A 46,695-nucleotide genomic window follows, 5' to 3' on the forward strand; every position below is an offset into this window, starting at 1 on the left:
CGCCGTGGAGGCGACGGGCGCCATCCTGGACGCCCTGGAGGCCCGCAGCGAGCGCACCGTGGGGCTCGGTCTGGCGGCCGGCACCCCGGGTACGGCGGACGAGGCCGTCCCCGGCCGCTGGTTCACCTTCTGCGCGGGGCTCGGTTTCGATGCGGGTGTCATCGGCCGGGTCGAACAGAAACGCGAGCGGGGCAAGCGCTCGACCCATGCGCTGTACGTGCGCCAGGTGCTCCGGCAGTTCATGGACGACCCGCACCGGCGCAACGGAACGATCACGCTGGAGGTCCCTGGCCAGGACCCGGTCACCGACCTCGCGTTGTCGATAATCTGCAACACCGCACCCTGGACCTACCTGGGGAACCGTCCGATATACGCCTCCCCGAAGGCGTCCTTCGACAGCGCCCTGGACGTGCTCGGACTGAAGCGTCTCTCCACCCCCGCCGTGACCCGGTACGCCACCCAGCTGCTCACTTCCAGCCCGGAGAAAGGGCCGCACGGCAAGCACGCCGTGTCGCTGCACGACCTCACGGACTTCACCTTGCATTCCAAGGCCCCACTGCCCTTCCAGATGGACGGCGACCACCTGGGACTGCGTACGAGCGTGACGTTCACAGGCGTACGCCGTGCACTGCGTGTGATTGTGTGAGTGGAAGGGGCGAAAGTCCTTTAACTCGAACGTTTGGGCTGGCCCCCACCCCTTAGAAGTACGGCTGTGACCTAGTCGACACCGAGGAATCAAAAAAAACTTTCCAGAAGGGGTTGTATCCGCTGCCGAGGTTTGGGAATCTCTACATGGCGATCGGGACGGCCCGCAACATCGGCCTCCACTGAAAGCCAGAACCCCTCCTCACCACAACAGGACCACATCCAGTTCATCTGGGCGTCGGACCTTCGTCTGCGGGGGGATTCGTGAAAGCGTTCACATTCACAAGCACCAGCATGTAATACCAAGGAGAGGTAGCAGCCATGGACTGGCGTCACAACGCCGTTTGTCGTGAGGAAGACCCCGAGCTGTTCTTCCCCATCGGCAACACCGGTCCTGCGCTGCTGCAGATCGAGGAAGCCAAGGCCGTCTGCCGTCGCTGCCCCGTCATGGAGCAGTGCCTGCAGTGGGCGCTCGAGTCCGGCCAGGACTCCGGCGTCTGGGGTGGCCTCAGCGAGGACGAGCGCCGCGCAATGAAGCGCCGCGCCGCTCGCAACCGGGCGCGTAACGCCAGCGCCTGACCGACGCCCCCCACAACGAGCCCCAGCCAGGCGGCGCGTACAGAGCGTACGCACAGCCCCGCCTTCGAGTCGCAGCGCGCAGTACCCCCGAAGCGCATCGCACCGTGAGCACCACGCAGTGGGCCCGGACCGTTACAACGGTCCGGGCCCACTGCTGTGCGGCGGCCGTCGCCGCGCTGCTTGTCGCTCCGTACGCCGCGCTACTTGTCGTTCTGTACGGGGATGTCGAGCACCACCTGCGTGCCGCGCACCGGGGCCGGGACCATGCCGAAGGTGCCGCCCAGCTCGCCCTCCACCAGGGTCCGCACGATCTGCAGTCCCAGATTGCCGGCCCGCTGCGGGTCGAACCCCTCGGGCAGCCCGCGCCCGTCGTCCGTCACGGTGATGAGCAGCCGCCCCTCGGCCGGTGAGCCGCCGCGCACCGCGGACACCTCCACCGTGCCCTGCTCGGCCACGGTGAACGCGTGCTCCAGGGCGTTCTGCAGCACCTCTGTCAGCACCATCGAGAGCGGAGTGGCCACTTCCGCGTCGAGGATCCCGAAGCGCCCCGTGCGCCGGCAGGTGACCTTTCCGGGCGAGATCTCCGCAACCATCGAGATCACCCGGTCGGCGATCTCGTCGAACTCCACCCGCTCGTCCAGATTCTGGGACAGCGTCTCATGGACGATGGCGATCGAACCGACGCGCCGTACCGCCTCGTTGAGCGCCTCCCGGCCCCGCTCCGAGTCCATCCGGCGCGCCTGGAGCCGCAACAGGGCGGCCACGGTCTGGAGGTTGTTCTTCACCCGGTGGTGGATCTCCCGGATGGTGGCGTCCTTGGTGATCAATTCCCGCTCGCGGCGCCGCAGTTCCGTGACGTCGCGGAGGAGCACCAGCGAACCGATCCGCACTCCCTTGGGTTTGAGCGGGATCGCGCGCAACTGGATGACCCCGCCGGCACCCTCGACCTCGAACTCGCGGGGCGCGTATCCGCTCGCCACCTTGACGAGGGCCTCGTCCACCGGGCCGCGCGACGGGGCGAGTTCGGCGGTGGTCGCGCCGAGGTTGTGGCCGACGAGGTCCGAGGCCAGTCCGAGCCGATGGTAGGCGGAGAGGCCGTTGGGGCTGGCGTACTGCACGACGCCGTCGGCGTCGAGCCGGATCAGCCCGTCGCCGACGCGCGGCGACGCGTCCATGTCGACCTGCTGCCCGGGGAACGGGAAGGAGCCCGCGGCGATCATCTGGGCCAGGTCGGACGCCGACTGCAGGTAGGTGAGCTCCAGCCTCGACGGCGTGCGCACGGTGAGCAGGTTGGTGTTGCGGGCGATGACCCCGAGGACCCGGCCCTCCCTCCGTACGGGGATCGACTCGACCCTGACGGGCACTTCCTCCCGCCACTCCGGGTCCCCCTCACGCACGATGCGGCCCTCGTCCAGGGCGGCGTCGAGCAGCGGCCGGCGGCCGCGCGGCACGAGGTGGCCGACCATGTCGTCCTGGTAGGAGGTGGGGCCGGTGTTGGGCCGCATCTGCGCGACGGACACATAGCGGGTCCCGTCGCGGGTGGGCACCCACAGGACGAGGTCGGCGAAGGACAGGTCGGAGAGCAGCTGCCACTCCGAGACCAGCAGATGGAGCCACTCGAGGTCGGTGTCACTCAGGGCTGTGTGCTGGCGGACGAGGTCGTTCATGGAGGGCACATGGCGAGCGTACCTGTGCGGACGAAGTGGTTCCGAACCGTTCGGTCCCCGGATGCGTGACACTGTGAGGGCGGGTGTGCGGGCGGGAGATCGTCCGTGCATACGGATGGACAGGGTCTATTGGTCTAGTCCACAATGCACCACGTGGGGGTGACCACGGTCAGGCCGTGCCCCCCGCGAGACAGACCTCCGCTCTCCCCGCACAGGAGAGCGGATCGAGGTGACCGGCGCTCTCTGCCCTGACTGCGCCGGTGCCTCCAGTGGCCGGAGGCACCGCACACCGCCGGCCAGGCAGGGCCTGCCTGGCAGGCCCGCAGCTCCGGGCTGCGGTACCGGACGGGCTGAGGGTCCCGTCCCGGCGCCGCGGCCCGCGGGTGTTTCCGGGGCCCCTCGGCCTGCGGCTGATCCCAAGCACCCCGCCACGGCCGGGACGGTCCGCCGACAGGGCGACAACCGATGACCCACGGGCGGACGGTTCACCTCACGGCCGCGCCGTTCTGCTAGATTGGCCTCACAATTGGTCTATACCACATGACGCCACTCTCCAGATCGGCAGGCACAGCGTGGAAGTTGTCATCGTCCCGGACGCCACAGCAGGCGGCGAACTGATCGCGGAGGCCATCGCGTCCCTGCTGAGCAGCAAGCCGGACGCCCTGCTCGGCGTGGCCACCGGCTCGACCCCGCTGCCCATCTACCAGGCCCTGACCGCGAAGGTCCGTTCCGGCGCCGTGGACGCCTCGCGCGCCCGCATCTGCCAGCTCGACGAGTACGTCGGCCTGCCCGCGGGCCACCCCGAGTCGTACCGCTCGGTCGTGCTGCGTGAGGTCGTCGAACCGCTCGGCCTCTCCGAGAAGTCCTTCATGGGCCCGGACGGCACCGCCGAGGACGTCCAGGCGGCCTGCGAGGAGTACGACAAGGCGCTCGCCGAGGCCGGCGGCGTCGACCTCCAGCTGCTCGGCATCGGCACCGACGGGCACATCGGCTTCAACGAGCCGTGCTCCTCGCTCGCCTCCCGTACCCGCATCAAGACGCTGACCGAGCAGACGCGGATCGACAACGCGCGCTTCTTCGACGACGACATCGAGCAGGTGCCGCGCCACGTCATCACCCAGGGCATCGGCACGATCCTGGAGTCACGCCACCCGATCCTGCTCGCGACCGGCGAGGGCAAGGCCGACGCGGTCGCCCGCACGGTCGAGGGCCCGGTCGCATCGGTCGTGCCGGCCTCGGCGCTCCAGCTGCACCGGCACGCCACGGTGGTGGTCGACGAGGCCGCGGCGTCCAAGCTGAAGCTGGCGGACTACTTCCGCGCCACGTACGCGGCGAAGCCGCGGTGGCAGGGCCTGTAGGGACCCGTACGCGTGAGGGCCGGGCCACCTGTGACGGTGGCCCGGCCCTCACGCGTTGCTCCGGCGGTTCAGGAGCCCGTGAGCGCCTCCGCGGCCGCGACCCCGCAGACCCGCGCCGCGCCGTGCGTGGCGATGTGCAGGGCACCTCGGGGCGGTGCGTAGGGCAGACCCATCTCGACCACGACAGTATCGGGGCGGGCGGCCAGCACGGCGTCCAGCGCCTCGCGCATCCAGGCGTGCCGGTGGACGTCGCGGACGACGGCCACGATGCGCCGCTCCCCCGCCGCCCTCAGCACCTCGGCGGCCGGCGAGGCGCTCGTGGTGCTGTAGGTGTCCGTCTCCGTGCCGGGCAGGATCCGGGCCAGCTCGGCCGCGACGCCCCACGGGGTCTCGTCACCGACCGCGATGTTGGCGACCGGGGCGAAGGCCGCGACGTAGGCCGGCTCGCGCAGCGGCTCGGCGGTGCCCGTGACCGTCACGGCTCGCCGGGCGGCGACCAGTCCGATGCCGGCTCCGGGGCCGGGCGCGGTCCCCTCCTGCGTGTCCGCGCCCGGCTCCGAGGCAGCCCCCCTGGCCCCCTGCGTCCAGGACGCGAGGGCCCGTACACGTGCGGCGGCGTCGGCCAGCCGCTCCTCGGGCAGTTCACCGGTCCGCACCGCTGTCACCAGCGCGTCGCGCAGCCGCAGCACGGTGTCCTCGTCGGCCAGCCCGCCGCCGACGCAGATGGCGTCGGCGCCCGCCGCGATGGCGAGGACGGATCCGCGCTCGATGCCGTACGTGCCGGCGATGGCGTCCATCTCCATGCCGTCGGTGACGATCAGCCCGTCGTAGCCCAGTTCGTCGCGCAGCAGACCGGTGAGGATCTGGGGGCTCAGAGTCGCGGGCCTGGTCGGGTCGAGTGCGGGGAGCAGGATATGCGCGCTCATCACCGATTTGGAACCCGCTGCGATGGCCGCCCGGAAAGGCACCAGCTCACGGGCGTGCAGGGTGTCCAGGTCCACATCGATGCGGGGCAGCGAGTGGTGCGAGTCGACCGCCGTGTCGCCGTGCCCGGGGAAGTGCTTGGTGCACGCGGCGACCCCGGCGGACTGGAGGCCCTCGACGTACGCGGCGGTGTGTCGGGCGACGAGCCCGGTGCCGGGGCCGAAGGAGCGTACGCCGATGACCGGGTTGTCCGGATTGGAGTTGACGTCGGCGGACGGCGCCCAGTTGAGGTTGACCCCGCACTCGGCCAGCCGTCGGCCGAGCTCCCGGGCGACGGCCCTGGTCAGGTCGGTGTCGTCGACGGAGCCGAGAGCGAGGTTGCCGGGGAAGGAGGAGCCGTTGCGGACCTCCAGCCGGGTGACGTCACCGCCCTCCTCGTCGATCGCGACGAGCACGTCGTCCCGCTCGGCACGCAGCCGGGCGGTGAGCGCGGAGAGCTGCTCGGGTGAGTGGATGTTCCGGCCGAACAGCCCGACGGAGGCCAGGCCTTCGCCGACCCTGCGCAGGAGCCAGTCCGGGGCGGTCGTCCCGGTGAAGCCGGGCTGGAGCACGGCGAGCGCGTCGCGGGTGACGGTGTCCATGGTGGATACGAGGGTGGTCATGGGGCTGCGTTATCCCTTCACGGCGCCTGAGGTGAGCCCCGTAGCCATCTTCCCCTGGATGATCATGAAGAAGATGACGACCGGGATGGAGATGAGCGTGGAGGCCGCCATCAGCGCGCCGTAGTCCGTTCCGCGCTCCGTCGTGAAGGTCATCAGCCACACGTTGAGCGTGTACTTGGAGTTGTCGTTGATCAGGATGTACGCGAAGAGGTACTCGTTCCAGGCGTTGACCAGCGCGAAGATGGAGGCGGCCGCGAGGCCCGGCGCCAGCAGCGGGAAGATGACCCGGCGGAAGGCCTGCATGCGGGTGCAGCCGTCCACCATCGCGGACTCCTCGAGCTCCACCGGGATGTTGATCACGAATCCGCGGATCATGATGGTCGCGAAGGGCAGCGTGGAGACCAGGTAGACGACGATGAGTCCCCAGTACTCGTCGATGCCTCCCATCGCGTTGAGCTGGAGGTAGATCGGGATCAGCATCGCGGTCGGGGGCAGCATCTGGACCAGGATCATGACCATCATCAGCGCCTTCCGCCCGAAGAAGCGGAAGCGTCCGATGGCGAGCGCCGCGAGGGTCGCGATGATCATGCCGCCGACGACCGCCGTGACCGAGACGATGAGGCTCGACTGGATCGCCGTGACGAAGTTGTCCTGCTTCACCGCGCGCGCGAAGTTGTCGAAGGTGAGGGAGGACGGCCACAGGGTCTGGTCGTAGGACCGGATCTCGTGGTTGGGGCGCAGCGAGCTGACGATCAGCCAGTAGACCGGGAAGGCCATGATCCCGGCCGTGATCAGCGCCAGGATGTTGTAGCCGAGGCGGTTCCTCTTACGGTCGGGCCGCAGGACCTGGGCCGGCGTGTTCGTGGAGGCGCTCATTCGACCTCTCCCGTCTTGATCAGCTGGCGCAGGTAGTACACGGCGACACCGGAGAGCATCAGGACGGTGATCAGTGCGATCGCGCTGCCCTGGCTGAAGGAGGTGGACTCGAACGCCTTGGAGAAGGAGTAGAGGCCGAGGGTCTCGTACTCGGGCTCGGGCTTGTTGCCGCGCAGCAGCCAGATCTGGCCGAACACGTTGAAGTCCCAGATGACCGAGAGCGTGGCGACCATGGTGAAGACCGGCTTGATGACGGGCCAGGTCACGTAGCGGTAGACGCCGAACGCGGTGGCTCCGTCGAGGGCGGCCGCCTCCTCCAGCTCCTTGGGGACCTGGGTGAGGGCCGCGTACATCGTGATCACGACGAACGGGATGGCGCCCCAGACGACCAGGAGCGTGATGATGCCGAAGCCCTGCAACGGGTCGAGGAACCAGTTGTGGCCGAGCCACCGGTCCTCGTTGCCCGTGATGTCGGCGAGCAGCGTGTTGATCAGCCCGTAGTCGGAGTCGGAGAGCCAGCGGAAGACCGACGCGGCGACCATGAGCGGCATGGACCAGGCGGCGATCAGCGCCACCGTGAGGACGAGCCGGACCCAGGTGGAGAGCCTCAGCATCATCAGGGCGATGAGCAGGCCGAGGCCCATGGTCAGCACGACGCAGACGGTCATGAAGACGATGGTTCTCCCGACGACCGACCAGAACTCCGGGTCGCCGAGGATGTTGGTGAACTGCTCGAAGCCGACCCACGGCGCCTCGGCGTTGCCCCAGAGTGCCGCCCGTCCCAGGTCCTGGAAGGACATGATCACGGTCTTGACCAGCGGGTAGACGTAGACGGCGGCGATCGCCAGGATCGCCGGCAGGATCAGGAGGTAGGGGAGGAGTTCCCCCTTCTTCCGCCGCTTCTTGGGGCGCGGCCCGGCGGTTTCCTGCTCGGAGGGTGAGATCCCGGTCTTCTCCGGGACACTCGGTACGGGGACCGGTGGACCGGCGGCCTTGGTGTCGGCAGCAGTCACGTGACTGACCTTCCATCGGGATTCCGGGGATCTGCACCCGGGAATCACGGCGTTCTACCTGCGAAAAGGGGGGCGGGGGCCCGGTGTTCGCCGGACCCCCGCCTGGAGAGCCGTAGGCCCTGGGACTACTTGTTGATCAGCTCGTTGACCTTGTCGTCGGCCTTCTTGGCCGCGTCGGCCACCGAGGTGCCCTTGAGGATCTCCAGAAGCATGTTCTCCAGGACCTCCTCCTTCTCGATGGAGGTCCAGCCCGGCGCGATCGGCGTGAACCAGGCGTCCGGCACCGCGTTGGCGACGGCGGCCGTCTCCGGCTTGGACTTCAGCGGCTCGAGCTGCTTCTCGTTGTTCGGGAGGATGTTCTTGGCGGCGAGCACTTCCTGCGACTTCTCGCTGGTGAAGAGCGAGATCCACTCCTCGCCGAGGTCGGTGACCTTGGACTTGGCGGTCACCGCGAGGTCCGAACCGCCGATGAAGGACGGGAGGGCCTTGCCGTTCGGGCCGGGCATGCCGGCCGTGCCGATCTTGCCCTCGAGCTTCGGGTTGCCGTTGTTGGCGCCGTCGACGACGGAGCCGGCCTCCCAGCCGTTGCCGTAGATCAGGGCCGCCTTCTCGTTGGCCATGACGTTGGCGTGGTCCTGCTCGTCCTTGGTCTGGTCGGCCTTGTTGTACTTCTTGACCAGGTTGACGAAGTGCTCGATGCCCTTCTGGGACTCGGGCGAGGAGAGGTTGCCCTTCCACTCCTTCGCGCCCTCGTCGTACTCGGCGATGGAGCCGCCGTATGCCGCGACGTAGGACATGGCCGCGTACCAGTAACGGCCCGGCAGGTAGAGGGACGAGAAGCGCTTGTCCTTCTTGTTGTACTCGGCCGAGACCTTGTCGAGTGCGGCGAGCATCTCGTCCTCGGTCTGGGGGAGGGCGTCGCTGCCGGTGCCCTTCTTGAGCATGTCCTTGTTGTAGACAGCGACACGGGCGCCCGCGTAGTAGGGCACGCAGAACTGCTTGCCCTCGAAGGTGCAGGTGTCCTTCAGACCCTTGATCCAGGTGTCCGAGTTGTCGTACTTCTTGGGGTCGATCTCGGCCAGCGCGCCGTTGAGGATGTACTGCATCGTCTCGGTGTTGCCGAGCTCGACGACGTCCGGGAACTTGTCACCACCGAGCGCGGTGTCGAGCTTCTTGGCCTTGTCCGCCCACTGCTGGTACTGGACGTCGACCTTGACCTTCGGGTACTTCTTCTTGAACTGCGCGTTGACGTCCTTGACCAGTTCCGGCCAGGTGCTCTGCGCGTCGACCATGAGCCAGACCGTCAGGCTCTCGGTACGGTCCTTAGGGTCCTTCGAAGCGTTGTCGCCACTGTCCCCACCACACGCCGCGATTCCGGTCATCATCGCTGCGACGCCTACTGCCGCTATGAGCTTGCGCTTCATGCCACACCCTCCTCAGGGATACCAGCAACCCCCCGCCCACCGCGAAGACGTACGCCTGGCGCTACCTGTGGGTCTGGGACCTGGTCTTTAATGGTTTAGACCAGTACCGGGAGCTTGGCCTAGACCTTTAGGGGTGTCAAGGGTGTATAAGAAGTGCACTCGCGTCCGTTATCGGACCGACACCTGAGGGAGGGCGACGACCCGTGACCGGACCGTGCCACCATGTGAGCCGCGACAGACGGAGGAGCCGGTGACGGCAGCAACGCAGCAGTCGGGAAGGCGGGCCATGGGTGCCGACGGGGGCAGAGTGACGAGCGAGACCGGTGCGGGAGCGCGCACGGCACGCGTCCCGAAGTACTACCGGCTCAAGCGCCATCTCCTCGACATGACGGACACCATGCCGCCCGGCACCCCGGTGCCGCCCGAACGGACCCTGGCGGCGGAGTTCGACACCTCGCGCACCACGGTGCGCCAGGCCCTCCAGGAGCTGGTGGTCGAGGGCCGGCTGGAGCGCATCCAGGGCAAGGGCACCTTCGTCGCCAAGCCGAAGGTCTCCCAGGCCCTGCAACTCACCTCGTACACCGAGGACATGCGCGCCCAGGGGCTGGAGCCCACCTCGCAGCTGCTGGACATCGGCTACGTCACGGCGGACGACACGCTCGCCGGGCTGCTGGACATCACGACGGGCGGCCGGGTGCTGCGGATCGAGCGGCTCCGGCTGGCCAGCGGTGAACCGATGGCCATCGAGACCACCCACCTCTCGGCCAAGCGCTTCCCCGCGCTGCGCCGTTCACTGGTGAAGTACACCTCGCTCTACACCGCACTGGCCGAGGTGTACGACGTCCGGCTCGCCGAGGCCGAGGAGACCATCGAGACCTCGCTGGCCACCCCGCGCGAGGCGGGACTGCTCGGCACGGACGTCGGCCTCCCGATGCTCATGCTGTCCCGGCATTCGGTCGACGGAGGGGGCGAACCGGTGGAGTGGGTGCGCTCCGTGTACCGGGGCGACCGGTACAAGTTCGTCGCCCGCCTGAAGCGTCCCACGGACTGAGCACCGTCAGGGTCTGAGACCTCTGATCCCCCCGCGCACGCGGGGGGATCAGGCATTTCGGGCGACACCGGACCGTTGCACGACCGCAATGCGGACGGGGGGTGACGGTGGACGGGGCGCTCGCTTAGATTTCCTGCGCATTACACCAGGTGATCAGCGAGGGGACGGAGTCGCCACATGCCAGAAGGAAACGGTGCGAACCCACCGACAGCACCGACAGTGACACCCATGAGGGTGGTCATCGGGCTCTGCCTGATCGCCCCGTTCGTGGCGATGCTCTGGGTCGGGTCGTACGCGAAGGTCGATCCGACCTTCATCGGCATCCCGTTCTTCTACTGGTACCAGATGCTCTGGGTGCTCATCTCGACCGCTCTCACCATGATCGCGTACAAGCTGTGGCAGCGTGACCAGCGCGCCCGCAAGGGGGGTGCGTCAGCGTGAAGGACGGCTTGAACAGCATCGCGGCCGACGAGGGCGGCGTGAACGGCATCGCCCTCGCCGTGTTCGTCTTCTTCTTCGTGGCCGTCACGGTCATCGGCTTCATGGCCGCGCGCTGGCGCAAGGCCGAGAACGAGGCCAGTCTCGACGAATGGGGCCTGGGCGGCCGGTCGTTCGGCACCTGGGTCACCTGGTTCCTGCTCGGCGGAGACCTCTACACGGCGTACACCTTCGTCGCGGTGCCCGCGGCGGTCTACGCGGCGGGCGCGGCCGGCTTCTTCGCCGTCCCCTACACGATCCTCGTCTACCCGCTGATCTTCACCTTCCTGCCGCGTCTGTGGTCGGTGTCGCACAAGCACGGCTACGTCACCACCTCGGACTTCGTCCGTGGCCGCTTCGGCTCGAAGGGACTCTCGCTGGCGGTCGCCGTCACCGGCATCCTCGCCACGATGCCGTACATCGCGCTCCAGCTGGTCGGCATCCAGGCCGTCCTGGACGTCATGGGCGTCGGCGGCGGCGAGAACACGCACTGGTTCATCAAGGACCTGCCGCTGCTCATCGCCTTCGCCGTCCTCGCCGCGTACACCTACTCCTCGGGGCTGCGCGCGCCGGCGCTGATCGCGTTCGTCAAGGACGGGCTGATCTACCTGGTCATCGCGGTGGCGATCATCTACATCCCGATCAAGCTGGGCGGGTTCGACAACATCTTCGCCGCCGCCGGCGAGAAGTTCTCCGCCGCGAACGAGGCGGCCGGCAAGCCGGTGGCCGGGCTCGCACCCGGCGTCTCCGGCCAGTGGGGTTACGCCACCCTGGCCCTGGGCTCGGCGCTGGCGCTCTTCATGTACCCGCACTCGATCACGGCGACGCTCTCCAGCCGCAGCCGTGAGGTGATCCGGCGCAACACCACGATCCTGCCGCTGTATTCGCTGATGCTGGGTCTGCTGGCGCTGCTCGGATTCATGGCGATCGCGGCCGGGATCAAGGTCGACAACGGCCAGCTCGCCATTCCGCAGCTCTTCGAGAACATGTTCCCGGACTGGTTCGCGGGCGTGGCCTTCGCCGCGATCGGTATCGGCGCCCTGGTGCCCGCCGCGATCATGTCGATCGCCGCGGCGAACCTCTTCACCCGCAACATCTACAAGGACTTTCTGAAGCCGGACGCGACCCCGGCCCAGGAGACCAAGGTCTCCAAGCTGGTCTCGCTGCTGGTCAAGGTCGGCGCGCTCGCCTTCGTCCTCACCATGGACAAGACGGTCGCGATCAACTTCCAGCTGCTGGGCGGCATCTGGATCCTCCAGACGATGCCGGCCCTGGTGGGCGGGCTCTTCACCCGGTGGTTCCACCGCTGGGCCCTGATCGCCGGCTGGGCGGTCGGCATGATCTACGGCACGGCGGCCGCGTACGGCGTCGCCAGCCCCACCCAGAAGCACTTCGGCGGTTCCTCGAAGGAGATCCCGGGCATCGGCGAGATCGGGTACATCGGTCTCACCGCGTTCGTGCTGAACGTCGTCGTCGTGCTCGTGCTGACCGTCGTCCTCAACGCGGTGAAGGCACCGGCCGGTGTGGACGAGACCTCCCCGTCGGACTACACGGCGGACGCGGGCGACCCCGGCGTCAAGGTCGAGCTGCCGCCGGCCACGGCGGGCGCCCCGGGCGGCCACTGACCCCACAGCGGTCACTCGGAGCAGGACGTCCGTCCCGGCAGGGTCCTCCCTGCCGGGACGGAGTCGTATCAGGACCGGCGGCGTGCGCGTTCGGTCTCCGGAAACCGGGGCGCGCCGCACCCGGTTCCTGGGGCAGACTGCCGCCCATGGACGTTTCGATCAGGCCGGCGCTGCCCGCTCAGTTCGAGGAGCTCGGCGAGATCACCGCACACGCGTATCTGGGCGACGGGCTCCTGGACTTCGGCGCCGACGACCCCTACCTGGATCAGCTCCGCGCGGTCGGGCGGCGGGCCGCCGAGGCCGAGGTGCTGGTCGCGCTGGACGCCGACGGCCGGCTGCTGGGCGGTGTCACCTACGTCGCGCCGGGCAGCCCGTGGGCGGACATCGCCGGGGAGGACGAGGCCGAGTTCCGGATGCTGGCCGTCTCGCCGGAGGCCCGTGGGCGGGGCGCGGGCGAGGCGCTCGTGCGGGCCTGTATCGAGCGGGCTCGGGCAGCCGGAGGGCTTTCCGGGATCGTCCTGTCGACGCAGTCCGCCATGACGGGCGCCCACCGGATATACCGCCGCCTCGGCTTCGTACGGACTCCCGAGCGGGACTGGTGTCCCCTGCCGGGGCTCGCGCTCCTGACGTTCCGCCTGGAGCTCTGACCCTTCACGACACAAGATGTGGGGGCTTCTTCAATCAGCAGCCACCACATGTATGCTCGACCTCGCTGTCGCCGCAGGGGAATCCGGTGAGAATCCGGAACTGTCCCGCAACGGTGTGATCGGTGTGCTCCGCGCACCCCGAAGTCCGAAGACCTGCCGACAGTGCGCCCGGCTCGACCGATCCGGGCGCCGATACGTCCGGGCCCCGCGGAGGGCCGGTGGACGCCGCGTGCCGTGCTGCCCTTCCCCGGGCGCCGTGTGCCCCCGGCTGCCCCGCTCCCGCAGGCCCCGAGCCGAGCGAGGGATAGCCCCAGTGACCATCGCGCCAGCCGACCCGGTTTCAGCCACGGAATCCGAAGGCCGCACGACCGACGCACCCGGGACCGCACTGCTGCGGACCCTGACCGGTCTCACCGCCGATCTGCCCGACGCCGACCCCGGACGGGTGGCCGCCGCCGCGCTGCGTGGCCGCAACGCCCGGTCGGACGAGGCGGAGCTGCGCTCGCTGGCCACCGAGGCCGCCGCCGGCCTGATCTCCGAGGACCCCGCCTACTCCCGGCTCGCCGCCCGGCTCCTCACCCGGACCATCGCGGACGAGGCCGCCGGCCAGGGCGCCGTCTCCTTCTCCGCGTCGGTCGCCGTCGGACACCGCGAGGGCCTGATCGCGGACCGTACGGCCGGGTTCGTCACGCTGCACGCCGCCGCCCTCGACGCGCTGGTCGAGCGGGCGCTCGCCGAAGGCGCCGACGACCGTTTCGGCTACTTCGGGCTGCGGACGCTGCACAGCAGGTACCTGCTGCGCCATCCGCTCACCCGCGACGTCATCGAGACCCCGCAGCACTTCATGCTGCGCGTCGCGGCCGGGCTCGCCGAGGACACCTCCGAGCGGGCCCTGGAGGAAGTGGCCGCGCTGTACGGCCTGATGAACCGGCTGGACTACCTGCCCTCCTCCCCCACCCTCTTCAACTCCGGCACCCGGCACCCGCAGATGTCCTCCTGCTACCTGCTGGACTCCCCCAAGGACGAGCTGGACTCGATCTACGACCGCTACCACCAGGTGGCGCGCCTCTCCAAGCACGCGGGCGGCATCGGGCTCTCGTACTCCCGTATCCGCGCCCGGGGTTCGCTCATCCGCGGCACCAACGGGCACTCCAACGGCATCGTGCCGTTCCTGAAGACGCTGGACGCCTCGGTCGCCGCGGTGAACCAGGGCGGCCGCCGCAAGGGTGCCGCGGCCGTCTACCTGGAGACCTGGCACGCGGACATCGAGGAGTTCCTGGAGCTGCGCGACAACACCGGCGAGGACCAGCGGCGTACGCACAACCTCAACCTGGCCCACTGGATCCCGGACGAGTTCATGCGCCGCGTCGACGCGGACACCGACTGGTCACTGTTCTCCCCGGCCGACGTCCCCGAGCTGGTCGACCTGTGGGGCGACGCGTTCGACGCCGCCTACCGGGCCGCCGAGGCCAAGGGGCTGGCCCGCAAGGCCCTGCCGGCCCGTGAGCTGTACGGCAGGATGATGCGGACCCTCGCCCAGACCGGGCAGGGCTGGATGACGTTCAAGGACGCCTCCAACCGCACGGCGAACCAGACCGCCGAGCCGGGCCGCGTCGTGCACTCGTCGAACCTGTGCACGGAGATCCTCGAAGTCACCGACGACGGCGAGACGGCCGTCTGCAACCTGGGTTCGGTCAACCTGGGCGCGTTCGTGGTGGACGGCTCGATCGACTGGGAACGGCTGGACGCCACCGTGCGGACCGCCGTGACCTTCCTGGACCGGGTCGTCGACATCAACTTCTACCCGACCGAGCAGGCCGGCCGCTCCAATGCCCGCTGGCGTCCGGTGGGCCTGGGCGCGATGGGGCTCCAGGACGTCTTCTTCAAGCTGCGCCTCCCCTTCGACTCGCCCGAGGCCCGCGCGCTCTCCACGAAGATCTCCGAGCGGATCATGCTCGCCGCGTACGAGTCGTCCTGCGACCTCGCCGAGCGCCCCCAAGCACCTTCGGCAGGCTCCGGTGCAGGGGGGACCCCCGTGGGCCCGCTGCCCGCCTGGTCCGAGACCCGCGCGGCGCGCGGCGTACTGCACCCGGACCACTACGACACCGAGCTGCACTGGCCGGAGCGCTGGGACGCGCTGCGCGCCCGGATCGCGAAGACGGGCATGCGCAACTCGCTGCTGCTCGCCATCGCGCCGACGGCGACCATCGCCTCGATCGCCGGGGTGTACGAGTGCGTCGAGCCGCAGGTCTCCAACCTGTTCAAGCGCGAGACCCTCAGCGGAGAGTTCCTCCAGGTCAACGCCTACCTGGTCGACGAGCTGAAGAGACTCGGCGTCTGGGACGCGCGGACCCGTGAGGCACTGCGCGAGGCGAGCGGCTCCGTGCAGGGCTTCGGCTGGATCCCCGAGGACGTGCGCGCGCTGTACCGCACGGCGTGGGAGATCCCGCAGCGCGGACTGATCGACATGGCGGCTGCCCGTACGCCGTTCCTCGACCAGAGCCAGTCGCTCAACCTGTTCCTGGAGACGCCGACGATCGGCAAGCTCTCCTCGATGTACGCGTACGCCTGGAAGCAGGGGCTGAAGACGACGTACTACCTGCGCTCGCGCCCGGCGACCCGGATCGCCCGCGCGGCATCCGCCGCCCCGATCCCCGAGCAGGCACCCGCGCCCGACGCGGACTCGGTCGCCTGTTCCCTGGAAAACCCCGAGTCCTGCGAGGCCTGCCAGTAATGACGACGTCCGAGAACAAGAACCTGCTCGACCCGGGCTTCGAACTGACCCTGCGTCCCATGCGCTACCCGGACTTCTACGAGCGCTACCGGGACGCGATCAAGAACACCTGGCACGTGGAGGAGGTCGACCTGCACTCCGACGTCGCCGACCTCGCCAAGCTCTCACCCGGTGAGCAGCACATGATCGGCCGGCTGGTCGCGTTCTTCGCGACGGGTGACTCGATCGTCTCCAACAACCTGGTGCTGACGCTCTACAAGCACATCAACTCGCCCGAGGCGCGCCTCTATCTGTCACGTCAGCTGTTCGAGGAGGCCGTGCACGTCCAGTTCTATCTGACGCTGCTCGACACCTATCTGCCCGACCCGGAGGACCGTGCCGCGGCCTTCGACGCGGTCGAGGAGATCCCCTCGATCCGCGAGAAGGCGCAGTTCTGCTTCCGGTGGATGGACTCGGTCGAGAAGATCGAGCGGCTGGAGTCGAAGGCCGACCGCCGGCGCTTCCTGCTCAACCTGATCTGCTTCGCCGCGTGCATCGAGGGGCTGTTCTTCTACGGCGCGTTCGCGTACGTCTACTGGTTCCGCTCGCGCGGTCTGCTGCACGGTCTCGCCACGGGCACCAACTGGGTGTTCCGTGACGAGACGATGCACATGAACTTCGCCTTCGAGGTCGTCGACACCGTCCGCAAGGAGGAGCCGGACCTCTTCGACGACGAGCTCCAGCAGCAGGTCACCGACATGCTGCGGGAGGCGGTCGAGGCGGAGCTGCAGTTCGGCCGCGACCTGTGCGGCGACGGCCTGCCGGGGATGAACACCGAGTCGATGCGCCAGTACCTGGAGTGCGTCGCCGACCAGCGGCTCACCCGGCTCGGCTTCCCCCCGCTCTACGGTTCCGAGAACCCGTTCTCGTTCATGGAGCTCCAGGGGGTGCAGGAGCTGACGAACTTCTTCGAGCGGCGCCCCTCCGCGTACCAGGTGGCGGTGGAGGGGTCCGTCGGCTTCGACGACGACTTCTAGATCCGCGCCCAGGACCTGATGTACGGGCGCCGCGTGGCCGTGAGCGGCTGCGCGGCGCCTGGCGTTCCCGGGGGGCGCTCCCCCCTCCTCCGTTCCGCCTCACGCAGTGCGCGGTCGATCCGGCGCTCCCGGGCGAGACCGACAAGGGCGGGCAGCAGGACGAGGGCGAAGAGGACGACTACGGCCAGGTAGCTCAGGAATGTGTTCATGGCTCCACTGTCGTCGGGGCGGACGGATTCCGGCAGTGGCAGGACTGTCATGCAGCATCGAATTACTGCCACACTGGCGGCATGCTGAAGAATGTCGCCGTCCTGCTGCTCGACGAGGTCCACCCCTTCGAACTCGGCGTGCTGTGCGAGGTGTTCGGGCTCGACCGGTCCGAGGACGGGCTGCCCGTCCATGACTTCGCCGTCGTGTCGGCCGAAGGCCCCGTCCTCCGGACGCACGCCGGATTCACGATCAGCACCCCCCACGGTCTCGACCGCCTGGAGGAGGCCGATCTCATCGCCGTACCGGCGGGGAGCCACTTCATGGAGCGGACCTATCCCGAGGAGGCCCTGGACGCCCTGCGCCGAGCCGTCGAGCGCGGGGCGCGGGTGCTGAGCGTCTGCTCCGGGGCGTACGTCCTGGGGGCGGCCGGGCTTCTGGACGGCCGCCGCTGCACCACCCACTGGCGGCACGCCGACGAGCTGGCCCGCCGCTTCCCGAAGGCGTGCGTGGAACCGGACGTGCTGTACGTGGACGCGGGGCCGGTCATCACGTCGGCGGGCACGGCCGCGGGCATCGACGCCGCCCTGCACCTGGTCCGCCAGGCACACGGGCCGGCCGTCGCGAACGCCGTCGCCCGCCGCATGGTGGTCCCCCCGCACCGGGACGGCGGCCAGGCGCAGTACATCAAGCGTCCGCTGCCCCGCACCCGGTGCGACACGGTCGGGGGCACCCTCGCCTGGATGGAGAGCCACCTCGACCAGGACATGACCGTCGAACAGCTGGCCGACCGGAGCCACATGTCGCCCCGGACCTTCGCCCGCCGCTTCCAGCAGGAGACCGGCACCACGCCGTACCGCTGGCTGCTCCGGCAGCGCGTGCTGCTGGCACAGCACCTGCTGGAGACCTCGGACGAGACCATGGACACGATCGCGGGACGGACCGGGTTCGGGACCGCGGCGGCGCTGCGCCACCAGTTCGTACGCGCACTGGGCACCACCCCGAACGCCTACCGCCGGACCTTCCGCGGCCCGGTCTTGATCCGCGAGGTCGCCTGACCCGTACCTGATCCGGCGTAAGGTCGATTGGCCAAGCATTGTCCAAGCACCGCCCCGGCCCGTCCATGGACTGCCGCCCGGGCGGCGGACGAGGGTCTGGCACATGGGCCTGCACAAGGGCGGTGACGCCGCCTGGACGCTGACGGCGACCGACGACGGCCACTACACGGTCCGCTCCACGGACAGCGGTCTGTGCCTGGACTCAACGCGCGGCAAGAAGCACCTGGGCGCGCCGCTCGAGGTGGGTGCGGAGCTCTCGCTCGGGACCTGCTCGGCGGGCTCACGGAGCGGGTGTCCGACGGCGCCGCGGTCCAGACCGTGCGGGGGACGGCGTTGCGGGCTCGCACCGCCTGACGTCCGCGCCTTCCTGTCACGACGCAACCCCGCCCGGGCACGTGTCCCGGGCGGGGCTCGCCGCACGAGGTGCGGTCACCGCGTGCGTGCGCTCAGATGCCGCACTGCGAGGCGGACCAGAAGTGGTTCGGCCCCTGGTTCACGTGGATGTGGTCGCCGTGGCCGGCGTAGCCCGGGCCGAGGATGCCCCGGAAGCCGTGGTTGCGGGCCTGCTTGGCGATGGTGCAGAGGGAGTGCGGCCCGGCGCCGAGGTCGACGGCGTCTCCGTAGAGATGGCGGCTGTTCGTGGCCCCGCCGACGGCCGCGTTGCAGGACGTGGAACGGAAGCCGCTGGTGACCCGGAGGGGCTGGTCGCCCAGCGCGTGCCGCAGGGCCTGCAGCTTCCACATGCTGCTCAGGGCGTTGGCCTTGGCCGTACCCGCCGCGACCGCACCGCCCGCCCAGGTGCTGTTGCACGTGTTCAGCTCGGGATAGGTGAAGTTGACGGGGGTGCAGTCGTTGTCCTGGAGCGCGTAGAGCTTGGCCTGCGTGGCCGGCCCGGCGACGCCGTCGGCGGCGAGGCCGTACGCGGACTGGAAACGCTGGACCGCGGCCTTGGTGGCGGGGCCGTAGGAGCCGTCGATGGCGAGCACGGAGTTGTATCCCGGATAGCCGGCCACCCGGATCTGGAGCTGGGTGACGTCGTTGCCGGTGGCGCCGGACGACAGGGTGCGGGTCCAGGTGAAACAGCCGTCGGCCTGCGCGGTGCCCGCGGTGACGACGGCGCCGCCGATGGCGAAGGCCATGGTCATGACAAGGCCGAGCAGCAGATGTGCGGTACGTCTGAGCATGGGGGTCTCCCTGCACGGTGAGGCGTAGAGGCGTGGCGTGGGACGAGCCTGGCGGAAGGGTCGACGCGCGTCAACTACGCGAGGGAGAACGCTGGTTGGCCAAGCCCCGTCCTCCTTCCGTACCCCTGACACGGAGAGGGCCCCGCCTGCGGCGGGGCCCTCTCCGAACAGCGGGGGAATCAGTCGTTCGGGACGACCTCGTAGCGCGGGGTGCCCTCGGCCATCTCCTTCAGCGCCGCCTTGCGGTCCCGCTTCGAGAGACGGTCGATGTAGAGGTAGCCGTACAGGTGGTCCGTCTCGTGCTGGAGGCAGCGCGCGAAATAGCCGCTGCCCCGGACCTTCACCGCGTTGCCCTGGGCGTCCTGACCGCGCACGACCGCGTAGTCGGGGCGCGCGAGCGCGGCGTACGCCGTGGGCACGGAGAGGCAGCCCTCGCTGGAGTCGTCGAGGTTGCGCTGCTCCGGGGCCAGGTCCTCCAGCACCGGGTTGCAGATCGCGCCGACGTGGCGGACCCCGTCGTCGTCCGGGCAGTCGTAGACGAAGACCTTGCGGTCCACGCCGATCTGGTTCGCCGCCAGGCCCACGCCCTGCGCGGTCCGCTGGCTGGCGAACATGTCGTCGATCAGCCGCGCCAGCTCGTCGTCGAACTCCGTGACGTCGGCGCACTCCTTGTGCAGAACCGGGTTGCCGACCACCGTGATGGGGCGGGAGGTGCCGCGCTCCCGGTGCGCCGCCTCGCGCGCCTCGCAGTCCTCGGTGTCCACGAGGAATCCCTCGTCGTCCACACCGGTCTGCTCGTCCGTCTCCTGCTGCGACATGTCCGCCGTTCGCCTTCCTGCAACCCTGTGACCCGTGAGTACCCGCACCGAATCGGTGCCCGTACAGCCTACGGGCACGGATCAGCAGACTTCTTCCAGATCCCGCCACTCGCGGCTGTCCGGGCTGTCCGCCACCCAGCCGTCCAGCAGACCGCGCACCAGCCCGGCCGGGGCCGCTATCCCGCACTCACGCTCCGGCACCCACAGGTCACCGGCCGTGCGGTGGCCCAGGGGCCCGGGGTGGCCCGGCTCACTGTGGTCGTGCGGGTCCAGGTGCTCGCCGTCGCCCTCGTCGCTCTCCATCGCGCTCTCCGAACACGCGCGGCAGAGCAGCCGCACGGAGGACGACCAGTCCTCCGCAGCGAACCCGGCGTCCGAGGCGAGCTTCTCCAGCGCGTCCCGGTCGGCCTCGGTGGCGGCCTCCAGGAGGACCACCCAGGTGGGGACGGGTGAGGGCGCCCACAGCTCGATCTCGTCGAAGACCGGGAACGACGGCCCGGCAGCCGTGATCCGCTCGCCGTTCGGCACACCGTCGTGCAGGACGACCTCGCCCCAGCGCCGCCCCGAGGACGGCAGCGGGATCGACAGCACCTCCAGCCGTGCCGGGTCCAGCCTGCGGCCCCAGACGACCTCGGCCTCGCCCTCGGGCGAGAGCCGCACGGCAGCGCTGCCCAGCTCCATGCCCGTGGGTTCGCTGTTGGCCGCCGCGTTGTGCTGACCGCTCCCCGGCACCCGCAGCCCGTAGGCCTGCCAGGCCCGGCGCGCCAGCGGCCAGTCCTGCAGCGCGGTGGCGGCGATCCCGACGTTCCACCAGTCCGGGGCCCCGGACTCCCGGTCGAGCAGGGCGACGGCGCGCAGGCCCGCGGCCCTCGCCTGCTCCCAGTCGTGCCGGAACTTGTGCAGCAGCGCCAGATTGAACCAGGACTCCGAGAGCCAGGGCTCCAGGTCCGCCGCGCGCGTCAGCAGCGCCCCCGCGTCCTCGTACCGGCCGTCGCCGATCAGCGTGAACGCGCGGTCCGTGGCCTGCCGCCAAGAGGCGGACGGCCGATGCCGTACCTTCCCGAAGATCCTCACGATTCCCGCCTGTCCCGACTGGACACCCTCGTTTTCCGCTCTCTTCGCATCCAACCATGCCCGGCCGGACGCTCGCTCATTACCCGTGGGTTACCCCGCCCCCACTGGAGCCGGGCCGCCCCGCGCCAGGACCCTGGCCAGTGCTTCCACCACCTGTGGCTGGTAGTCGCGGCCGGTGCCGAGCCTGAGCTGCTCCAGCGCGCGCAGGGACCCCTTGACGCCTTCCCCGCACAGGTCGTCGTACGCGTTGACCGCACGGACGATCCTTGCGGAGGTCTGCTGTTCCCGGTACGGATCCGCCTGCTGCTCCACCACCACGGCGACCGCGGGGTCCACCCCGGTCTGGCGGACCACCGCCCCTCCGAGCAGCGCGATCCTGCGCTGCTCGGCTGCCGGGAGGACGGCCGTCGCCCCGTCCGCCACCGGGTCGACCAGCGAGAGCTGCCCGATGTCGTGCATCAGCGCCGCGTACTCCAGCACGGTCAGCTCGGGGCCGGTGAGCCCCAGCTCGCGCCCGACTGCCGTCGAGAGCCCGGCCACCCTGCGGGCGTGCCCGTGCGGGGTGTAGCCCGCGATCTCCGTGGACCGGGCCAGCGACGCGATGGTCTGCCGGTACGTCGTACGGACGGCGGCGTACCGGCGGAACGAGACCTGGGTGAGCAGCAGCGGTACGCACAGGACGGGCAGCGCCCACAGCCCCGCGACGGCGACCCCCAGCGCCATCACGGCTCCGGTCGCGCAGACCGCGGAACCGATACCGCTGAGCGCGCGGAGTTCGTCACGGAGCTGCGGCCCGTACGGACGGGAGGTCCCGGCCGTGAGGGCCGCGAGGACGGCGTCGCAGAGGGCGGTGAGCACGAGCAGTACGAGCAGGAAGAGTGCGAAGTAAGGCCCCTCGCCGAACCAGCGCTCCGACAGCCCCGCGTGCTGGAGCGGCTGGAAGCACACGGCGGCGAAGGCCGCGGCCAGCACACGGCGGGCCGCCTGGTCGGGCCCCGGGCCGCTGCCCCGTGCCAGGTGGGGTACGGAGGCGAGCAGCTGCGCCGCCACGACGACGGTGATCACCTGGAGCACGCCGTGCGCCGTCTCCTGTCCCGCGCTGCGCCCGAGCAGGGCGTACGCCAGCGCACCGGCCGCTCCCAGCGGCGCGGGCTCCCGCTCACCGGGCAGGGCGCCCCAGCGGGCCAGCTCACCCACGGTGACCAGGACTCCGAATGCGAGGGCGTGGCCGGGCTCGACCACGCCGTTCCACAGGGTGTGCCCGAGCGCTACGGCCGCGAGGACCAGGGCGGCGCCACGGACCGCGAGGACGGCCGGCGACGGGTGGAGCGGGCTCACCGGGGCCGCCCGTGCCGGTCCGGCGACCCCGCGGCGGGCGGCCGCGACCCGGCCCGCTGCCGCGGCAGCCCGGCCGGCTCCTCCTCCGAGGTGACCGTGTTGGCCGCCGCGGACCAGCCGTGGCGTTCCAGGGCGCGCGCCAGCGCCCCGACCATGCGCGGGTCGAACTGGCTCCCCGCGCAGCGCCTCAGCTCCTCCACCGCCGCGGGGACAGGCCGCCCGCGCCGGTAGGAGCGGGTCGAGGTCATCGCGTCGAAGGCGTCCGCGACGGCGACGACCCGGGCGAACTCCGGGATCCGGTCCCCGGCGAGGCCGTACGGATAACCGCTGCCGTCGAGCCGCTCGTGGTGGTGCAGGATCGCGGCGCGCGCCTCGTCCAGGAAACCGATGCCCCGGACGATCTCGTGGCCGTACTCCGGGTGCAGCTCGATGACGCGGCGCTCCTCGGGGGTGAGCGGCCCGTCCTTGCGCAGGACCCGGGTGGGGACGCCGAGCTTGCCGACGTCGTGCAGGATGCCGGCGAAGCGGAGCGCTTCCATCCGGTCCTCCTCCATGCCCAGTTCGCGGGCGATCAGCTCGGAGGCGCGGCCGACCCGCTCGCTGTGTCCTCGGGTGTAGCCGTCCTTGATGTCGACGGCCTGGACGAGCGCCCTGATGGTGGCGCGGTGAGCGGCGTGCTGGCGGTGGTACTGCGCGAAGACCCAGCAGGAGATGTACATCGGCAGCAGGACGACCAGCGCGGACAGCGGGCCGTAGGAGCTGTGCCACAGGACGGCCATCATCAGCCCCGCGAGCGCGTGCACCAGATGCGGCCCCACGGAGCGGGCCGGCAGTCCGCGCCAGGCGTGCCTGACGGCCACGCGCTCGGCCGTGACGAGGATCGAGCCGTCCAGCGCGGCCAGCACCAGACTGAAGACGAGAGCCGCCGCGCAGGCCGGCACGAGGGCGTACGGGAGATCGGGCGCGACGCCCCCCGAGGCACCGCCGAGCGTGGCGGGACCGCCCAGGAACGCGTACGTCCAGGAGGCCGCCCCCACGGTCAGTGCGAGCTGTGCGGCCCGCCAGACACGGCGGGCCGTGGCGGGCGGGCGCTCCACCCGGCCCGCGAGCGCGCCGGGTACGGCGACGAGCGCGGCGGCGGAGGGGGGCAGCAGGAAGGCCGCGGCGAGCAGCAGGGGAAAGAACGATCCGGCACCGATCGGCACGGAACTGCCGAAGAAGGGGCAGCGGCCCGGAAGTTCACAGGCCAGGTAGAGCGCCGCGAGGAGTGCGAGGGTCTCCCAGGGCGTGGCCGCCCCCGGGGACAGCGCGGGAAGAGCGCAGAGCGCGGCGCCGACCGCCGCGCACAGGATGTGGACGCGTGCCGCCCCCGGTGTGCCCCTCACCCGAACCGCCCGCCCCCAGCCTGGTCAATAGAGGCGCCAGGCTAGCGAGTTGGGGTTCGACCGGGGCCCGAACGGGCCCGGTTAGCACGTTCGGGTGACACGACCGGGTGGGTTCAGCGGGCGGCGCACCGGCGGAGAGCCGTCACTCGGCGGTGGCCGGACGATCGGCGCCCACGGTCACGTCCTGCTCGGGCACGGCGTGACCGGAACGGATCAGGTCGATCCGTCCCATCACCTTCGAGCGCAGGTCGGCCGGGACGTCGTCCTGTCCGCAGCAGCGCTTGACCAGCTTCTTCACGGCCTGCTCCAGGCCGTACTTCTCCAGGCACGGGGAGCACTCCTCGAAGTGCACCTCGAACTTGGTGCAGTCGCCCTCGGGCATCTCATGGTCGAGGAACTCGTAGAGATGATCGAGAACCTCTGAGCAGTCCGTCTCGTGCGGCTCTCCGCAGCTCATGAGGCCGAGCCTTTCCTGTCGTCCGACTCACCGGCTCCGGCCGGGACGAGCCCGCGCTCACGCGCGTAGTCCTCCAGCATGCCGCGCAGCTGACGGCGCCCCCGGTGCAGCCGGGACATCACCGTACCGATGGGTGTCCCCATGATGTCCGCGATCTCCTTGTAGGCAAAGCCCTCTACATCGGCGAGATACACGGCGATGCGGAACTCCTCGGGGATCGACTGCAGCGCGGACTTCACGTCGGAGTCCGGCAGGTGGTCGAGCGCCTGGGACTCCGCCGAGCGCAGACCGGTCGACATGTGCGACTCCGCACGCGCCAGCTGCCAGTCCTCGATCTCCTCGGCGGCGCTCCGCTGGGGTTCACGCTGCTTCTTGCGGTACGAGTTGATGAAGGTGTTGGTGAGAATGCGGTACATCCACGCCTTGAGGTTCGTGCCCTCACGGAACTGGTGGAAGGAGCCGTACGCCTTCGCGTACGTCTCCTGCACCAGGTCCTCGGCGTCCGCCGGGTTGCGCGTCATGCGCAGGGCGGCCGAGTACATCTGGTCCAGATATCCGAGGGCGTCCCGCTCGAAGCGCGCGTTGCGCTCGGCGGTCGTCTCCTGCGCACGGCCGTCGTCGGTCCCTGTGTCGGTCCCAGTGACCGGACCCACCTCCTCCAACGATGTGGCGGAGCCGAAACCGGACCCGCTCGCATCGGAGAATAGTCGACCTTGCTCCCGTGCGGGCTGTCGATCGGTTCCGCCCGGGGCGCGCGCCGGAGTGCTCTTGGCCGCGTGAAGCACCGTCCACTCCAGCTCTGCGGCGTTCGAGCGGCTCGGGCAGATGGTCGAACCCATGCGACGGACTCCCTCTCCACGTACGACGTTGCTGTACCGACACCAGCCACAACAGCCGCCCCGCACGGCGCATTCCCGGGGTCGGGGGCGCGCGCCGGGAGTGTGAGGGGAACAACGTCAGGAGAGCCCGCCGAGCCGGTCGGCCACACGTCAGGAGAGCCCGCCGAGCCGGTCGGCCACACGTCAGGAGAGCCCGCCGAGCCACTCGGCCACGGCGCCGGCGAGGTCGTCCATCGCCTGATCCTGGGTCAGCGGCGCCTTCTTCGGCACGGCGAAGCCATGGTCCGCGTACGGCACCTCGACGAGCGCGTGCTCCCCGGGCGGGAACTCCTCCGGCCGCCCGAAGGGGTCACGGCCGCCCTGCACGACGAGGGTGGGGACGCCGGCGCCGAGCAGCTCGTCCGCGCGGGACTTCTCCGGCTTTCCCGGAGGGTGCAGCGGGAAGCTCAGGGCGAGGACCGCGCGGGCGCCGAGCTCCGTCGCCGTACGGCAGGCCACCCGGGCGCCCGCGCTGCGTCCCCCGGAGACGACGGGCAAGCCCGGGGCCGTCAGGGTGGGCCACACGCCCCGCCAGCCGGTGTCCAGGGTCCGGGGGGCGGGCGCCAGCTTCTTCCCGGCCACCCGCCAGGGCTGCTCCACCAGGGCCACGGTCACCCGGTGGTCCGGCAGCACGGCGGCCAGGGCCTGGAGGTCGCGGGCCTCGATGCCGCCGCCGGCGCCGTGGCTGACGGCGAGCACCAGACGGGCCCTCTTCGCGGGGAGCCAGGTGATCCTGGCCTCTCCGGCGTCCGTGCCGACGCTCTCGGTCTTCCGCGCTGTCGCTGTAGTACGGCTCACGGCACCCATCCTGCCGGGTCAGAAGAGCGTGCTCTCCTCCGGCGCGGCCAGCTCCTCCAGGAGTTCCGGACCGTTGTTGCGGACGTTGCTGACGGCGGTGGCCACCGGATAGGCCCGCATCAGCCCGCCGGGCGGAGGCTCCAGCAGCGCCTTCAGCTCCTCGACGCCGGTGTGCGAGGGGTCGAGCCAGTCGTCCCAGCGGTCCGGGGTCAGCATCAGCGGCATCCGGGGGTGGATGTCGGAGAGCGACGCGGGTCCCTCGGCGGGGGCGACGGCGAGCGGGGCCGTCTCGGCCTCGGTGGTGATCACCGAGCAGGTCACCCACCAGGCCCCCGGGTGGTCGTCGGGGAGTGTCCGGTCGCGCCAGAACTCGTACAGGCCCGCCATGGCGAAGACGGAGCCGTCGGCGGGGGTCACGAAGTACGGCTGCTTGCGGGGCCGCTTCTTCCCGACCTTCTCCTCCAGCCGGCGCTCGTCGGTGCCCGTGACCCACTCGTAGTAGCCGTCGGCGGGCAGGATGCAGCGCCTCGACACGAAGGGGCGGCGGAAGGACGGCTTCTCGTGGACCGTCTCCGCACGGGCGTTGATCATGCGGGCGCCGCCTTCCGGCGACTTCGACCAGGACGGCACGAGTCCCCATTTCAGTGCGCGCAGCTGGCGAACCGGACGCTGGTCGTCCGCGTCCTTCACAGGACGGTCCAGAACCGCGTAGACCTCCTTGGTCGGCGCGACGTTCCAGTCGGGCTCCAAGGTCTCGGTGGGTTCCCACTTCTCCACGCCGAAGAGCCCGGCCAGATCTTCCGGCCGTCGGCTCGCTGCATACCGTCCGCACATAAGTGCCAGACTGCCACGACCCGCCAGTCGAGTGGATGCCGATTCCCCTCGATCACCTCAAGGAGCCGCCCGCACCATGGACAGCACCGACCTCGGCGATCTGTGGGATCGCGTCTTCGGGACCCAGCCCGCGCCCGAGCAGTGGCTGGTGGTCGTCACGGCCACGGCGGCGCTCGTCGCGGTGGTCCCGAACCTCATATGGCGGCTCTCACGCAACGCGATCACCATCGCGCACGAGGGAGGGCACGGCCTGGTGGCCCTGCTCACCGGCCGCCAGTTGTCCGGCATCCGGCTGCACTCGGACACCAGCGGCCTCACCGTCAGCCGCGGGAAGCCCACCGGCATCGGCATGATCCTCACCGCGGCGGCGGGCTACACGGCGCCACCGCTGCTCGGCCTCGGCGGCGCCTGGCTGCTGGCCGACGGCCGGATCACGCTGCTGCTGTGGCTGGCGACGGCGCTGCTGGCGGTGATGCTGGTGATGATCCGCAATCTGTACGGGGCGCTGACGGTCATCCTCACGGGTACGACCTTCCTGCTGGTGTCCTGGCTGACCTCGGCCGACGTCCAGTCGGCCTTCGCGTACACCGTGGTCTGGTTCCTGCTGCTCGGGGGCGTGCGCCCGGCGTTCGAGCTGCAGTCCAAGCGCAGGTACGGCGGCGCCCCCGACTCCGACGCCGACCAGCTCGCCAGGCTGACGCACGCGCCGGCCGCGATCTGGCTCTTCCTCTTCCACGCCGTGTCGCTCTGCTCGCTGATCGGCGGCGGACGCTGGCTCCTCGGGCTGTGAGCACGCCCGATCGGCCGAGGCCGGGAACCCGCCTCTATCACCCTTGTATTGCGCCCCGGTTTCATACCTTTTGTTCAGGATCTGGGATTGCGCTGAGCCACTAAAGTGAGGGGCATGACCGAAAGTTCCGTGCACCCCGCCCTCTGGCCCGCCCCCCGAGCTACCGGGGCCGTCGACGCGACCGTCACCGTGCCCGGATCGAAGTCGGTCACCAATCGCGCCCTCGTCCTCGCCTCGCTCTCCTCCGAGCCGGGCTGGCTGCGCCGCCCGCTGCGCTCCCGCGACACCCTGCTGATGGCGCAGGCGCTCCGCGCGATGGGCGTCGGTATCGAGGAGGGCGTGGGCCCGGACGGCTCGGGCGAGGCCTGGCGGGTCATCCCCGCCGGTCTGCACGGCCCGGCGCGGGTGGACGTCGGAAACGCGGGAACGGTGATGCGTTTCCTGCCCCCCGTGGCCTGCCTCGCGGACGGCCCCGTCCACTTCGACGGGGACCCGAGGTCGTACGAGCGCCCACTGCACGGCGTGATCGGCGCGCTGAAGTCCCTGGGCGCCCGGATCGACGACGACGGCCGGGGGACCCTGCCGCTGACCGTGCACGGGGCGGGCGCGCTGGACGGCGGACCGGTGTCGATCGACGCCTCCTCGTCCTCCCAGTTCGTCTCCGCGCTGCTGCTGTCCGCACCCCGGTTCAACCAGGGCGTGGAGGTACGCCACACGGGCTCGGCGCTGCCCTCGATGCCCCACATCCGGATGACCGTCGACATGCTGCGCTCGGTCGGCGCCCAGGTCGACGAGCCGGAGTCGGGCGGCGAGCCGAACGTCTGGCGGGTCTCCCCCTCCGCACTGCTGGGCCGGGACCTGACCGTCGAGCCCGACCTCTCCAACGCCCAGCCGTTCCTGGCCGCCGCCCTGGTGACCGGGGGCCGGGTCACGATCCCCGACTGGCCGCTGCGGACCACCCAGCCGGGTGACGCGCTGCGCGAGATCTTCACCGCAATGGGTGGCGCGTGCGAGCTGACCGAGCGCGGTCTGACCTTCACGGGCTCGGGTGCGGTCCACGGCATCGACGTCGACCTGGGCGAGGTCGGCGAACTGACCCCGGGCATCGCGGCCCTCGCCGCCCTCGCGGACTCCCCGTCCACCCTGAGCGGGGTGGCCCACCTCCGGCTGCACGAGACCGACCGGCTGGCCGCGCTCACCAAGGAGATCAACGCACTCGGCGGTGACGTCACGGAGACCGCCGACGGCCTGCGCATCAACCCCCGCCCGCTGCACGGCGGCACCTTCCACACGTACGACGACCACCGCATGGCGACCGCGGGCGCGATCATCGGCCTCGCCGTCGCCGGGGTGGAGATCGAGAACGTCGCCACGACGGCCAAGACCCTGCCGGACTTCCCGGACATGTGGAACGGCATGCTCGGGGAACCCTCCGGCGCCGTCGGCGTCTCGTCGGGGGCGCTCGGCGCACCGGCCGGCGGGCGCGGGGTCTGAGGACATGCGCCGCTACGGGAAGAACCCCGACGAGGACGACATCCGCGTCCGCCCCAACCCCAAGGGCAACAGGCCCCGTACGCACACCCGCCCCAAGCACGAGGACGCCCAGGACGGCATGGTCCTCACGGTCGACCGGGGCAGGCTCACCTGCCTGGTCGAGGACCGTACGGTGACGGCCATGAAGGCCCGCGAACTGGGCCGCAAGGCCGCCGTGGTGGGCGACCGGGTCTCCCTGGTGGGCGACCTCTCGGGCGCCAAGGACACCCTGGCGCGCATCGTGCGGATCGGTGCGCGCACGTCGGTGCTGCGCCGCACGGCGGACGACGACGACCCGTTCGAGCGAGTGGTCGTGGCCAACGCCGACCAGCTGGCGATCGTCACCGCGCTCGCCGACCCGGAACCCCGCCCGCGCATGATCGACCGCTGCCTGGTGGCGGCGTACGACGGTGGGCTCACCCCCCTCCTGGTGCTGACCAAGTCCGATCTGGCCTCGGCGGACAAGCTCCTGGAGGCGTACACCCCGCTGGGTGTCCCGTACGTCGTGACCAGCCGCGAGGAGCTGGAGAACGGGGACGCCGCCGAGCAGGTGCGGGAGCTGCTGAACGACCGGGTGACCGCGTTCGTCGGTCACTCCGGGGTCGGCAAGACGACGCTCGTCAACGCGCTGGTGCCGAAGGACCGGCGGCGGACGACCGGAGTGGTCAACGCCGTCACGGGGCGCGGCCGGCACACCACCACGTCGGCGCTCGCCCTGCCGCTGCCGGACGGCCGCGGCTGGGTGGTCGACACCCCGGGCGTGCGGTCGTTCGGTCTGCACCACGTCGACCCCTCCCGGGTGATCAACGCCTTTCCCGATCTCCAGCCGGGCACGGAGAACTGCCCGCGCGGCTGCACCCACGACGGCCACGAGCCGGAGTGCGCCCTGGACGCGTGGGTCGCGGAGGGGCACGCCGATCCGGCGCGGCTCGACTCGCTGCGGAGGCTGCTGGAGACGCGGGAGCGGCGCGAGGGCGACTGAGCCACGGCACCGCCCGACGCGCGCACGTTTGCGAGCTCCGTCGGTTGGTAAGGGCATAATCGCGCAGGCGGTACATCGCTAAGGCGGTACATCGCGCAGGCGGGACGAGGCATCACCGACGTGGGAGGCACCTGACGATGGCGTGGTTGCTGGTCGTGGTCGCCGGACTGCTCGAGACCGGCTTCGCCGTGTGTCTGAAGCTCTCGCACGGGTTCACCCGGCTCTGGCCGACGATCGCGTTCTGCGCGTTCGCCCTCGGCAGCTTCGGTCTGCTGACGATGGCTCTCAAGAAGCTCGACGTCGGTCCCGCGTACGCGGTGTGGACGGGTATCGGAGCGGCGGGGACGGCGATCTACGGGATGGTCTTCCTCGACGACGTGGTCTCGGCTCTCAAGCTGGTGTCGATCTCGCTGGTGATCATCGGTGTGATCGGTCTCCAGCTGTCGGGTTCCGCGCACTGAGCTCCGGTGCCGGCGACGGCACCAGCGCGTAGGAGACGGCCAGCCGGAGCGCGATCTCGCAGCTCAGCTCCAGCTCCGCAGGGTCGCGCGGCTGGGGCCCTCCTTGCAGCGCGGCCACGGCACGGTCGCGGACGAGCGTGAGCAGTTCGGTGGCCGTGGGCGGCGCCGCGTCGGCGCGCCGCCCCTCGGGCGGCTCCCCCGGACGGGGCAGGTCCTCCCCCCAGACGCCCGTGATCAGGGCCATGACCAGGACGTTCGCGCGTGCCGCCCGGACCGTGCAGCGAGCGAGTTCCGCCGGCCCCTCCCCTCGGGCACGGGCGGATCCGAGCGCCTGTTCCACGTCGGCCAGATAGCTGTCGGCCGCCCGCCGGATCAGCGCGCGGGCCAGACCGTCCTTGCTGCCGAACTCGTTGTAGAGGGTCTGCCGGGAGACCCCTGCGCGGGCCGCCACGTCGACCATGCGCACGGCCGTCCAGGGCAGGGTGGAGAGCGCCGAGAGTGCGGAGTCCAGCAGTGCTTCACGCGCCGAGGGCATCGTCGCCTCCCACGCCGGGGACCTGCGCATCAGAGTTGACGCGCCCCGGGGCACTGTCAAGGGTCCGCGCACAGCGGCCACCCCGCACGGGCCCGTGTAGCCCGGGCGGGTGGCTGTGGATACTGTGACGGCATGCCCGACTACCACGATGATCTGCGCCTGGCCCACGTACTGGCGGACGCCGCCGACGCGGCGACGATGGACCGGTTCAAGGCTCTGGACCTCAAGGTCGAGACGAAGCCGGACATGACCCCGGTGAGCGAGGCCGACAAACACGCGGAGGAGCTGATCCGCGGGCACCTGCACCGGGCCCGTCCGCGTGACGCGATCCTGGGCGAGGAGTACGGGATCGAGGGCACCGGCCCCCGGCGCTGGGTCGTCGACCCGATCGACGGCACGAAGAACTACGTACGGGGTGTCCCCGTATGGGCGACGCTGATCTCCTTGATGGAGGCGGGCGAGGACGGCTTCCAGCCGGTGGTCGGTGTGGTGTCGGCTCCCGCGCTGAACCGCCGCTGGTGGGCGGCGAAGGGCGCCGGTGCCTTCTCCGGCCGGAGCCTGACGTCGGCGACCCGGCTGCAGGTGTCGAAGGTCGAGCGGATCGCGGACTCGTCGTTCGCCTACGCCTCGATGACCGGCTGGGAGGAGCAGGGCCGCCTGGACGGCTTCATGGATCTGACGCGGGCCGTCTGGCGCACGCGCGGTTACGGGGACTTCTGGCCGTACATGATGGTCGCCGAGGGTTCGGTGGACATCTGCGCGGAGCCGGAGCTCTCCCTGTGGGACATGGCGGCGAACGCGATCATCGTCCAGGAGGCGGGCGGGCGGTTCACCAGCCTGGACGGGGTGTCGGGCCCGGGCGGCGGCAACGCGGCGGCGTCCAACGGCCTGCTCCACCACGAGCTCCTGGGCTATCTCAACCAGCGCTACTGAGCGCCGCCGAGGCCCGCTGAGGAACGTCCCGCGTTCCCCCGCGGCCGGGGAACGTCCCGCGTCCCCCCGCGGCCGCCCCCTTGTTGAGTCACCGCCTGGGTGCGACTCTGGGAGTCCCCCCACTTGTGAACTTGTGAATCGCCTCACGAAGGCCGCCGCACCCAGCCTCCCGAGGCCGGCTTCACAGGATCACTCCCTCAAGGAGGTGGCTCCCCGCATGCTTGTCCGTGACGCCATGAGCACCCTGGTCCTCACCATCGGCCCTGCCCACACACTCCGCCAGGCGGCCCGGCTGATGTCGGCCCGCCGCGTCGGAGCGGCTGTCGTCCACGACCCGGACACCTGCGGCCTCGGCATCCTCACCGAGCGCGACATCCTCGACGCCGTCGGCGCCGGACTGGACCCCGATGTCGAGACCGCGTCCACCCACACCACCACCGACGTGGTCTTCGCCTCTCCCGTCTGGACCCTCGAGGAGGCCGCCGACGCCATGACGCACGGCGGATTCCGGCATCTGATCGTGCTGGACGGTGACGGCCCCGTCGGCATCGTCTCGGTGCGCGACATCATCAGGTGCTGGGTGCCGGCCCGGCGGGCCCGGGCCGAAATGGCGCTCTGAGCGGCCCGCCCCGGCCCGCCGACGACAGCGGGCCGGACCCCCGGAGCATCTCCCGGAAATCCGGCCCACCACCTACGGCAAGCGCCCGTGTCAGCCACGCAGGGCCTGGACCGCGGCTTCGAGCCCCTTGCCGAAGTCCGGATCCGCCTGACGGAAGTTGTTGATCGCGCGCTCGGCGATGTCGTCGCGCGACACCTTGGAGATGAACCCGGAGAGGTTGTCGATCAGCCGGACCTTCTCGTCCTCCGTCATCAGCCGGTAGAGGTTGCCGGCCTGTACGAAGTCGTTGTCCTCGGAGTGGACCGGCGTCGCGTGGTTGCCCGTACCGCCCGTGACGGGAACGGGCTGCCAGAGCGGCCGGTCCGTCTGGGACGGCCCACCGAAACTGTTCGGCTCGTAGTTCTTCGCACCCTTGTGACGGCCGTCGTACAGGTAGCCGTCACGGCTGTTGGTGCGCGCCTCGGTGGCGTGCGGGCGGTTCACCGGCAGGTGGTCGGCGTTGATGCCGACGCGGTAGCGGTGGGCGTCGCCGTACGCGAAGAGGCGGCCCTGGAGCATCTTGTCGGGGGACGGACCGATGCCGGGCACGAAGTGCGCCGGGCTGAAGATCGACTGCTCGACCTCGGCGAAGACGTTCTCCGGGTTGCGGTTGAGTTCCAGCTTGCCGATCTCGATCGGCGGGTAGTCCGCGTGCGGCCACACCTTGGTGAGGTCGAACGGGTTGAAGCGGTAACCCGCCGCCTCGGCCGCCGGCATGATCTGGACCTGCACGGTCCAGCTCGGGAAGTCACCCCGCTCGATGGACTCACGCAGGTCACGCTGGTGGCTGTCCGGGTCCACACCGGAGAGGCGCACGGCCTCATCGGCGGTGAGGTTCTTGATCCCCTGGTCGGTCTTGAAGTGGTACTTGACCCAGAAGACCTCGCCGGCCTCGTTGTTCCACTGGAACGTGTGCGAGCCGAAGCCGTCCATGTGACGGTACGAGGCGGGGATGCCCCGGTCACCGAAGAGCCAGGTCACCTGATGGGTGGACTCGGGTGACAGACCCCAGAAGTCCCAGACGTTGTCCGCCTCCTGCGAGCCGGTGTACGGGTCGCGCTTCTGGGTGTGGATGAAGTCGGGGAACTTGATGGCGTCCCTGATGAAGAACACCGGGGTGTTGTTGCCGACGAGGTCGTAGTTGCCCTCCTCGGTGTAGAACTTCAGCGCCCAGCCGCGGGGGTCGCGTGCCGCGTCGGCGGAGCCGAGGTTCCCCGCCACGGTGGAGAAGCGCAGGAAGGTCTCGGTCTGCTTGCCGACCTCCGAGAGGAAGGCGGCCCGGGTCCACTGCGAGACGTCCCGGGTCAGCGTGAAGGTGCCGTACGCACCGGCGCCGCGGGCGTGCACGACGCGCTCCGGGATGCGCTCGCGGTTGAAGTGGGCGAGCTTCTCGAGAAGCGCCTGGTCCTGGACGAGAACCGGTCCGCCCGGACCGGCGGTCTCACTGTTCTGGTTGTCGGCCACCGGAGCGCCGGCCTCCGTGGTGAGCGGTCCCTGGGTCACGCGCGCCTCCTGCGTCATGTCCTGCGCAGCGTCGTTCCCTGCACAGCGTGTTTCTCGGCCGCAGCCTGTCCTTGGCCAATACGTAAATGATCCTACAATAGACTTTGTCTAAGTCAAACAGGCATCTAAAGTCACACCGACTCGGAACTCGGGGCCTTCCGCTGTTACGCTGAGCTCTATGAGTGACCTCCTGGAACGACTTCGTGGACGCGGCTGGCGCATGACGGCACAGCGGCGCGTGGTGGCCGAGGTTCTCGAGGGGGACCATGTACATCTGACGGCGGACGAGGTCCACGCGAAAGCCGTCGCCCGGCTCCCCGAGATCTCCCGGGCCACCGTGTACAACACGCTGGGCGAGATGGTGTCCCTCGGGGAGGTCATCGAGGTCACCACCGACCGCCGGGCGAAGCGGTACGACCCCAACGCCCATCGCCCCCACCACCACCTGGTGTGCGGGCGCTGCGGCGCGATCCGGGACGTGCACCCGTCCGGCAACCCGCTGGCGGACCTGCCCGACGACGAGCGCTTCGGCTTCACGGTGTCGGACGTCGAGGTGACCTACCGCGGCATCTGCCCGAACTGCTCCGCCACGGCCTGAGCCCCGGCGCCCGGCGGACCTTCGCCGGGCGCGGTCAATTCCGCGGTCTCCTCACGGGCGGCCTTTGCACGGGCATACGACTGAGGCCCGGATCCTTGGAAGGATCCGGGCCTCAGTCTTCAGTAGCGGGGACAGGATTTGAACCTGCGACCTCTGGGTTATGAGCCCAGCGAGCTACCGAGCTGCTCCACCCCGCGTCGTTGTGATTGCAACTCTACGGCACCCACACCGGCCGGAGCAAATCCATTCGCCGGACACCCGTGCGCGCCCATGGCCGACCGGCCGGGGTCACGCGGTGAGCTCCTGGTGCAGCGCCTCCAGCAGACGCGCCGCCCGCTCGGTCACCTCCGCCGGCCCCAGCTCGACCGCCCGGGCACACCAGCGCTGCCCCTCGGTCAGCTCGCCCCGGCGGGCGGCCAGCAGCGCGAGACGCAGGGCGGCGCGGCCGTGTCCGTCGTTGGCGGCACGGCTCCACCAGAAGGCCGCCTCGCGCTCACTGCCCTCGCGGGCGAGCAGCAGGCCGAGGTTGAACGCCCCGTTGCGGCTGCCCGACTCGGCGGCCTCGCGGTACCAGCGCGCGGCGCTCGCCATGTCGCCGCGCGCCGCCGCGAGCATCCCGGCCCTGACCTGGGCACGGCGGTGGCCCTGCTCGGCCGCCCTCTCGTACCACTCCTCGCACTCGGTCTTCTCCGGCATCTGCTCCCCGAGGGCCGGGGGCCCCGGGGCCGGCTGGCGCAGGTCGAGGACGCCCGCCAGCCGGAAGGCGGCCTCGGCGCTGCCGCCGCCCGCGGCGCAGCGCAGATGGCGCTCCGCCTGCCGCTCGTCGCCGTCCCGCAGCAGGGCCATGCCGACCTGGAGCGCGGCGTCGGTGTGCCCGGCCGCCGCCGCCCGCTGGTACCAGCCGAGCGCCGCGCGGTCCTCGTCCCGGCCGGCGTGCAGGATGCCGAGGTTGAACGCGGCGTCCACACTGCCGGCCTCCGCCGCCTTGGAGAACCAGGGTTCGGCCCCGGTCGCGTCCCCGGCCTGGAGCAGCAGCACGGCCAGCGCGTTCGCGGCCTCCCGGTGCCCGGCGTAGGCGGCCCGGCGGTACCACTGCTCGGCCTGCGGGATCCGGTCCTGGGCGGCGCAGAGCAGACCGAGGTTGTAGGCGCCGTTGACGTCTCCGGCGTCCATGGCGGCGCGGTACCAGCGCTCGGCGGTCTGCTGCTCACCCCTGGCCGCGTGCAGGGCGCCCAGGGCGTTGGCGGCGTTGCCGTCGCCGTCCTGGGCGGCGCGCAGCCACCACACGGCCGCGCTCTCCTCGTCGCCCGCGTCACGCAGCAGGAAACCGAGGGCGCAGGCCGCCCGGGGCTCGCCGTCCTTGGCGGCCGTGAGATACCAGCGGCCGGCCTCCTTCAGCTCGCCGCGCTGCTCGAGGATGGCGCCGAGGTGCAGGGCGGCACGGCGGTGGCCCCGCGCCGCCGCCTGGCGGTACCACTGCTCGGCCTCGCCGACGCGTCCGGAACCGGGGCCCGCGACGGGGCCGTCCGGCCTCGCCGGCGGCCCTGCGTCCAGCACCCGGCGGCCGTCGCCCACGACGCGGCCCAGGCCGAAGGCATCGTGCGCGTCGCCGGCGGCGTTGCGCTCGATCGTCCGCGCCAGGCGGTACGCGGCCTCCCTGTGCCCCTGTTCCGCGGCGGCGCGCAGCCAGCGCTCGGCCCCGGCGTCACCGCGGTGCTCCAGCAGGTCCGCCAGCGCGTACGCGCCCAGCGCGTGGCCCTGTTCGGCGGACTGGCACAGCCAGTACTCGGCGCCGGGCTCGTCCCCGCGCTCCCGGAAGTGGCGGCCGAGGGCGTGTGCCGCGGCGGCGGAGCCGGCGACAGCGGCGATGCGCCACCACCCGGCCGCCTCGTCTGCGTAACCCCTCTGGTGCAGGAGCACGCCGAGATTGTTGGCTGCGGCCCGGTCGCCCTCGGCGGTGGCCGCGCGTAGGTGGACCTCGGCTCCGTCCAGGTCACCACGGCGCAGCAGGAGAGCGCCCAGGACGCTCATCGACGCCGTGTCACCGGCCTCCGCGGCACGCCGGTGCCGGGCCTCGGTCTCGTCGGCGTGGTCCGTGCCGTCCGCGGTGTCCGTGCTCCCGGTGGTGTCCGCGTGTCCGGTCGTCTCTGCGCTCTCCACGCCGGCAGCCGCCTCGGCGACGTCCACGCCGGAGGCGGCGGCCTCGCGGGCGCCGTCGGCGATGTCAGAGGTCCCGGCCAGGGCAGCGGCGAATGCCGCATCTGCGGTGCTTTCCGTCTTCCGGCCGCGTCGCTGCACAAACCGCCCTGTCTCCAACAGAGTTGCCCTGTCCCCCATAAATACCATCGTCGCACCACCTGCTACCCGCGTACACCTGGTATACCGCGGCCAGTGAAGTCACTTCGGCGTTTTGTCGACATGCCCACAGAGAGACAAGTGAAACACGACTGACCCCAACTCATGCCCCGCGAACCGCACTTCACGCCGACAACTTGAGAAAGGCCCGTGACATGGCGAAGGCCCGGATCCCAAAGGATCCGGGCCTTCGCCTTTCAGTAGCGGGGACAGGATTTGAACCTGCGACCTCTGGGTTATGAGCCCAGCGAGCTACCGAGCTGCTCCACCCCGCGTCGTTGTGTTCAAACCGTACCACGACGCGGGGTGAACATTTCTCAACTGCCCTGGTCGTCGCCCTCCGGCTTCTTGGCGCCCTCGGTCGGCGACGCGCCGCCCGCCCCGTCGGGCTGAGCCGCCGCCGCCCGTTCGAGGGCCTTCTGGAGGTCGGCCTGGGCCTTGCCGTAGGCCTCCCAGTCCTGTTCCTTGAGAGCCGTCTCGCCGGCCGTGTACGCCTTCTGGGCGTCCGCGATGGCCTTCTTCAGAGCCGCTTCCCCGGTGGCCGGGGGCTCCGTGGTGTCACCCGGTGGCTCGTCCGGCTCGGTCGGCGGTGTCGTCGTATCGGAGTCCTCGACCCCGAACACCGCGTTCAGCGCTTCGCCGAGACTGTTCTCGAACACGATCTTCGAGCCGTACGAAGCGGCGACCTTGCGCAGCAGCGGGTAGTTCTGCGTACCACCGCGCGTGTACACCGGTTCGATGTAGAGGAAGCCTCCGTCGAGCGGCACCGTGAGCAGGTTGCCGTACTCGATGTCCGAGTCGGTGCCCTTCAGGTTCCTCACGAACTCGGCGACGTCGTCGTTGCCGTTGAGCTCACTCTGTACCTGGCCGGGGCCCTTGATCGTACTGGTGACTCTCAGGAGTCTGATCGTGCCGTAGTCCTTGCTGGCCGCGTCCGCGTCCACCGCCATGAACGCCCCCAGGTTGGGACGCCCCTTCGGGGTGAAGGTCGTGGTCAGGGAGAACTTCTGCGCGTCCTGGTCCGGCATCTTCATGCTCAGGTAGTACGGCGGGACGGAACCGGGTTCCTTGTTGGTGGGGTCGTCCGGCACCTGCCACGCGTCACTGCCGCTGTAGAACTGCGCGGGGTTCTCGACGTGGTACCGCGTCAGCAGCTCACGCTGGACCTTGAACAGGTCCTGCGGGTAGCGCAGGTGGTCCATGAGCTCCTGCGGGATGTCCGCGCGGGGTTCCACCGTGCCGGGGAACGCCTTGCGCCACGTCTTGAGCACCGGGTCCTCGGTGTCCCACTCGTAGAGCTTGACCTTGCCGTCGTACGCGTCGACGGTGGCCTTCACCGAGTTCCGGATGTAGTTGACCTGGTTCTGCTGGGCGACGACCGCGCGCTGGTTGGTGGTCAGCGAGTCGGCCGTGGTGTCACCGAGCGTCGTACGCGAGGCGTACGGGTAACCGTTGGTCGTGGTGTACGCGTCGACGATCCACTGGATCCGGCCGTCGACGACCGCCGGGTAGGCGTCGCCGTCGATCGTCAGCCAGGGCGCGACCGCCTCGACGCGCTCCTTGGGGGTGCGGTTGTAGAGGATCCGCGAGCCCTCGCCGATGGCTCCCGAGTACAGGATCTGCGGTTCGCTGAACGACACGGCGTAGGCCGCCCGGTTGAAGGCGTTGGAGAGACTGATCCCGCTGTCGCCCTCGTAACTGGTGGTCTTCTCGCCGTCCTCCTCGTAGTCGAGCTCCTTCTGGGGCCCGCCCACGATGGAGTACTGCTCGGTCTTCTCGCCGTAGTAGACCCGCTGCTCGTACTTGCCCAGCTCGCCCGTGGTGGGCAGGCCCGACTCCGTGAAGTCGGGGGATCCCGCCGGGTTGGTGCCCGTCGTGGTGCCCCGGGCCGCGATGACGCCGTAGCCGTGGGTGTACGTGAAGTGGTCGTTGATCCAGTTCCTCTTGGGGAGGCCCTGGAGGTTCAGCTCGCGCAGGCCGACGACGGTGTCCTGCTCCTTGCCGTCCTCACCCTTGTAGCGGTCGACGTCCAGCGTCTTGGGGAACTGGTAGTAGTTCCTCTTCTGCTGGAGCTGCTGGAACGCGGGCGAGACGACGTTCGGGTCCATGACGCGGTAGCTGGCGGCCGCGTCCGCGCTCGCCCTCAGCTTGGTGCTGTCGTCGGTCGTGCTGGTGCCCGTGTAGTCGTCGACCTTCGCGTCGTCGATGTCGTAGGCGTCGCGCGTCGCATCGATGTTCTTCTGGATGAACGGCGCTTCCTTGGCCTGCTCGTTGGGCTGGACCTGGAACTTCTGCACGATCGCCGGGTAGAGCCCGCCGATCAGGATCGCCGAGAGCACCATCAGACCGAAGCCGATCACCGGCAGCTGCCAGGTGCGGCGCCAGAGCGTCGCGAAGAACAGCACGGCGCAGATGACCGCGATGCAGAACAGGATCGTCTTCGCCGGCAGGTAGGCGTTGGCGTCGACGTACCGCAGGCCGGTCCAGTTGTCCGTGGCCTTGAAGTCACTGGACTTCACCGCCAGGCCGTACCGGTCGAGCCAGTACGCCACGGCTTTCAGGGCGACGAAGACGCCGAGCAGCACGGAGAGATGACCCGTCGCGGCACCCGTGGCACGCGCGCCGGGGCTGGTGATCCGCAGCCCGCCGTAGAGGTAGTGGGTCAGCGCCGCCGCGATCAGCGACAGCACCACCGCGGCGAAGCCGAATCCGAGCAGGAAGCGATACCACGGCAGGTCGAAGGCGTAGAAGGCGACGTCCAGCTTGAACTGGGGGTCCTTCTGGCCGAACGGCACGCCGTTGACGTACATCAGCCAGGTGCGCCACTGACCGGACGCCGAGGCGCCGGCGATCAGACCGACGAGAGCGGTGACCGCGAGCAGCACCCACTTCTTGTACGGCGCGACGCTCATCCTGTAGCGGTCCAGGCTCTGCTGCTCCAGCGACATCGCGCTCAGCGGCGGCCTGAGCCGGTGCGCGAGCCAGATGTTCACACCGATGGCGACGGCCATCAGCAGTCCGAAGACGAGGAACAGCCCGATCTTGGTCCACAGAGTGGTGGTGAAAACAGACGAATACGCGACCGACCTGTACCAGAGCCAGTCCGTCCAGAACCCGGCGAACATGACGAAGGCCATGGCGAGGACCGCCAGGACACCCAATGTCATGAGCAGGGTACGGACGCGCCGGGACGGGCGGCCGACTCTGATCCGTGGCCCGGTCGGGCCTCCGCCGCGGTCCGGCATCTGGAAAGCCAACGTGCGCACCTCGAAGTTCGCGGTCGTGTGAAGCAGGCCCAGCGATCGTAGAGCCCACCTATGCAACTTACTGAGGCTTTACCTAGTTCCCGTTCCCGGGGCAGAAGGAGGCAGGATGTTGGGTATGCCCAACGTTTCCCCCTCAGGCCCTCCGATGGCCGCGAGTCCCCTCACCGTCGCCGTCCTCGAAATCGACGCCTACGCCGCCGGCCTCGGCTGGGACCAGCCGGCCCGGTTGTTCGCCCTCGTCGACACCGCCAGGCTGCGCGCCCACGAGCCGGGCCTCGCCGCCCAGCTCGGCCTCGACGACTCCGCTTCCACGACCGCCACGCTCACCCCCGTCGAGCAGGAGGAGCTGCCCGACGGCACCGCCCTGGACGAGTTCCTCGCCACGATCGCCTGGCCCGACGCCGTGGTCGGCTGCGCCATGACCGTCGAACGGCTGATGCTGCCGCCCTCGGCGGAGGCGTCGGTACCGGACGGACTGTCCGACGCACAGCTGACCAAGTGGGTCGCCGAGCACCCCGACCGGCAGGAGGTGCGGATGACCGTGGCGGTGCTGCGGGACGGCGCGCGGGACTCCGCCGTGCGCCTGCGGGAGAAGGACTCCCCGACCGAGGTCCTGACCGGCGCGGGACTGGTTCCGGGACTGGCCGAGGCGCTCGCGGCCACCTTCGAGTCCTGACGTCTCCGGCGGGGGCCGGCCTCGGAGACGCGGGTGGCCTCCAGCCAGTCCGGGGCCGCCCGCGGCTTCTCAGCCCTTCGAGCAGCTCGGCAGGCCGGCCGTGTCCCCCGCCTGGATCTTCTCCAGGGACTTCTTGGCGTCGTGGAGGGTCTTCACCCGAACCAGGGTGAGGTTGTCCGGGGTGTCGGAGGCCGCTGCGGAGCAGTTGTCGTCCGGCGTCAGGAAGTACCGGGCGCCCGCGTCGCGCGCGCCGACCAGCTTCATGTTGATCCCGCCGATGGGGCCGACCTTGCCGTCGTCGTCGATGGTGCCGGTGCCGGCGATGAACTTGCCGCCCGTCAGCTTGTCGGGCGTCAGCTTGTCGATGATGCCGAGCGAGAACATCAGTCCGGCGCTAGGGCCGCCGACATCGGCCAGCTTAATGTCGATCTCGAACGGGAAGGTGTGGTCCGTCCCTGCCTGGATCCCCACGATCGCCCGGTCCTCCGACGGGTTCGAGGGGTCCTCGGGCGCCTTCCGCGTGGTCAGGGTGACGTCGTGGGAGCCCTCGGGCTCCTTGCCCGCCTTCTCGGCCGCGGCGGCGGTCCTGGCCGGGATCACCGAGAAGACGACGTCCTCGCCCGGCTTGTGCTTCGTGACGAGCTTCGCGACGTCCTCCGGCTGTTCGACCGCCTTGCCGTCGACCGCCTTGATCACGTCGCCCGCGTGCAGCACGCCCTCCGCGGCGCTGTCCTTGACGACCGTGGAGACCACCACGCGGGAGGTGACGGGGATCTTCAGCTCCTCCAGGGCGGCGACCTTCGCGCTCTCCTGGGACTGGCTGAACTCCTCGGCGTTCTCCTGCGTCGACTGCTCCTCGGTCTTCCCGTCCGGGTAGAGGGTGTCGTGGGGCACGACCACGCTGTCATGGGCCAGCCAGCCGTAGACGGCCTCCACGATGTTCATGTCGTAGTCCGCACCGGTGACGCGCACCGTCGTCATGTTGAGGTGCCCGGACGTGGGATACGTCTTGTGCCCGCTGATGTGCAGTACCGGCTCACCACGCGCGTCGCCCAGCGTGTTCACGGTCGGGCCGGGGGACATCTCCGAGTACGGCACACGGATCAGCACGCCTGCGCAGAGCAGCGCGATGAGGATGAGGGTGGAGGCGAGCATCGTCGCGGTGCGGCGTGGCATGGAACGACAGTACGGGAACGGCCTGTCAGTGCACCGTCGGGGCCGGTCCGTACGAGGCGGACGGCGGATGAGATCCGGAAGGTCGGGGGGAGCGCGGATTCGCTCGCTGCGCGGACTGCGCCCAAGGGGAGCGGGTGCGGTGCGGATTGGCAACTGCGTACAGCTGCGGAGTCTCAGACGACCTCGGAACCGGAGTGCGATTTCTCCATCGCCTCACGGAACCTGGCGTAACCGGCGAGTTCGGTGACGTCGCCGGTCGTTCGATTGCGGGCTGCCCACCCTCCCCATATCGCCGCGCCAAGAGCAGCTATAAGCGGAATCAAGAGCCAAGCGAGTGCTGCCATCACGACCTCCCTACCCCATGAGCGACCGCAACTGACGATCAGAAGATTAACCACCTGCAGGACCAACGCTCACGGCAGGGGTGCGGTTACGCAAATCGGGGCTGATCCCCCCTGGGGCGGTTTGCGCTCAGCAGGCGCCGACCCACTCCTCCGTGCCGTCGGAGAAACGCTGGTGCTTCCAGATCGGGACCTCGTGCTTCAGGTCGTCGATCAGCTTGCGGCAGGCATCGAAGGCCTCACCCCGATGGGCGCAGGACACGGCGACGACCACCGCCAGATCGCCCACACCCAGTTCACCCACCCGGTGGACGGCGGCCAGGGCCCGTACCGGGTACTCGGCCACCACCTTCTCGGCCACCCGGCGGAGCTCGTCGCCGGCGGTCGGGTGGCAGGAGTATCCGAGGGAGCCGACGTCCTGCCCGTCGTCGTGGTTGCGCACCGTGCCGACGAAGAGCGCCATGCCTCCCGCGGCGTCGTCCCCGACCGCGCGGAAGATCTCGTCGACGGACAGCGGTGTCTCACGGATGTCCAGGAGCCGGATGGGGTCCTGAGCGGCCTGCTCGCCGGGGTGGTCGTGGGTGCGTGCCATGGGCCCATCGTGCCGCACGGCGGGCACATCGCGGAATAGCGTTTTCGACCGGTGGCGCGCCGGCCCGCTTGGAGCCTCCTACCAGGCGGCCTTTCCCGGCGGACGGGCCGACCCGGGCCGTCCGCCTCCTAGAAGCGCCGGCGCGCCTTGCGGGCCCGCCGGACCAGCGCCGCCGTACCGAGCAGCGCGACGGTCGCTCCAGCGGCACCGGCTGCGGTGGCGTCCTTGCGGCCGAGCCGCCGTCCGGCGACGGTGTGCCGTCCCTCGACCTCTTCCAGGAGCGCTGCGAGGACCTCCTCGTTGGTCCACCTCGGGCGCCATCCCGCGTCGTGGAGCCGACTCACACTGACCACCCAGGGGTGCATGGTGTACGCGAGATCACCCGCGGGTGACGGGGTGAGACCGATCCGGTGGAGGCGGGCGGCCGCGCCGAGGGCGACGGCGGACGGCAGCTCCATACGGCGCACTCCGGAGAGCTCCTCCACCTCTTGCTGTTCGAGCCAGCCGTCGCAGCCGACCGCGAACTCTCCATCGATCTTTTCGAGAGCCGCGTACTCCAGGGCACTGACCAGGTCGTCGACGTGGCAGAACTGCCAGGCCGGGCGTGAGCCGGCGACGACGAGGAGCCTGGGGGACTCGAAGTACCGGGTGAGCGCCGTGTCCGTACCGCCGACCAGGACCGTGGGCCGTACGACCGTGACGTTGAGGCCGGGGTGGGCGCGGGGCGCGCGGCGGCCGAGCCGTTCGATCTCCAGCAGGTCGCCGACGCCGGTGGCCTCCGCCGTGGCCCGCAGTTCCGCGTCCTCGGCGAGGGGGATGTCGTTGTCGGGCAGAGCGCCGTAGACCATCGCCGAGGTGCAGAGCACCACCCGGTGGACACCCACGGCCGCCGCCGCCGTCAGCACGGTCTGGGTACCACGGACGTTGTACGCGGTGCGTGCGGCGGGATCCGTCTCCAGGTCGAGGTCGAGCGCCATGTGCACGACGACGTCCGCGCCGCGCAGCTTCTCGGCGATGGCGGGGTCCCGTACGTCCAGGATGTGCCACGTCGCTTCGGAGACGTCCCCCCGGCGCTCGTCGATGGCGATGACCTGCTTGATCTCGTCCGATGCGGCAAGATGCGCGGTGAGCAGCTCACCGACGCCGGACGCGGCACCGGTGACCGCGACGACGGGGCCGCGCTTCCGGGGAAGATTTTTCGTGGGCTTGCTTTCGGTCGTGGGGTCGGCCAGGTTTCGCGCTGCGCGAACCTGCGGATCTGGGGAACTCACCGGGCGTCTCCAGCGGTTGTCTTCAGTACGTACCCGAATGACGCGTACGTACCAGGTGGCGTCCATCCTGCCGCAGGCCGGGAGCCGGCGGAGCACTGAGGGCCCGAGCGGTCTTCGGTGTCTACGCTGGATGGTGATGTCGGGCAGTCGCCGTCGGTTCGAGCCGGCGGCCCTACGAGCCGAGGAAACCCGTGAGTGACACCCCATTCGGATTCGGCCTTCCGCCGGAGGAGCCGGAAGACGGCGACGAAGGCAAGAAGAAGGACCCCACCGGTGCTGGGCAGGGCTCGGGCGGGCCGGCGAACCCGTTCGGTTTCCCGCCCGGCGCGGGCGGGGACAACCCGTTCGCCGCGATGTTCGGCTCGATGAACCCGAACGACCTGGGTGCCGCCTTCCAGCAGCTCGGCCAGATGCTGAGTTACGAGGGCGGCCCGGTCAACTGGGACATGGCCAAGCAGATCGCCCGCCAGACGGTGTCGCAGGGCACCACGGACGGCAGCAAGGACGCGAGCGTCGGCCCTGCGGAGCGGTCCTCCGTCGACGAGGCGCTGCGTCTCGCCGACCTCTGGCTCGACGGTGTGACGTCGCTGCCCTCGGGTTCCGTCTCGACGGTGGCGTGGAGCCGCGCCGAGTGGGTCGAGGCCTCGCTGCCGGCCTGGCAGCAGCTGGTGGACCCGGTGGCCGAGCGCGTCGGACTGGCGATGGGCGATGTCCTGCCGGAGGAGATGCAGGCCATGGCCGGCCCGCTGATCGGCATGATGCGGTCCATGGGCGGCGCCATGTTCGGCCAGCAGATCGGGCAGGCCGTCGGCGTGCTCGCCGGCGAGGTCGTCGGTTCGACCGACATCGGCCTCCCGCTGGCGCCGGCCGGCAAGGCGGCGCTGCTTCCGCTGAACGTCGAGCGGTTCGGCAAGGACCTGAGCGTGCCCCAGGACGAGGTGCGGCTGTACCTGGCACTGCGCGAGGCTGCCCACCAGCGGCTCTTCGCCCATGTCCCGTGGCTGCGCTCGCACCTGTTCGGCGCGGTCGAGGCCTATGCGCGCGGCATCAAGGTCGACACCAGCAAGCTGGAGGACGTCGTCGGCCAGTTCGACCCGTCGCAGCCCGAGCAGCTGCAGGACGCTCTTCAGCAGGGCATGTTCCAGCCGGAGGACACCCCGGAGCAGAAGGCGTCGCTGGCCCGTCTGGAGACCGCTCTCGCCCTCGTCGAGGGCTGGGTGGACGCCGTGGTGCACGAGGCCGCGAAGTCACGGCTGACCTCGGCGGACGCGCTGCGCGAGACGATGCGCAGGCGCCGGGCCTCCGGCGGTCCCGCCGAGCAGACCTTCGCCACGCTCATCGGGCTCCAGCTGCGCCCGCGCCGGCTGCGGGACGCCTCGCGGCTGTGGGCCTCGCTCACCGACGCCCGGGGCGTCGACGGCCGTGACGGCCTGTGGGAGCACCCGGACATGCTGCCGACGGCCCGTGACCTGGACGACCCTGACGGCTTCGTCCACCACGAGCAGCTGGACTTCTCCGAGCTGGACAAGATGCTCGGCGAAGCGGCGAAGGGCCCGCAGAAACCCACGTCCGAGGAGCAGGACAAGGACGGGCCCGGCGACGACGACCCGAAGAGCGACGGCAAGGACGATTCCGGACGGTGAGCCTGCACGACGACGCGGTTTCGGTACTCGAGGGTTACGCCGGCGGCGGCACGGAGCAGGCCGGGCTGCGCCGGACGTACCTGGACCACCTGGCCGGGCATCCTGACGGCATGTGGAAGGCGTGCGGGGCGGGGCATCTGACGGCCAGCGCTCTGGTCGTCGACCCGGAGCGCGGCAGGGTCCTGCTGACGCTGCACAGGAAGCTGCGGATGTGGCTGCAGATGGGCGGGCACTGCGAGCCCCAGGACACCACTCTTGAGGCGGCGGCCCTGCGGGAGGCCACGGAGGAGTCAGGGATCCCCGGGCTCACCCTGCTGCCCGGCGGGCCCGTGCGGCTGGACCGGCATCCCATCCCGGCGCCCTGCCACTGGCACCTCGACGTGCAGTACGCGGCGACGGCGTCGGCCGGGGCGGTGGAGCGGATCAGCGAGGAGTCCCTGGATCTGCGCTGGTTCCCCTACGACGAGGTGCCCCGGGTGGCGGACGCCTCGGTCGAGCGGTTGCTGGCGAGCACCCGCACGCGGTTGGAACAAGGCCGCTAGAGAACGGGTGAGGGGGGGGGGGGGCGCGGGGGGGCCCCCCCCCCCCCCCGGGCCCCCCCACCCCCCCCCCCCGGGGGGGGGGGGGGTGGGGTGGGTGTGGGTGGTGGGTGG

At 70.4% G+C, this 46,695-nt stretch carries 43 protein-coding genes, 2 tRNA genes and 1 riboswitch (1 of these 46 only partly in view); of the genes, 20 read left to right on the forward strand and 25 right to left on the reverse strand.

Going from position 1 to position 46,695, the window contains the following annotated elements; all coding sequences use genetic code 11:
• Positions 1–646 carry the 3' portion of a diacylglycerol kinase family protein gene (locus AB0P41_RS17815; RefSeq protein ID WP_356711774.1) on the forward strand. Its footprint begins 323 nt before the window's first position, so the window shows 646 of its 969 coding nt (coding positions 324–969); the start codon falls outside the window, past its left edge; its stop codon occupies positions 644–646.
• Positions 647–966: 320 nt separating this feature from the next.
• A complete protein-coding gene (locus AB0P41_RS17820; RefSeq protein WP_003953983.1) occupies positions 967–1,224 on the forward strand; it encodes a WhiB family transcriptional regulator in 258 nt (85 codons plus the stop codon).
• A gap of 200 nt (positions 1,225–1,424) precedes the next feature.
• Here the strand turns inward: AB0P41_RS17820 and AB0P41_RS17825 are convergent, their stop codons facing one another.
• Complete coding sequence (locus AB0P41_RS17825) at positions 1,425–2,891, reverse strand: PAS domain-containing sensor histidine kinase (RefSeq protein ID WP_356717107.1); 1,467 nt, start codon at positions 2,889–2,891, stop codon at positions 1,425–1,427.
• 572 nt (positions 2,892–3,463) lie between these two features.
• Here AB0P41_RS17825 and nagB point away from each other — a divergent pair.
• Entirely contained in the window at positions 3,464–4,249 is a 786-nt protein-coding gene (nagB, locus tag AB0P41_RS17830) for a glucosamine-6-phosphate deaminase (RefSeq protein ID WP_356717091.1), read from the forward strand.
• A 68-nt stretch (positions 4,250–4,317) separates the two neighbouring features.
• On the opposite strand, the gene AB0P41_RS17835 is transcribed toward nagB, so the two are convergent.
• The 4 genes from AB0P41_RS17835 to AB0P41_RS17850 form a co-directional block, all read right to left on the reverse strand.
• Positions 4,318–5,835: a glycoside hydrolase family 3 protein gene (locus AB0P41_RS17835; protein ID WP_365932798.1), complete on the reverse strand. Its 1,518-nt coding sequence runs from the start codon at positions 5,833–5,835 to the stop codon at positions 4,318–4,320.
• A gap of 9 nt (positions 5,836–5,844) precedes the next feature.
• Positions 5,845–6,711, reverse strand: coding sequence for a carbohydrate ABC transporter permease (locus AB0P41_RS17840; RefSeq protein ID WP_356717095.1), 867 nt, complete (start codon positions 6,709–6,711; stop codon positions 5,845–5,847).
• On the reverse strand, positions 6,708–7,724 hold the full coding sequence (locus AB0P41_RS17845; protein WP_356717097.1) for a sugar ABC transporter permease: 1,017 nt from the start codon (positions 7,722–7,724) through the stop codon (positions 6,708–6,710). Before AB0P41_RS17845 ends, AB0P41_RS17840 begins: the two co-directional genes overlap by 4 nt.
• Positions 7,725–7,849: 125 nt before the next feature.
• Positions 7,850–9,148, reverse strand: a complete 1,299-nt coding sequence (locus AB0P41_RS17850; RefSeq protein WP_356717099.1) for a sugar ABC transporter substrate-binding protein — start codon at positions 9,146–9,148, stop codon at positions 7,850–7,852.
• 286 nt (positions 9,149–9,434) lie between these two features.
• Between AB0P41_RS17850 and AB0P41_RS17855 the strand changes: the two genes are divergently transcribed.
• The 6 genes from AB0P41_RS17855 (at position 9,435) to AB0P41_RS17880 (ending at position 16,698) form a co-directional block, all read left to right on the forward strand.
• Positions 9,435–10,199: a GntR family transcriptional regulator gene (locus tag AB0P41_RS17855; RefSeq protein ID WP_356717109.1), complete on the forward strand. Its 765-nt coding sequence runs from the start codon at positions 9,435–9,437 to the stop codon at positions 10,197–10,199.
• Between the two features lie 228 nt (positions 10,200–10,427).
• Complete coding sequence (locus tag AB0P41_RS17860; RefSeq protein ID WP_161198845.1) at positions 10,428–10,640, forward strand: DUF3311 domain-containing protein; 213 nt, start codon at positions 10,428–10,430, stop codon at positions 10,638–10,640.
• A gap of 38 nt (positions 10,641–10,678) precedes the next feature.
• Complete coding sequence (mctP, locus tag AB0P41_RS17865) at positions 10,679–12,301, forward strand: monocarboxylate uptake permease MctP (protein WP_356717111.1); 1,623 nt, start codon at positions 10,679–10,681, stop codon at positions 12,299–12,301.
• 146 nt (positions 12,302–12,447) lie between these two features.
• Positions 12,448–12,948: a GNAT family N-acetyltransferase gene (locus AB0P41_RS17870; protein ID WP_356717101.1), complete on the forward strand. Its 501-nt coding sequence runs from the start codon at positions 12,448–12,450 to the stop codon at positions 12,946–12,948.
• Positions 12,949–12,983: 35 nt separating this feature from the next.
• A riboswitch (cobalamin riboswitch) is annotated at positions 12,984–13,124 on the forward strand.
• 137 nt (positions 13,125–13,261) lie between these two features.
• Positions 13,262–15,682: a ribonucleoside-diphosphate reductase subunit alpha gene (locus AB0P41_RS17875; protein WP_365932801.1), complete on the forward strand. Its 2,421-nt coding sequence runs from the start codon at positions 13,262–13,264 to the stop codon at positions 15,680–15,682.
• Entirely contained in the window at positions 15,682–16,698 is a 1,017-nt protein-coding gene (locus AB0P41_RS17880) for a ribonucleotide-diphosphate reductase subunit beta (protein WP_356717105.1), read from the forward strand. Before AB0P41_RS17875 ends, AB0P41_RS17880 begins: the two co-directional genes overlap by 1 nt.
• On the opposite strand, the gene AB0P41_RS17885 is transcribed toward AB0P41_RS17880, so the two are convergent.
• The gene (locus AB0P41_RS17885; protein ID WP_356716791.1) at positions 16,695–16,907 is read right to left on the reverse strand and encodes a hypothetical protein; all 213 of its coding nucleotides are present in this window, start codon (positions 16,905–16,907) and stop codon (positions 16,695–16,697) included. The two genes, AB0P41_RS17880 and AB0P41_RS17885, sit on opposite strands and share 4 nt — an antisense overlap.
• An 81-nt stretch (positions 16,908–16,988) precedes the next feature.
• On the opposite strand from AB0P41_RS17885, the gene AB0P41_RS17890 reads away from it, so the two are divergent.
• Entirely contained in the window at positions 16,989–17,963 is a 975-nt protein-coding gene (locus AB0P41_RS17890; RefSeq protein ID WP_365932803.1) for a helix-turn-helix domain-containing protein, read from the forward strand.
• A gap of 446 nt (positions 17,964–18,409) precedes the next feature.
• On the opposite strand, the gene AB0P41_RS17895 is transcribed toward AB0P41_RS17890, so the two are convergent.
• The 9 genes from AB0P41_RS17895 to AB0P41_RS17935 all read right to left on the reverse strand — a co-directional run bounded on the left by AB0P41_RS17895 (position 18,410) and on the right by AB0P41_RS17935 (position 26,729).
• Entirely contained in the window at positions 18,410–19,147 is a 738-nt protein-coding gene (locus AB0P41_RS17895) for a D-Ala-D-Ala carboxypeptidase family metallohydrolase (RefSeq protein WP_356716794.1), read from the reverse strand.
• A 179-nt stretch (positions 19,148–19,326) separates the two neighbouring features.
• On the reverse strand, positions 19,327–19,965 hold the full coding sequence (gene def / locus AB0P41_RS17900; RefSeq protein WP_356716796.1) for a peptide deformylase: 639 nt from the start codon (positions 19,963–19,965) through the stop codon (positions 19,327–19,329).
• A gap of 81 nt (positions 19,966–20,046) precedes the next feature.
• On the reverse strand, positions 20,047–21,039 hold the full coding sequence (locus AB0P41_RS17905) for a hypothetical protein (protein WP_356716798.1): 993 nt from the start codon (positions 21,037–21,039) through the stop codon (positions 20,047–20,049).
• A 90-nt stretch (positions 21,040–21,129) separates the two neighbouring features.
• Positions 21,130–22,377, reverse strand: a complete 1,248-nt coding sequence (locus AB0P41_RS17910; protein ID WP_365932806.1) for a metal-dependent phosphohydrolase — start codon at positions 22,375–22,377, stop codon at positions 21,130–21,132.
• Positions 22,374–23,762, reverse strand: coding sequence for an HD-GYP domain-containing protein (locus AB0P41_RS17915; RefSeq protein ID WP_365932808.1), 1,389 nt, complete (start codon positions 23,760–23,762; stop codon positions 22,374–22,376). The genes AB0P41_RS17910 and AB0P41_RS17915 overlap by 4 nt, the downstream gene beginning before the upstream one ends.
• 142 nt (positions 23,763–23,904) lie before the next feature.
• Positions 23,905–24,219 carry a mycothiol system anti-sigma-R factor gene (gene rsrA, locus AB0P41_RS17920; RefSeq protein WP_356716803.1) on the reverse strand — a complete coding sequence of 105 codons (315 nt, stop codon included), beginning with the start codon at positions 24,217–24,219 and terminating at the stop codon, positions 23,905–23,907.
• The gene (locus AB0P41_RS17925; RefSeq protein WP_033298180.1) at positions 24,216–24,872 is read right to left on the reverse strand and encodes a sigma-70 family RNA polymerase sigma factor; all 657 of its coding nucleotides are present in this window, start codon (positions 24,870–24,872) and stop codon (positions 24,216–24,218) included. Before AB0P41_RS17925 ends, rsrA begins: the two co-directional genes overlap by 4 nt.
• Positions 24,873–25,241: 369 nt before the next feature.
• Complete coding sequence (locus AB0P41_RS17930) at positions 25,242–25,895, reverse strand: alpha/beta family hydrolase (RefSeq protein WP_356716805.1); 654 nt, start codon at positions 25,893–25,895, stop codon at positions 25,242–25,244.
• 18 nt (positions 25,896–25,913) lie between these two features.
• Complete coding sequence (locus tag AB0P41_RS17935) at positions 25,914–26,729, reverse strand: SOS response-associated peptidase (RefSeq protein WP_356716807.1); 816 nt, start codon at positions 26,727–26,729, stop codon at positions 25,914–25,916.
• A 76-nt stretch (positions 26,730–26,805) separates the two neighbouring features.
• On the opposite strand from AB0P41_RS17935, the gene AB0P41_RS17940 reads away from it, so the two are divergent.
• From AB0P41_RS17940 to AB0P41_RS17955, 4 genes are all read left to right on the forward strand, one after another.
• Positions 26,806–27,519, forward strand: coding sequence for a M50 family metallopeptidase (locus AB0P41_RS17940; RefSeq protein WP_356716808.1), 714 nt, complete (start codon positions 26,806–26,808; stop codon positions 27,517–27,519).
• Positions 27,520–27,633: 114 nt separating this feature from the next.
• Positions 27,634–29,013: a 3-phosphoshikimate 1-carboxyvinyltransferase gene (gene aroA, locus AB0P41_RS17945; protein WP_356716810.1), complete on the forward strand. Its 1,380-nt coding sequence runs from the start codon at positions 27,634–27,636 to the stop codon at positions 29,011–29,013.
• Between the two features lie 4 nt (positions 29,014–29,017).
• On the forward strand, positions 29,018–30,034 hold the full coding sequence (rsgA, locus tag AB0P41_RS17950) for a ribosome small subunit-dependent GTPase A (protein WP_356716812.1): 1,017 nt from the start codon (positions 29,018–29,020) through the stop codon (positions 30,032–30,034).
• A gap of 137 nt (positions 30,035–30,171) precedes the next feature.
• Positions 30,172–30,495: a multidrug efflux SMR transporter gene (locus tag AB0P41_RS17955; protein WP_356716814.1), complete on the forward strand. Its 324-nt coding sequence runs from the start codon at positions 30,172–30,174 to the stop codon at positions 30,493–30,495.
• On the opposite strand, the gene AB0P41_RS17960 is transcribed toward AB0P41_RS17955, so the two are convergent.
• Positions 30,452–31,030, reverse strand: a complete 579-nt coding sequence (locus AB0P41_RS17960; protein ID WP_365932812.1) for a TetR/AcrR family transcriptional regulator — start codon at positions 31,028–31,030, stop codon at positions 30,452–30,454. The two genes, AB0P41_RS17955 and AB0P41_RS17960, sit on opposite strands and share 44 nt — an antisense overlap.
• A 132-nt stretch (positions 31,031–31,162) precedes the next feature.
• Between AB0P41_RS17960 and hisN the strand changes: the two genes are divergently transcribed.
• Both hisN and AB0P41_RS17970 read left to right on the forward strand, forming a co-directional pair.
• Complete coding sequence (gene hisN / locus AB0P41_RS17965; RefSeq protein ID WP_356716817.1) at positions 31,163–31,963, forward strand: histidinol-phosphatase; 801 nt, start codon at positions 31,163–31,165, stop codon at positions 31,961–31,963.
• 217 nt (positions 31,964–32,180) lie between these two features.
• On the forward strand, positions 32,181–32,582 hold the full coding sequence (locus tag AB0P41_RS17970; protein WP_356716819.1) for a CBS domain-containing protein: 402 nt from the start codon (positions 32,181–32,183) through the stop codon (positions 32,580–32,582).
• Between the two features lie 90 nt (positions 32,583–32,672).
• Here AB0P41_RS17970 and AB0P41_RS17975 read toward each other — a convergent pair whose 3' ends face one another.
• Positions 32,673–34,124: a catalase gene (locus AB0P41_RS17975; protein ID WP_365932814.1), complete on the reverse strand. Its 1,452-nt coding sequence runs from the start codon at positions 34,122–34,124 to the stop codon at positions 32,673–32,675.
• A gap of 178 nt (positions 34,125–34,302) precedes the next feature.
• Between AB0P41_RS17975 and AB0P41_RS17980 the strand changes: the two genes are divergently transcribed.
• Positions 34,303–34,722 (forward strand): Fur family transcriptional regulator, encoded by a 420-nt coding sequence (locus tag AB0P41_RS17980; RefSeq protein WP_356716823.1) that lies wholly within the window; start codon positions 34,303–34,305, stop codon positions 34,720–34,722.
• 123 nt (positions 34,723–34,845) lie between these two features.
• Here the strand turns inward: AB0P41_RS17980 and AB0P41_RS17985 are convergent.
• The 4 genes from AB0P41_RS17985 to AB0P41_RS18000 all read right to left on the reverse strand — a co-directional run bounded on the left by AB0P41_RS17985 (position 34,846) and on the right by AB0P41_RS18000 (position 40,322).
• A tRNA-Met gene (locus tag AB0P41_RS17985) sits at positions 34,846–34,919 on the reverse strand.
• A 91-nt stretch (positions 34,920–35,010) separates the two neighbouring features.
• Entirely contained in the window at positions 35,011–37,068 is a 2,058-nt protein-coding gene (locus AB0P41_RS17990; RefSeq protein ID WP_365932816.1) for a sel1 repeat family protein, read from the reverse strand.
• 210 nt (positions 37,069–37,278) lie between these two features.
• Positions 37,279–37,352 (reverse strand) — tRNA-Met (locus tag AB0P41_RS17995).
• A 42-nt stretch (positions 37,353–37,394) separates the two neighbouring features.
• Positions 37,395–40,322 carry a UPF0182 family protein gene (locus tag AB0P41_RS18000; RefSeq protein WP_356716837.1) on the reverse strand — a complete coding sequence of 976 codons (2,928 nt, stop codon included), beginning with the start codon at positions 40,320–40,322 and terminating at the stop codon, positions 37,395–37,397.
• Between the two features lie 127 nt (positions 40,323–40,449).
• Here AB0P41_RS18000 and AB0P41_RS18005 point away from each other — a divergent pair, with 127 nt between their 5' ends.
• On the forward strand, positions 40,450–41,019 hold the full coding sequence (locus tag AB0P41_RS18005) for a PPA1309 family protein (protein ID WP_356716826.1): 570 nt from the start codon (positions 40,450–40,452) through the stop codon (positions 41,017–41,019).
• A gap of 69 nt (positions 41,020–41,088) precedes the next feature.
• On the opposite strand, the gene AB0P41_RS18010 is transcribed toward AB0P41_RS18005, so the two are convergent.
• The 4 genes from AB0P41_RS18010 to AB0P41_RS18025 form a co-directional block, all read right to left on the reverse strand.
• Positions 41,089–42,195 (reverse strand): PDZ domain-containing protein, encoded by a 1,107-nt coding sequence (locus AB0P41_RS18010; protein WP_365932818.1) that lies wholly within the window; start codon positions 42,193–42,195, stop codon positions 41,089–41,091.
• 173 nt (positions 42,196–42,368) lie between these two features.
• Entirely contained in the window at positions 42,369–42,539 is a 171-nt protein-coding gene (locus AB0P41_RS18015) for a hypothetical protein (protein ID WP_365932820.1), read from the reverse strand.
• A 127-nt stretch (positions 42,540–42,666) separates the two neighbouring features.
• Positions 42,667–43,128 (reverse strand): molybdenum cofactor biosynthesis protein MoaE, encoded by a 462-nt coding sequence (locus AB0P41_RS18020; RefSeq protein WP_356716830.1) that lies wholly within the window; start codon positions 43,126–43,128, stop codon positions 42,667–42,669.
• Between the two features lie 128 nt (positions 43,129–43,256).
• A complete protein-coding gene (locus tag AB0P41_RS18025) occupies positions 43,257–44,399 on the reverse strand; it encodes an SDR family oxidoreductase (protein WP_356716832.1) in 1,143 nt (380 codons plus the stop codon).
• A gap of 191 nt (positions 44,400–44,590) precedes the next feature.
• Here AB0P41_RS18025 and AB0P41_RS18030 point away from each other — a divergent pair, with 191 nt between their 5' ends.
• Together AB0P41_RS18030 and AB0P41_RS18035 are read left to right on the forward strand one after the other, a co-directional pair.
• The gene (locus AB0P41_RS18030; RefSeq protein WP_356716834.1) at positions 44,591–46,042 is read left to right on the forward strand and encodes a zinc-dependent metalloprotease; all 1,452 of its coding nucleotides are present in this window, start codon (positions 44,591–44,593) and stop codon (positions 46,040–46,042) included.
• Complete coding sequence (locus AB0P41_RS18035) at positions 46,039–46,584, forward strand: NUDIX hydrolase (RefSeq protein WP_356716836.1); 546 nt, start codon at positions 46,039–46,041, stop codon at positions 46,582–46,584. The genes AB0P41_RS18030 and AB0P41_RS18035 overlap by 4 nt, the downstream gene beginning before the upstream one ends.
• The last annotated feature ends 111 nt before the right edge of the window (positions 46,585–46,695 follow it).

Source organism: Streptomyces sp. NPDC079167 (assembly GCF_040686735.1).
In the GTDB taxonomy this organism is placed as follows: Bacteria; Actinomycetota; Actinomycetes; order Streptomycetales; family Streptomycetaceae; genus Streptomyces.

Coding starts and splice junctions, on each gene's coding strand:
- AB0P41_RS17820 (WP_003953983.1), top strand. CDS start 967: ATGGACTGGCGTCACAACGCCGTTTGTCGTGAGGAAGACCCCGAGCTG.
- AB0P41_RS17825 (WP_356717107.1), bottom strand. CDS start 2,891: ATGAACGACCTCGTCCGCCAGCACACAGCCCTGAGTGACACCGACCTC.
- AB0P41_RS17835 (WP_365932798.1), bottom strand. CDS start 5,835: ATGACCACCCTCGTATCCACCATGGACACCGTCACCCGCGACGCGCTC.
- AB0P41_RS17840 (WP_356717095.1), bottom strand. CDS start 6,711: ATGAGCGCCTCCACGAACACGCCGGCCCAGGTCCTGCGGCCCGACCGT.
- AB0P41_RS17850 (WP_356717099.1), bottom strand. CDS start 9,148: ATGAAGCGCAAGCTCATAGCGGCAGTAGGCGTCGCAGCGATGATGACC.
- AB0P41_RS17855 (WP_356717109.1), top strand. CDS start 9,435: ATGGGTGCCGACGGGGGCAGAGTGACGAGCGAGACCGGTGCGGGAGCG.
- AB0P41_RS17860 (WP_161198845.1), top strand. CDS start 10,428: ATGAGGGTGGTCATCGGGCTCTGCCTGATCGCCCCGTTCGTGGCGATG.
- AB0P41_RS17870 (WP_356717101.1), top strand. CDS start 12,448: ATGGACGTTTCGATCAGGCCGGCGCTGCCCGCTCAGTTCGAGGAGCTC.
- AB0P41_RS17880 (WP_356717105.1), top strand. CDS start 15,682: ATGACGACGTCCGAGAACAAGAACCTGCTCGACCCGGGCTTCGAACTG.
- AB0P41_RS17885 (WP_356716791.1), bottom strand. CDS start 16,907: ATGAACACATTCCTGAGCTACCTGGCCGTAGTCGTCCTCTTCGCCCTC.
- AB0P41_RS17890 (WP_365932803.1), top strand. CDS start 16,989: ATGCTGAAGAATGTCGCCGTCCTGCTGCTCGACGAGGTCCACCCCTTC.
- AB0P41_RS17895 (WP_356716794.1), bottom strand. CDS start 19,147: ATGCTCAGACGTACCGCACATCTGCTGCTCGGCCTTGTCATGACCATG.
- def (WP_356716796.1), bottom strand. CDS start 19,965: ATGTCGCAGCAGGAGACGGACGAGCAGACCGGTGTGGACGACGAGGGA.
- rsrA (WP_356716803.1), bottom strand. CDS start 24,219: ATGAGCTGCGGAGAGCCGCACGAGACGGACTGCTCAGAGGTTCTCGAT.
- AB0P41_RS17935 (WP_356716807.1), bottom strand. CDS start 26,729: ATGTGCGGACGGTATGCAGCGAGCCGACGGCCGGAAGATCTGGCCGGG.
- AB0P41_RS17940 (WP_356716808.1), top strand. CDS start 26,806: ATGGACAGCACCGACCTCGGCGATCTGTGGGATCGCGTCTTCGGGACC.
- aroA (WP_356716810.1), top strand. CDS start 27,634: ATGACCGAAAGTTCCGTGCACCCCGCCCTCTGGCCCGCCCCCCGAGCT.
- rsgA (WP_356716812.1), top strand. CDS start 29,018: ATGCGCCGCTACGGGAAGAACCCCGACGAGGACGACATCCGCGTCCGC.
- AB0P41_RS17955 (WP_356716814.1), top strand. CDS start 30,172: ATGGCGTGGTTGCTGGTCGTGGTCGCCGGACTGCTCGAGACCGGCTTC.
- AB0P41_RS17960 (WP_365932812.1), bottom strand. CDS start 31,030: ATGCCCTCGGCGCGTGAAGCACTGCTGGACTCCGCACTCTCGGCGCTC.
- hisN (WP_356716817.1), top strand. CDS start 31,163: ATGCCCGACTACCACGATGATCTGCGCCTGGCCCACGTACTGGCGGAC.
- AB0P41_RS17970 (WP_356716819.1), top strand. CDS start 32,181: ATGCTTGTCCGTGACGCCATGAGCACCCTGGTCCTCACCATCGGCCCT.
- AB0P41_RS17980 (WP_356716823.1), top strand. CDS start 34,303: ATGAGTGACCTCCTGGAACGACTTCGTGGACGCGGCTGGCGCATGACG.
- AB0P41_RS17990 (WP_365932816.1), bottom strand. CDS start 37,068: ATGGTATTTATGGGGGACAGGGCAACTCTGTTGGAGACAGGGCGGTTT.
- AB0P41_RS18000 (WP_356716837.1), bottom strand. CDS start 40,322: ATGCCGGACCGCGGCGGAGGCCCGACCGGGCCACGGATCAGAGTCGGC.
- AB0P41_RS18005 (WP_356716826.1), top strand. CDS start 40,450: ATGTTGGGTATGCCCAACGTTTCCCCCTCAGGCCCTCCGATGGCCGCG.
- AB0P41_RS18010 (WP_365932818.1), bottom strand. CDS start 42,195: ATGCCACGCCGCACCGCGACGATGCTCGCCTCCACCCTCATCCTCATC.
- AB0P41_RS18015 (WP_365932820.1), bottom strand. CDS start 42,539: ATGGCAGCACTCGCTTGGCTCTTGATTCCGCTTATAGCTGCTCTTGGC.
- AB0P41_RS18020 (WP_356716830.1), bottom strand. CDS start 43,128: ATGGCACGCACCCACGACCACCCCGGCGAGCAGGCCGCTCAGGACCCC.